The following is a 51,817-nucleotide window of genomic DNA, read 5'->3' on the forward strand; positions in this document are numbered from 1 at the left end:
GCAGGTGTTCCAGTCCGGGGTCTTTCTTGGTGGGGGAAATCGCGCCGTCGTCGCCTCGCGCAGTCTTAGCGGCGGGGGGCGCGACGGTATCGCCAGGTTCACGAGTGCCGGGGGGAGCCTGTTTCTTTTGTCCCCAGCCAGCCTCATCAGCTTGTTCCGAAAGAGTCTTGTGGATGGGCTTAGGTTTAGTGCTCGCGGCAGCAGCGGCAGCAGCAGGGGTGCCGGTAGCGTTGCGGAAGCTCTGGGGCGGTTCACCGACCCCCTCGACTTCCACCAGGACTTCATAATGTTCCTTGGCGAACATCCCGGCCAGACCGCCCTTACGGACTTTTTCCGCTTTGAGCACGGTGACCCGTCGACCCATGCGTTTCACTTGGCCGATGAGGACGTCAAGGCGATCGCCTTCAACCAGATATCGCGTGGCTGCCACTTATCGTTCCCATCGTCTCGATCATTACTTTTGCGCCCGACACCTCGGTGTATGACAGCACCGGCAAGCGCGCTATACCAAGGTTAACAAGTTTTCGCAGCGCTGGGCGTAAGACAGGCGCGCAAACTAAAACAACAGAAAATCCGGTTTGCTCTGCCTGCTCGGTCACTTCACGGGTCTGGTTCAGGAAATTCTCCATCCGGTCCGGATCTAGAGCCAGCTGCGAGCCATCATCGCCGGGACGCACGCTCTCCAACAGAGACTGCTCAAAAATCGGATCCAAAGTAATCACCCGCAGCACCCCGTCCATCACATATTTTGCGACAATCGAGGGACCCAGCTCCGCCCGAGCTGCTTCAATCAGCTGCTCCGGCTCGGTGGTTTGTTTGCCCTTGACAGACAGCGCCTCAAAAATGCGGGGCAGGTCCAGGATGGGGACCTGTTCTTCCAGCAGACCCTGGAGCACCACTTGGACTTCACCCAGAGACAGCATCGCCGGAATTAGTTCCTCTACCGCGCTCGGGTTCGTCTGGCGCACCCCATCGACCAGAATTCGCACGTCTTCACGAGACAGGAGTCGCGCCGCGTTCTCGCTGACCAGCGCCCCCAGGTGAGTAATCAGCACGGAGACTCGATCCACCACGGTGGCTCCTCCCAGCTCCGCGTTGTAGCGCAGCTCCACGGGAATCCATTTACCGGTCAAACCGAACACGGGTTCGTTGGTAACGTCACCAGGGAGGTCATCCAGCATGTCGCCCAGTGCCAGAACTTTTCCGGGTGGGGCGATGCCGCGACCGACTTCCACCCCGGACATGCGAATGACGTAGGTGGATACCGGCAGGTCTACGGAATCACGAGTCCGCACCGGGGGCAGGACAAAGCCCGACTCGAGTGCCACTTTGCGGCGCAGACCGCGCACTCGTGCCAGCAGGTCAGTGTCGGTGTTCGCGCCCACCAGGTCGATGAGGTCGGGAGCGAGGAGGATTTCAAGAGCCGGAACCCGCATCTGTTCAATGAGCTGTTCGGGGGTTTCGCCGGCAGGCTTGGAGTCGTCCTCCTCGACTATGATTTCCTCTTCGGCTTCGACTTGCTTAAGTTTCGCCATCGCACGCCACCCGGCATACAGCAGCAAGGCGCCGATGATAAAGAACGGGGCTTTTGGCATCGCCGGAATAATTCCCATCAGAACGCACGCCACCCCGGCGATGAACAGCGCGGCAAAGGACTGGGTCAGCTGACGGGAAAAGTCTCCGCCGATACCGCCCTCGGGAGAGTCCTTGGAACGAGTGACGATGACGCCAGTCGCCAGGCTCATCAGCAGGGAGGGAATCTGGGAGACCAGACCGTCACCGACCGTCAGCTGAGAATATGTCGAGATTGAATCACCGACCGGCATCCCCTCGACAACCATGCCGATGATGAACCCGGCGATGAGGTTGACGATAGTAATGACAATACCCGCGATAGCGTCGCCTTTGACGAACTTGGAACCACCGTCCATAGCGCCATAGAAGTCAGCTTCGGAGGCGATTTCAGCGCGCCGGGCACGAGCGGTTTCTTCATCAATGAGTCCGGAGTTCAAGTCGGCGTCGATAGCCATCTGTTTACCGGGCATAGCGTCCAAAGTGAAACGCGCCCCCACTTCCGCGACACGCCCCGCGCCGTTGGTAATGACCACAAAGTTGATGATGACCAGGATGACGAACACCACCATGCCGACGACGAAGTTACCGCCGACCACGAAAGTCCCAAACGCTTCAATGACCTTGCCAGCTTTCCCGGAGCCTCCCCCGGATCCGGGCGTCAAAATCAGTCGGGTCGAAGCGATATTCAAACTCAGTCGGAACAGGGTCAGCACCAAAACCAAGGTCGGAAACACCGAAAAATTCAACGGCTTGGACACGAACATGGTGGTGAGCAGGGAAATCATGGACAACATGATGGACATGGTGAGGAAAAGGTCCATCATCCACGGCTGCAGGGGGAAAACGAGCAACATAACGATGCCGACAATCCCCACGGGGACTATCAGCCTCGAAATTGTGGCGGCATCAATCTTGCCCTTCACGTGCCGGTCTCCTCACCGCCAGGGACTCCATTCCTGCTATATCTTACCGTCCGAACATCGGCAAACGGGTCTTTTACATTAGATTTTCCTACTTTTTTAGGGATACGACACACTTTGTCAGGACTCCCTCGCAAACATGTAAGACGGCATCTTGTGAACTCCCCCACGCGTCCCGCGCTTTTTCAAAATCAACACGAACGCCAGGACCTGAGCGACCGCGGTATAAAGTTCCTCCGGAATCGCCGCCCCGACCTCGACCGTAGAGTACAGGGTACGCGCCAACGAAACATCCTCTACCTGGGGAATCTTCGAGTCTTGGGCGACTTCACGAATCCGCGCTGCCACGTGATCCACACCCTTCGCCAAGACTTTCGGGGCGCCCTGTCCCGCTTCGTATTTCAGGGCGACCGCGTAGTGGGTCGGGTTCACTACCACTACGTCTGCATTGGCGGCGTCGGCAATCATCCGGTTGCGGCTCATGGCGATGGCACGAGAGCGGCGCTGGGACTTAATCATCGGGTCGCCTTCGTCCTGTTTGTATTCCTCCTTGATTTCCTGTTTGGACATCTTGGTCTGTTTCTGGTTCTTTTTAAAGATAAACAGTGCGTCCAAGACGGACACTACGATGCCGGCAATGACCGAAGCCCAGATGAGCAGCCACATCTTGCCTTGACCGTAGGCAATCAGATTCCACAAGGAGATATGCCCCGCTGCCCCCATCACCTCGGTGACCCCGGAAATCACCACGTACAGCACGACACCCACCGCAACGGTCTTGAGCAGTGCTTTTAACCCGTTCCACAACGCCTGGACGCCAACCACTTTCTTGATGCCTTTGACCAAGTTCAGGTTCTGCAATTTAGGTTTTAAGTGTTTGGCAGAGGGGAACACCCCTCTGCCCTGGATGATGTTTACCATCACCGCAATCAGCAAAATCGCCAGCATAAACGGCAGCAGCGTCCACACAATCGTTCCCAGGGAACTGCCCAGGTATCCAACCAGTTCGGACTGGGAGGGGATTTTTGTGAAAGTGACCGCGGTAATCGTCTGGCGGCGCGCATTTTGAAACGCCGTGTCTATCAGGGACGGGAGCAGGGCTGCCCCGGCTGCCAGGGAAATCCAGCCGGTCAGATCCTGAGATTTTTGGAGGCCACCTTCTTCACGAACTTTCTTTAGTTTTCGCGGAGTGGCCTTTTCAGTCTTTTCGCCGGAATCGCTCACTGGAACACCCCCTGGAAACTCACCATGACTTTATCCATCAGTTTGTCCACGACCTGTGGAATCACCACCATAATCAGCGGCGCGGTGAACGCGGTCATCATAATCTTCAGCGGGAAGCCCAGCGTAAAGGCGTTCATCGCCGGCGCCACCTTGGTCAACAAACCCAGGCCCATGTCGGTGAGGAACAGTACCAGCAGCAGCGGTCCGGCGATTTCGATGGATGCCACCATCAGTTCTCCGAAACGAAATACCAGGCGGTCAGCGTAGTTACCCATGTCAAAGGCAGCACCTATCGGCATGGCATTAAATGACCGTGCCAGCCCCAATATCAGCAGCTGGTAGCCGTTGGTGGCAAAGAGCATCGCCATTGCCGACAGCTCATAGACCCGCCCAAAAGTCGCCTGGTTCGTCATGGTGAGCGGGTCGAAAGCTTGTGCCATAGCGAAACCGCCTTCAAAGTCAATCAGCGAACCTGCCATCTGGAGCGTCGCGACGATAATGCGCACCATTACTGCCATCGCGAAACCAATCAGGGCTTGAATCAGCAGCTCAAACAGGAACACGTCCGATCGGTCTACGGGTCCGATGCGTCCCATGCAGGCAAACCCAAGTGCTGCGCCCAGCATCGCTTTGATACGTCCGGAAATGGCGCGGTTATTGAAGGGGGGACAGAAAGCCAAAAAGACCGTAGCGCGCACGCTAGCCAGAGCGAACGCGGTGAATAAAGCGAGATTGACGGTCACGGCGCACCTCGCCCTAAGAATTAAGCAGGGTTGGAATCCGCGCCATCATGTCTTCGGTGGTAGTGACCAGGGTTTGCAGCATCCAGTAACCCGTAATGTACAGGGCAATCCCCACAGCGACGGTCTTGGGGACGAAAGTCAGTGTGACTTCTTGGATTTGGGTGATGGACTGGAACAGTGAAATCAGAAAACCCACGACCAAGGAAGTAATCAAAATGGGTGCTGACAGCTTAGCGCCCATCAACATGGCGGTCAGCGCGAGGTCTAAAACTGCGGAAGAATTCATCGGTACGTTCCTATCAAAGTCTTGGTCAGCAAGCCCCATCCGTCAACCATGACAAACAGCAATACTTTGAACGGCATGGAAACCATCACCGGAGGAAGCATCATCATACCCATACTCATGAGGGCGGCGCCGACGACCAGGTCGATAACCAGGAAAGGAATAAACACCACAAACCCGATGATGAAAGCGGAACGAACTTCAGAAATCATAAACGCTGGCACCAGGGTGGTAAAGGGGGTTTCTTCCAGACTGGGCGGGTTGGGGCGGTCCGCGGCGCGGGTCATCAGGGCGATATCCTCCTCGCGGGTCAGCGGTCCCATAAACTCACGCACCGGCTTTTCCGCGAGTTTGAACATGTCCTGCACTTGAATCTTGCCGTCCATATAGGGTTGCACCGCATCTTGCCAGATTGACGTGATGGTGGGACTCATAATGAACAGGGACAGGAATATCGCCAATCCAGAAATAACCTGATTTGGCGGGAGTTGGTTTAGCCCCATGGCGTTACGAGCCATTGCCAAAACGATGAAAATCTTGGTAAAGGACGTCATCATCAGCAGCAGTGACGGCGCGATTGAAAGCACGGTAATCAGCAGGAACACCAGCACCGCAGTGGATGGCGCTTTGTCCCAGCCGTTGACATTAAGTTGGATGCCCGGTTTTTCCGGATTAACCGGCGCGTTGGGGTCAGCGGGACCGATGATGTCCCCCGGATTCGGATTCGGGTTGGTTTGTCCCGGCTGGATTGTTCCTACGATTCCCACAAGCGCGGGTTGTCCTGGTTGACTCATTGCGGTGCTGCCGGGGGTTGTCGCTTGGCTGGCAGCGGACGCGACAGGAGTAATCCCAGCGGCAGGGTCAGCGGAGGCATGGGGCATCGAAAAATTAATGGCAAACACCGCGATAACCGCCAGGAACCAGACCAATTGCAGACGCAGACGAGCCACGCGCTGTGCGGGGTTGAGTTCCCGACGCTTCAGCCCGAAGCCATAGCGCGAACGACGGGCGCGTTCACGGTCTTCCTGAGCCAAGCGAGCGGTATCAACAGTGCCGTATTCGGGCGCGAGGGTATCCACCGTAAAATCGGGAGGTACAGTCAGCGTGACCCCCAGGCGTTCCCAACGCGCCGCGCTGGTGCGGTACTGTTCGCGCACCGCCTGGCGAAACGCTGCCTGACGTCGTGCTTGACGCGCCTGACGCGCCTGGGCGTAGGCTTGAAAGTCCGCTACCGAAGCGGCGTGTTGCGCCAGCAGCAGCTCGCTCATGCGGATTCACCGCCCGTAGTGGCACTCTTTGACGTGGTAGAGGGAGTTTCCGCCGCGGGCTTTTTAGTGGTCTTTGCGGGTTTGGTCACAGCTGTTTTCGCGGGGATTGCCGGGTCGTTCGCGACAAGTTTCCGCGGTCCTTTCGCTCCGAATTCGGCGGCAATCTGCGCTGCGAGAGCATCCATCTGCGCCTCGGTGACCTGTGACTTCGGCTTTACCTGGGCAGGAGCCGGGGCAGGGCGGGAGGACTTAGCGGGTTTAGTCTGCACGGCGGGACGATTCTGTGCTACGGGTCGAGTCTCGGTAACGTCCCGACGTGCCGGGTCTGGAGCGGGGCGCGCCACTCCGCGTTCGACTCGCTTGGTTGCCCGCGCCAGCAACTCCCCAAAAGGTCTGGAGACTGGCTGATTTGCGCGCTCTTGAAAAGCCTCGGCAGCAGCGCTGAGTTCCGCAGACATTTCCTCGGTGTCATAAATCTCAGCGATTGGAGTAACGGCAGAATCCCCCGCCCCCACCAGGAACATCCGTCCCCCAATCTCGATGAGCGCGACTTGTGACACCCGCGAGAGCTGCAATCGAGACACCAAACGCAACCCCGGACCCTCGTAATCACCCAGGTTCGTACGTTTCACCCAGCGCCACAACAACCACATCAACAGGAACACCACCACGATTCCCACAATGAACCGCAGGAATACCATCATGGGGTTCTCGGCAGGGGCACCGGCAAAAGGCGCGGTCGGGGTGACCACGTCAGTGGCAGGGGAACTCGGTGGGGCGCTCCCTGCAGGAGTGGTCGCGGGAGCTGTCGGAGTCGGTCCGACCAACTTCGTGTTACCGGTCAAGCTGGGACTGTTCGGATCTGCAGTGGTGTCGCTACCCAGGGTAGCGACAAAGCCATTGAGGCGAACATAACCGAGCGTCGTCCACGCCGCACCGGTCTGTAAAACGCCCAGCAAGCTCACTGCGCACACCTTTCCGACTGATTCAACCCGCTAGGACTGGCTCTGATTCTGTTGATCCGCCAGAGAGACAATTTCCGTAATGCGGATGCCGTATTCTTCGTCAACCACGACAATCTCTCCGCGAGCAATCAAGCGACCATTCACCATCACGTCAGCAGCTGAACCTGCCGAACGATCCAGCTCAATCACCGAGCCGGGGGACAAATCCAGAACATCATGCACTGCCAGCTTGGTCCGCCCGATTTCTGCCGTCAAGGTCATCTCGACGTCATAGAGCAGCTTCATGGACTCCGCACGCTGTTCCGGAGTGGCAGTAGATTGGGTGATTGGACCCTCCGGGGCAGCTTTAGCTTCCTCCGCGGGGGCAGATTTCGGAGTTGCCGGTGCGGGGCGTACTGCCAGCCAGCCTTCCACTGTGCCGTCTGCCACCAAAGTGACTTTGACCCAGTCCTCGCTGTTCAGCAGGTCATCAACCGTGCCCTCGGTGGTATCTTCCATAACCCCGGTACCCAGGGAAGAAGCAGCCGCTTGCAACGCCGGCAGCAAAGCCTGGGTCTGGGTCATTCCCTCCGCGCCCTCTAATGCCTCGGCAATGATGGAGGACGCCACCAAACACACCTGCAGGGATTCCTCGGAGGATAAAGTCGTGACAACGGCGGGAGAATCAGCACCCGGCATCGGGTCGCCAGGCTCCCACGAGGATGCGGTGAGCTCCGTGGTTGAGGGCAGCAGGGGGATGGCTGCCTGGGCAGCTTCCAGTACCTGGTTCGGGGTCACGCTCATTTCTTTTCTCCTTTGTTAACGGAAACCACCATCGCCGCTAGACGCGACCCGGAAGTTCCAGCAGCGGTTTCTGCCAAAATCAAATCCCCAACCACCAAGTCTAGAGGTCGGGAAGTCGGGTGTATTAAAGGTAAGGTATCACCGATAGCCAGACCATCGAGTTCGCGCGGATTAACATTGCGCGGAGTGAAACGCACCGCTACCCCAATCGGCACGTCTTCTAACGTATCTACCAGGTGTTGACGCACCGCCGCGGCTTCCGCCTTTTGCTGTTCGGTACGAGTATCGTGCACGTCCCCCTGATGGATTGCATCCGTAATCATCGACACCGGCATCATGATGGAGCAGTCGTCCAGATGTTCCCCCGCAGTCAAAGTAATCGGAGCAAACAACACCGGGGTGGAGCCGTCTACGACCTGCACAAACTGCGGAGCATATTCGATGGTGCGGAACTGACTGTCCAGCGGCAGCATGGATTGGAAAGCTATATCGAGGTCAGCCAGCACCCGCTTGAGGAAGTCAATGAGTACAGAAACTTCCACCTCAGTCAGTTCCCGGTCCGGAGTGGATTCCACGTCTCCGGTGCCACCCAGCAGGTGATCGACCCAGGCGAGAGCAGTCTGACGAGGGAACTGTAGGACCCCCTTGTTGCGCCCCCCTTGGAAATCGATAATCACCATCAGGGTCTGATTAGGCAGGGTCTTAATGTAGTCATCGTAGGAACGCATGGACAGATCCCCGACTTCGCCGGTGATTACCACATGCAGGCGTCCCACCAGCTGATTAACCCAGTGTCGGGTGAAGGCTTCCAGGGCCATCTCCATAATGCGCGCGTACTCGCGCGGAAGCTTCATCGGTTTACTAAAGTCGTAAACTCTCGCATCCACATCGGTCTGAACGATATTTGTCTTTGCCATCGCTGTCCATTTTATCCAGGTCAACCGGTAGATTTGGGGGTTTCCTGGCGTTATGAGAAAGAATCGTCTCCCGTATCAGGGCGTCCCCGGTATCACCAGTGAGATTTACTGATACGCGAAAGTGGTGAACTGAACGGTTACCACGTGTCCGTTATAAGGCGGAATCGGACTCTTGTTCAGCTCCGCAGTATATTTCTTTTTCATCTCCTCTATCGCACCGGACTTATCAAAGTCTTCTTTTTTCATGCCTTTGAATATCCGCAAAGCCGCATCACGAGCCGGGGACGGATCAATTTCTGAGCTGCCCTCGCCTTCTGCCTTGACATCTTCATCAAAGTAAATCGTGGCAGCAAACGACATATAGCCGTCATCGAGGTTGATGCTGAGTGGCTCCCCGGTCGACACCGAGAGTTCACCCATCACCAAAGCCTTGGTGGTTTTCGCAGGTTTCGGAGTGTCCTCGTCGCCTCCCCCGCCGAAAACACCCAGCAGTTTCAGCGCCAGGAACACACCTACCGCTAAGACTGCCAAAATCACCACAATCAGGACGATGACGAGAATCTTTTTCAAGCCACCGCCACCGCCGGGATTCGCTCCTGCCGGGGGCGCGGTCGGGGGCGCAGCCGGCTTAGCGGCCGCTGGGGCCGGTCTTGCTGCGGTGCCTCCCGCTGGTTTCGCTCCAACTCCGACTGGCATATTTCCTCCCTAAAGTCCTGACCATTGCGACCGGTTTTGGTCTGTGTTTAGAATCGCACCGCGTCAGAGACTCTCAAAATCACCGACACCGGGGCGACTCGCATTATCCTTCTCTACGTTACCTATAAAGTCCTGCTCTCGGGGCTGCTTGACGTCAGAATTATAGCTTTCCTCACGTCACAGCTCGATGAACTCACCGCACCTCAGCCCGCATCTCCTTCCGAGCTTTGAGCGCCCTCCGGGGACGCTGGCTGCGGAGACGGTCCGATTTGGGGCGCTGCCGGGGCAATGTTACCATCTCCGGAAAGCTGTTTAGCCGCATCGGGCAGGAGGGCACGGACAGAATCCTTCGCGGTTGACATGATTACAATATCCACCCGCCTATTGAAAGCCCAAGCATCCTGACCGGGAGTAGCCTCAGTCTGGTGGTCTGCCCCATAAGAAATCGAACGCAGCTTCGTTCCGGGCACGCCGTCATCTTTGAGGGCAATTAGCACCTCGATAGCCCGCGCTGAAGCCAAGTGATAGTTCGAGGGGAATTTTGCACTGGAAATTGGCTGCGGGTCAGCGTAACCTTCGATGGCGATGCCCTCTTCGATAGACATCAGGGTCGGCGAAATTGCTTTCAAGACTTCCCGCGCAGTGGGCTGAATCGTCGCATCGCCAGTCTTGAAATAGGTATCGTTGGCGACCATACCCAGCACCAGACCCTTGTCGGTAATCCGCATTGCCAGGGAGCCTTCCTTGCCGGCGTCCTTTAATTGTTCCTCGACCTGCTTCTTAATTGAGTTCAGGTGACTGGCTTCCCGCATGGCTTGGATACGTTCGGGCTGCGATTCAGGATTTTGGTTCAGGTTCCCCATTAGGGTCCCCAGCTGCACCGCCGAGGTGGACCCTGCCAAAATCCCCAGTCCGCCATCGGTTTGGAGGGGATTGGCAATCTGGATGGTGGAATTGAAACCTGCCGCCAGGGAGGTGCGCAGTTTCGACAGCTTGCCCTGGTCGACTTGTGAAATCGCGTACAGCACCAGGAACAGGCACATCATGACGGTAATCATGTCCAGGTAGGATACTGCCCAACGCTCGGTGTTATCAGGTTCCGGGCATTCATGCTTACGCTTGGCCACGGTAGGTGCCTCCTCTCGGTGAGTTACGGGAAATTGGTGTTCGGGTCACAAGTTCGGGTTAGGCGGCTTTTTCGCCTTTTTCACCCTTTAACTGGTTCGGCGGAATCAATGAGCGCAGACGTTCACCGACCTGACGCGGGTTCGCCCCGGATTGCAGACTGATGAGCCCTTCCGTGACGATTTCCATCCGCGCCAACTCCAGCGTAGAAATCCTCTCCATCCGGGAGGAAAGCGGCAACCAAATCATGTTCGCACTCATCAGACCCCACAGGGTAGCCACGAAAGCCGAAGCAATCAGCGGACCCAAGGTTTCTGGCTCGGACAACTGCGTCAACACGTGGACCAGGGAAATCACGGTGCCGATGATGCCGATAGTCGGGGCATAACCGCCGGCTTGCTTAAAGAATCCGTAGGCGGATTTATCCGATTGCTTACGAGCCTCAATCTTGTCAGACAGCATAGACCGCAAATCTTCGGGATCCATACCGTCAATGGCTGCCATGAGACCCTCGCGCATGAACTGATCTTCAATGCCCTTCGCAGCATCTTCCAACGCCAACAAACCTTCGCGACGAGCCTTTTCCGACAGCGACACAATGGTGTCAATCGCGTCGGTGGCATCCGGAACCTTGGCGGTAAAGGCCTTTGGAATCCTGCCAAACGCATAGAGAAAGTCCCTCATAGTGAAAGACGCCATCGTTGCCAGGACGGTTCCACCGAACACTAGAATCATCGGAGGGGGCAGCAAGATGTTTGAAATCTCAGCACCCTCCATGTACAGCATGGCTACTACGGCTGCCAGTGCGCCAACTACGCCAACAATTGCTGCGGGATCCATACTTAGTCCTCCGAATCTTTCTGTATGTTCACCACGGTCAGCTTCGCCGCGGAAGCCAAAGTCCGGGAATCATCTTGGATGAGTTCCTCCACGCGAGCCAGCAGGCGGGCGCGATCCTCACGAATCAGTGCGATGACTTCGGTCACGGTCTGGGAAACCACGTAGCGGGTAGCATCCACCATGACGATAATCGTGTCAGGCGTTGACTCGACGCGCTCAATCAGGTCGGGATTCAGGACAAAGTCCGACCCGCCCAAGCGTGTCAACGCAATCATGGCTGCTCCTCTCCGCGATTTTTCTTAACTTCGGTGCTTTTTCTGAGATCTAAAGGTTTTTCGGGATTTTTCCGGGAATTATGCTGGAATTTTCACCCCTGACTCACTCCCGGTCTGTCCCTGACCTAGCGCTTCATATTCACCAGTTCCTGCAGGATTTCATCCGAGGTGGTGATGACCCGGCTGTTCGCCTGGAAACCGCGCTGGGACAGAATCAGGTTCGTGAACTCGGCAGCCAGGTCGACGTTCGACATTTCGATGGCGCCACCCGTCATGGCGCCACGCTGACCGGTGCCAGCTTCGCCAATCTGGGGCTGACCAGAGTTACCCGTTTCCACGAAGTAAGAACTGCCCGCCTTTTCCAAGCCCAGCGGGTTGGCAAAGCTCGCCACAGCGATACGCGCCAACGCACGGTTATCCCCGTTCGAGAACGTGCCGCGAATTGTGCCGTCAGCCTCGACCGAGTACCCCGTCATGTAGCCTGCCATATTGCCATCGACCTGCTTTTGACCGAAGTTATTAACCCCACCGAAGCCGGTCAGAGCCGATAGATCCAGGTTAATCGGCTGCTTGGTGACATTCGGCTGTAAAATGCTTGACGACTTCGGGGTCGTTGTTTCATTCACATTCACCTGATCCAGTTTGAATTTGACGGTCTTCATGGCTTTCAGGGAATCCTCGTCCAAGGTACCGTCGGTCTTAAACTTGAAATTCAATACGCCATCGCCATCAGCAGGTTTGACCTTTGAACCGCCGATGCTGACCGAACCTCCGTCTTCAACCTCTAATGCGATGCGTGCCCCACCGTCATTCGTGAGCTTTTCACGTTGAGTTTCGTCCAGTTCTTTGAACACGTTTGCGTCATAAGCACGCAGCTCCCACATTGGTTCCGAACCCGGATTGGCAAAATCGTTACGCGCGAAGGTCAGCAGGACATCGTGCGGGTTGCCCTTGTCATCGTAAGCGTGCACGATTTGGGAACGCTGGAACGCGTTGTCCGGGGAAGTCTTGGAGCCGGTCGGATCCATGTAAATCTGGTCAGCGGGAATGTTGCCACCGTAAATGACCTTGGTAGTCGGTCTGCCTTCTACCGTCTTGGTTAACGGCAAGGTGATATTGCCGGGGGTACCCGAAGCGTTAATAGTACCGTCCTTGTCTCCCATCCAGCCCTGTACGAACGAGCCGTCCGCCGCCACGACCTGACCTTGGGCGTCCAAACCAAAGGAGCCGTTACGGGTGTAGACGCTGGAACCGTTCGTTTTGCGCAGGACATAGAACCCGTCGCCATTAATCATGGTGTCCAGGTTACGACCCGTCATCTGGGCAGCGCCGCCGGTGAAGTTTTGGGTGATGGACTGGAGCTTCACACCCAAACCGACCTGCGCGGGGTTCATCCCGCCACGTTCGTTCAGTCGGGGGGCTGCCCCGGAACGCACCAGCTGGCTGAACGTGTCCTCGAAACGAGTCGACGCGCTCTTAAACCCAGTGGTATTGACGTTAGCAATGTTGTTGGAAGTCACATCGAGCATGGTCTGGTGGACACTCAAGCCCGAAATCCCGGTAAACAGTGAACGTAACATTTTCTCTTTTCCTTTACTAGATTAAGCCGCGGGGGCTGGAGTGTTGGTTGCTTGATTATTAGTCTGTGTCGCCGGGGTGGGAGTCGCTCCCGTTTGCCCCGGCGTGGTTTCCGCAGCAGCGGCAGCTCCCGCAGCTGCTGGTGTCTTCTGAGGTTCGGCAGCCGCACCGGGCTTTTTACCTTCTTTCACCGCATCACTAATGGCTTTATCCAACGGTGAATTTTCCGTCGGGTCCGCAATACCCAGGATGTCAGACATCTCCACCTTTTCTTTGCCGATATGAGCCAAGACCTTACCGTCAGCCAGGAACTCGACAGCATCAATCTTTCCGGCGGTGGTCACGGCGTTGCCCTGGGCATCAACCGCGTCATACACGGCGGTCTTGCCGACCATGGTCGTACCCTGAGCGCGCTGTTGCGCCTCAAAAGACTTCTTGGAAGCCTCGGTCATCTGAATCATCTGTTCCATGTTCGTCATGGTCGAGGTCTGTTCCAGCAGTTTCGCGGTATCCATGGGCTCGGTCGGATCCTGGTACTTCAACGTTGCCAACAGCAGCTTCATGAAGTCGTCTTTGCCCAGTTTGCCGGGGTTTTCCTTCGTTTGAGCAGCCTTGTCAGTTTTCTGTCCCTGGTTCATTTTCTTAAGGAACAGGGCTTCTTTTTCCGCCTGGCTCATTTCCTTGGTGGTGGCGAGGGTCTTCGCGTCCTCTTTTGCCTTGGCGTTCGCCCCGATTGTGTAGTTATCCACAATCGGATTAGCCCCAGCGCCTACTGCATCAACTGGCATTATCTTCTCCTCACAATCACGCGAACATATCCACCGAACCGTCAGTGCCGTCCTTTAGGACATCACCGACTTTCGGCTGGGTCACGACGTTTTCTGTTTCAGTTTCGGATCCATCCGTTCCGGCTGCGCCCGCCTGGCGAGCCTGTCCGGTTTCCCGCTCGGAAGAACCGGCTCCCGCGCCCGTGAACTGGGCAAACTCTTGGGCGTCTGTCGCCACATCCAAATCCGCCTGCAACCCGGTAGACGCCAGGTCGCGACGCAAGTCACTCAGGGCTTGGCGCAGCTGCTCGCGCGCCGCCTCCGAAGCTCCCAGCAGCTGCAAATGCACCGTGCCGTCAGCGTGGAAGTTCGCTGCCACCCGCACCGGACCGAACGTCTCGGGGTTGATGGCTAACTTCAACTGATGCTGGCCCTGACCCAACATTTTCAACCGCGACAGCTGGTGTTGCATCTGATCAAAAAGCTGTTGGTTCAGGTTCGGGGCGTAAGTCGGCGCAGCCTGGCTCACCGGGTTCGGGGTGGATACGGCAGGAGCGGCAGCCGGTGCGGCGGAAGCCATGGGGGTGGTCTGAGCAGAAGTACCGGACACGGCGCTCACCGCGGAGGTCCCCGCGTTAGCCCCTCCCGCAGCTGTCGTATTTGCGCTGTTACCAGCGGTTTGCGCCGCTGCCGCCACCGCTTCTGCCATAATCTGTGCAGGCTCGATTCCCTCCGGCATCACGGGAGCCACAGTCTCCGGCTGTGCCGGGAGGAGCGACGGGACTTTGCCAGATTTCAACTGGGCGGCAATGTCTGCCCCGTCGATTGGTTCTGACTCCGGCGCTGTCGTGTTGTGCGCAGCGGGAAGCTCCGGAGTGCCCGGAGCGGTTTCGGGCTGCGCGGGAGTCACCTCCACCGTTTCCGGAGTCGACTCTGCAGGATTCACCAGTGGGGTCGTAGCAGGTGCCGCGGTTTCCTCTGAGGTGAGCGAAACGTTCGGTTCCTCCGGGGAAACTTCCGGGGGTGCGACTGGGGTTTCCGTCAGCGTTTCCACAATCTCGGCAGCGACATTCACCCCGGTTGACGCTGCCATCGTGTCAGTCGCGGTAGTCTCCGCGACGGAAGTGGAATCCGAGGTTTGCGCCGCATCAGTCGATTTGCTCGCATCATCACCCGGCTTATCTGTGGATTTCGCGTCTTCGGCGCGCTTACCATCGCTGGTCTGATCCTGCGCCGCAACTCTTTCGGGTCGCTCGGGGCGACCCGGGCGCTCGTTGCGTTCGAGTCGTTCCGGGCGCGCCGGCTTGTCGGTTCGCGCTTCCTCCGGTCGATTGGTGGCATCACGACGGGTACTGGACGGGCGTACCGTCGCCACCGGTTCGGGGGCCCGCGCGTGGGAAGGCTTTGCCGCAGCAGGGCGGGAATCACGAGCCGGGTCGGGGTGGTTTTCCCCGTGGCGCGCCACGCCTGCCGCGGGAGTGCGCGCTTCGGTCGCCAACGCACTCATGAGCGACTCAAAAGCAGTGGTGTCGGCGGCTTTCGCGCCAGATGAAGCGGCTTGGGCAGCAATCGCTGCCGCATTCGTGTCCTTAATATCAATCATGTCACACCCCCAGAGAAGAACGTAGGGCGCCCAACGCGCTCAAGGACGAAGCGGTATTGCTCAAGCTTGCGTTGGCTCCCATCGTGCCTTGGTTACCTATCAAAGCTCCCAAGCCACCAGCAGCGTTAGCCCCGTACAGGGAGGACCCTCCCAGGAACTGACTGAGCAGTGTCGAGCTGTAAGAATTATTCGAATTGGCGGTACCCAACAGGGACGCCAGCGGATTAGCCCCCGCCGTGCCTGCCCCCGCTCCTGACAAAGCTCCTACCAGCGCAGCTGCCAAGTCAGCGGACGAGTTGCCCGGATTAGCCGCACCGGGGTTCGCTACGCCAGGCACAGCGTTATTTTGTGGCAGAGACGTATTGCCCAAAGCTCCCAGCAAACTCGCCAAACCTGACCCCGCCGCACCCGGCGTCGTCGCACTGCCGTGGCTCGGAGCTGCGGGATTTTCCCGCACCGCAGGAACAGGCGAAGGCGTGCCAGCCGAAGGCCTCCGAGGTGCGACTGCGGGATGCGGGGCGGGGCGCGGATTTGCGACCGGAGCAGCTCCGGGCGCGTCACCAGCGGAACGCATGACACGGCGGATGGTCACAATCGGGCCCAAGTCAGAAACGTTAATTTCCGTCACGGTCTTGCCCGGACGTGGCGCATGAATGGCTTTACCGTTGCCGACATAAACCGCCACGTGCCCAGAATTTCGCGTAATCAGCAGGTCGCCTGGTTTCGCATTCTTAATCCCGTCCACTTCCACGCCGGAATGCTGCTGATCATAAGTGACGCGCGGCAGCGTCACCCCAACCTGCCTGGCAGCAGTCTGCACCAATCCGGAACAATCCAGTCCCTTGGCGGGATCCGTACCACCCCACACGTAAGGCACCCCGATGTAGGAGCGCACCTTTTCCACAAATGCTTCAGCTGTCCCCGGAACTCCCTGAATTTCCCCTTTTCCGGAGGCCCGGGTGGGCGTGGACTTGTTAGCCGCGGAAATCTGGCTGGCTAGCTTGGCGCTGAAATCTCCGGAAGTCCCGGAAGTTTTCGACGCAGAACCAGCCGCCCCGCTCTCGGTCACAGAGACCGGGGGACGACCGTGATTATTCAACGCGTTAATCATGTCTTGAATCGCACTGATTCGTGACTGGACACTAGCCAGGCTCACAATTTACCTCCCTCGGCAAAAGCCGGGTATCGCTGACCGACCGAGCCTGCCACAGGCTCCTCCGGGAGCGTCTCCCTCCTTGTGCGGACACGCAGTTCCGCACCGGTTTTGCCTTCCGTGGCACTGCCAGAGTTGCCCATATGAGACGCTAACTCATCAAGGACAACTTGTTCCTTGTGTAAGTCATCGGCAATAACTTCTTCCGCATGACGATTTTCAAGCTTTTCTAAGGTTGCAGTCAGGCGTCGCGCTCCCTGCCATTCATCCTGACGCTGATCGACCACCGCTTGCGCGTACTCTTTTCGCGCAATTCCCTCTTTAATCTGCATCATTGCCGCGTTACGCATCGCCGCAGCGACGGCGAGGTTGGTGGCTCCGGAAGTCTGCATGGAACCGAGACGTTCCCGCGCCGAGGACAGTTGCTGGTCAGCGTGGTTTAAGTCAGCGTGAGCCGAGGCGAGACGACCTGCCGCCTGATCCTCTTGCAGCTGACGCAAATTCAGTAAACCCTGGAGACGAAATGCGCGATCCACCATTTACACCACCCCTATGCCGCTTCCTCAGACTTGAAAGCCTGATAGAGGTCGAACAGTTGCGACCAAGCTGCGTCGAATTCGACCTTCTCGTCAGTCTTTTGCGTCAGGAATGCTTCAATCTCGGCATCATATTTCACTGCCGTATCCACCTCGGGATTGGTGCCCGCTTGGTAAGCCCCCACATCCAGCAAGTCCTGCACAGAACGTTTTGCCCCCATAATCTGACGCAAAGCGGTTGCAGCTTCCCGTTGCTCCCGCGTCGTGACTTTGGATGCCACCCTGGAGATAGAACCCAGCGCGTCGATAGCCGGATAGTGTCCCGCCACCGCCAGTTTCCGATCCAGCACGACGTGCCCATCCAGGATAGAACGTGCCTGGTCGGCAATGGGTTCATTATGGTCATCCCCATCCACAAGCACGGTGTAAATGCCGGTCACAGACCCGATAGCACCGGAACCTGCTCGTTCCAGCAATTGCGCCATCATCGAGAAAGTCGAAGGTGGATAGCCGCGAGTAGCGGGCGGTTCACCTACAGAGAGACCAATTTCGCGCTGTGCCATACAGGTACGGGTCAGGGAATCCATCATCAGCAGGACGTGGCGACCGGCATCCCGGTAGTACTCGGCGACGCGGGTGGCAGTGAAGGCGGCGCGTTTACGCAGCATCGGGGACTCATCCGAAGTCGCCACCACCACGACCGAACGGGACAAACCCTCCTCGCCCAAATCATCTTCCAAGAACTCACGGACTTCCCGTCCACGCTCACCCACCAGGGCAATCACACACACTTCAGCATTCGTGCCACGTGCAATCATCGACATCAATGTCGATTTACCGACCCCGGAACCAGCAAACAAGCCGATGCGCTGACCGCGCCCTAACGTCACCAGCGTGTCCAGGACACGCACCCCCATCGCGACCGGCATATCAATCCGGGCACGTTCCAAAGCATTGGGAGCCGCTCCATGAATCGGTACCCGGTCAGCCGCATAAATCGGACCTTTGCCATCCAGCGGGCGTCCGGCAGCGTCGATAACCCGTCCCAGCAGAGCCGGACCGACCGGAACTGTGGCAGGTAAGCCGGTACCGCGCACCGGGGAACCGACCCGCAGACCGTCCAGGTTATCCAGAGGCATACACGAGGCGATACCCGCATCCAGCGCCACCACTTCGGCGGGGACACCGGGGTCGTCCCCCACCAGCACGACTTCACCTACAGAGCACTGCAAACCGCGAACCCGGACAGACAAGCCCACGACGGATTCCACCTCGCCGACCCGCTGCGGACGTGAGGCATTCAGCAGACTCACGAAAGATGGTAAAGTAGCCAGCTCCAAGGCGCTCACTCCTCGGCTGCTTGGGCGGACGCCAGAGCCTCTCGCGCACGCCGCACAGCCGAAGTCAGCCGGGCATCCAGCAACCCCTCCGGCATGTAAGCCACCGCGTCACCCGGATCCAGTTCCGAATCGGGAACCAGCTCCACCGGGCAATCCACGCCCAAGCTGGTCAGCGTAGCCACATCCTGTGGGTTCATATTGACCTTCACAATGTCTTTCGGGTCATTCATCGACAAAGCTCGCTGTAACGCTGCCTTGGCGCGAGTCGGTTCGTCGGACAGTTCCGCCCCTAATAGGGCTTCCGCTAAATCCAGCGCCGCTTCCATCAGCGCGGCTTTCATTTCTTCGATGACCAGGGCATCACGGGAGGAAACCGCATCGGCGATAGCCTGGATTTCGTCCATCGCGTCGACATACGCCTCGGTGCGAGATTCTTCAGCCAAACGCGCCTCCTCATTGAGGATGTGGCGTTCCTGTTCGGCTTCACGAGTCGCCCGCTTTTGACCGGCTGCCCACCCGGAGGAAAAACCTTTGGCGTATCCGAAAGCCTGCGATGACTTCCCGTCGCCCTTGATTTGGTTTGTTGCTCCTGCCAAGCGGAAGGCTCCGGCAGAGTTCGCCCCCGCAGCGGTAGACAAAGCCACCGGATTGGGCACACCGCCGCGGCGCTGGTTTTCTTTGACCTCCAAAAGGTCTTGATCAAGCCACATATTCGTCTTCCTCCTCGCGGCGGATGACAATTTGTCCAGATTCCTCCATCTTGCGAATCAGCTGCACGATTTCGGAACGGGCCTCTTGCACCTGGCTCATGCGCACACTGCCCAGCATGTCGATTTCTTCCATAACATTCTGGCGAGCACGCTCGGAGAGGTTCTTCATCAGGCGAGAACGCAAGTCTTCGTGAGTACCCTTGAGAGCCATCGCCAGGCGCGCCCCGTCGACTTGCCGCAGCACCAGCTGAATACCACGATCTTCCAGCATAACGATGTCTTCAAAGACGAACATCCGGGAGCGAACTTCGTCAGCCAGGTCTTCGTCGCGTTCCTCCAGTCCGGTCAGAATCATCTTTTCCGTGCCCGGATCCGCCCGGTTGATGATGTCGACCAGCGGTTCAACACCACCGATAGCTTGCATTTCTTCGGAGTTAATGACTTGCTCAGCCTTCTTTTGCAGGGACTCAGCGACCAACGCCACCATTTCGGGGTTCGCCCGTTCCATCTGAGCGATGCGCACTGCCACTTCGCCCTGGAGTTTCGGTCCTAAACCTGCCATGACTCGCGCGGCATGATCCGGACGCAGATGCGCCAGCACCAGGGCAATCGTCTGCGGGTGCTCGGCGGAAACCAAGGTCACGATTTCCCGCGGGTCGGCGGATTTCAGGAAGTCGAAAGGCTGCCCTTGCATTCCCTGCATCAGGCGTTCCATGATTTCCGCAGCTTTTTCCCGACCGAAAGTCTGTTCCAAAACTTTTTGAGCGTAGTCCAGACCACCGCGCCCCAGCTGCAAACTGGCGGAGGCTATGGAGTTTTCATAGAACTCGTCAATAACATCTGCGGTGATTTCGCGGGGGACATTGGTCATCCGCAAAATTTCAGCCGACAGTGCCTCGACTTCATCATCATTCATTTCGCTCATGACGCGAGCAGCACGGTCTTTGCCGATTTGAATCAGCAACAAGGCAGCTTTCTGCAGCCCGCTCAGAGTCAGGGCTTGCGACATTACCATGATTAGCGACCTCCCATCCAGGCGCGCAGCTGCTCAGCAACCAGTTGCGGTTTATCGAGAGCCAGTTCGGCAATTTCCTCGCGCTTGGCTTCAATCTTAAGCAGAATCGGATCCGGTTCGGGCTCGGGCTCCGGCTCAGGTTCGGGCTCCGGTTCGGGTTCCGGAATCGTGGCAGCTTCAATCTCGAGAGCTTCTTCTTCCGGAGCGCTCAAGGTGTACGGATCGGGTAGCTGATCCAGCTCGCCGAGGTCCAGAGCCTCACGTTCACGAGCCTTGGCGCGTTTCTTTGCCACCGCCGCGATAATAATCAGCAGCAGGATAATCAGCCCGGCGATGACCGCCTGCCGAATCAGAGAAGCTGTCTTGGCAGCGGCTTCGGCGGCAGCTTCATCAGCCGCAGCCTTTTCCGCAGCCTTCTTGGCGGTGTCATCGAACGGAGAACGGGAGATATTCACGACGTCTCCAGTCGCCGCATCAATACCGGTAGCTGCCGCCACCATGTCACGTACCTGAGCCATGTCCAACCGCCGGGCGGTCTCTTGATTCAACACGACCGACACGGACTTACGCAGCGCCGCACCAGGGGCACGAGTCGACTGGGTTACTTCTTCATTGACAGCGTTGTTTTGCACATTTTGGGTATTGGTGTAATTCCCGCCGTTATTGCCATTCAGCTCGTAGGGGTTCCCAATGTTATCTGGCCCCAGTACGCCACCGACGACTGCTCCACCGCCGCTGTACTGTTCGGCAGCGTTTGAAGCGGACAGCGGTTTAACCCCGCCCTCCGGGTCGGTATAGACCCGAGTGGTCTTCACCTGATTGTCTTGGGACAGGTCGACTTGCGCCGAAACACGGGCATTACCGGCTCCGACCAGGGGTTCCACCACTGCCAAAGCCTTGTCGACCAAGCTCTTTTCCATTTCTGAAGCCGCGGCCGCGCCCCCTTCGACCTTGTCGGACAGGCTGTTGCCCAACGTATCGACCACGGTCACTCCCGTTTTATCCAGATTAGGCACCGATGCCGCGACCATATTAATGATGGCCTGTACCGTGTCATTAGACACGTCCTTGCGATTCTTCGGGGTGATGGTCACAGAAGCGGTGGTGGCAACGGGTTTCTTCGGGTCGGCGAACACGGTCTCTTGCGGGATGGCTAGCGCCACGGACGATTTATCAATGTCATCCATCGTGTCAATCGTCTTTGCCAACTCACCTTCCAGAGCGCGTTTCTTTGCCATTTGCTGTTGGAAGTCGGAAGCTGCTACGCCTAAGTTATCCAAGACGGCGTAACCGGAGGTGGGCTGGGCGGGCAAGTCGGCAGCCGCCAAGCTCATGCGCGCGCTTTGCACATCTTTCGCCGGTACCTTGACCACGCCATTGTCGGCGACCTGATATTTGATGCCCTGGGAATCAAGCTGTTCAGTCACGGCAGCTTGATCTTTATCGGTCAAACCGGAGTACAGCGTGGTGTAATCCGGGCTTGCCACCCAAGAGTACAGCACCACACCGCCCAAAATGAGCACAGCGACCCCGATAATCGACAGGGTCTTTTGTCCTAAGGAAAATTGTCCGACGGTATTTTTTACTTTATCTACTGCGTTTACAATGACCGGTGGCATTATGCTTGCATCCTCATAATCTCATTGAACATGTCAACTGCCTTGTTCCGAATGGTAGAGGTCAGTTCCATAGTCAGCTGGGATTCTGCGGCTGCAATAGTGTATTGGTGGACATCATTGAGTTGCCCCGTGAGGGCCTGCACACCCAGCTTCTTGGCGGTACTCTCACGTTGCTGCATGTTATACACCGCATCGGCAAAGATATTGCCGAAAGAGGTTTCCGCGACATCGCGGACATCTCCACCCTGCGGAGTCAGACCGGTGCCGGTCGGGGCGACGGACGAGGCATTGGTGCCCAGGCGTGCCGGACCGGCTTGGGTGGCTGCGGAACGTGAGAACCCAAGGGATTGTACTAAGTCATTGGTCAGCTGCTGGGTTCCGGTCAAAGAACTGGTCAGCCTGCTACCAATACCGTCTACAGAGTAAGGCACGGCTTACTTACCTCCCGATTTGCAATGCTGCTTCATAAGTGGACTTTGCGCGATCCACCACCGCAGCGTTCGCCTGGTAAGCCCTTTGCGCCATAATCAACTGGGTCATCTGTGATCCCAAGTCAATATCTGGGTGGCGGACATACCCTTCTTCGTTCGCGTTCGGATCGCGGGGGTCGTACACGATCCGACCATCGGTGCCACCGAGCGCAATGCCCGATACCATCGTGCCGGCTGGACGCCCGTAATCAACAGCCTGAGCCACGACGTAGCGCGCCCGGAAGGCTTCCTCGTTCATGGGCTTGGTGGTGTTGATGTTGGCGATGTTATCCGAAATGCAGTCCAACCATTTACGGTTAACCGTCATCCCGGTACCAGCTATGCCGATTGCTCCAAAAGTGGTCATGACGTCGTCCTCATGGCCGAGCGAATGTTGGTATATTCCCCACTGATTGCTTGGGTAGCCAGCTGAAAGCGCAGTACCGTATCCACACTCGAAATGGTCTCAGTGTCCAGGTTGACATTGTTACCGTCGATGCGAGTGGGTTCCAAAGAGCGTGCAGTGGCGATATGCGTGGTGGCAGGGTGTCCAAACTGAACGGCACGAGCCAGTTCGTTTTCAAACGATACCTTGCCGGCTAAGAATCCCGGCGTCTGAATGTTGGCAATGTTATCGGCGATGACTCGCTGACGCATTGACAACCCATCCAGCGCGGTACGCATTGCTACGTAACCAACAGAATCAAACATGACGACCTCACATGTTATCTCGCTGGATCATTCCTCGATCCTCATTACCCGCATAACTTCCTGCTAGCGGTCCAGTGCTTTGTTGCGCTGACATATTCAAGTATCGGCAGTTCCTAAGCAATTGTCGAGGAGTTTTGTTAATTTGTTTTGGGCTTCACGGGACGTTTTTTCAAAAACCCGCATTTTTACATCAAGTAGGTTTTTGTTAGGACAAATGACCGAACTATACGCGCTGGTAGAGAAGCTTTCTGGAAGGTTACACAGGTGTAATTTACCGGATTATCAGCATCGTATTTTTACCACCCTGTAATTTTTCGATTCGGCGGGTTTTGTTCACCGTTAGTTCCTTTCTCCATAAAGCAGGAAACCGTTTAGTTCAGTTTCCTTTCAGTTTGCAATACCGCGATGCCTCACACCGACCCATCCTCATCGATTGTCAAATTGTCAGCAATTTTAGGTATATTTACGCGATTTTCCGCGCGACCTGCTCAGACACAAATGCTTTAGACATGGTAACTTTCTGAGGCTTAACTGAACATTAGAGGAAACTCACGCAGATTTACAGATTTTGGCTCGCTTGTAGACGGGCGCGAAAAATAAATTCACTTGCGTTCATAGGTTGAACTTATATAGGACCTACGTCCCTTATGTGATTTTTGTCACATTATCTGATTTGTATGCAATTACCCAGCGCTTTTCCCGCTGCTTTGCCTAAATACTCAGGAAACTTTCAGGAAAAGACGCTTTCCTGAAAGTTCCCCGTGAATGCAAAGAGTCCGTCTCGTTTTAACCGTGGAGTCAGCCTACCCCTCGAAATCTACGTACCGCGGAGTGGGGTCAGATTTATTTTCCGGAGGAATCTTGCGCAACTTATCGCGTTCTTCCCCGGCGCGACGCAGCTCCTCCTGATTCTTTTTCATGGCAGAACGGACTTTTTTCCCCAAATCGGACAAGTCTTTCTGGACCCGACGCGCCCGCGGCGCCAAGTCCGGAGGCAACGGTCCGAGCTGCGGAGGCTGCCAACCCGAATCTTCGGGAGGAATCTGACCAGATCTTAACAGCTTCCGATCCTCCACAATCTGCGCTTCGAGCCGATCCAGCTCGCCCTCCCACCCCGGAGAGTTAACGCGACTAGCCGACACCCAAATCACCTCGTGAATTGCGCTTGACCTCACCGTTCTTAGCTATCCCCGTAGACTTTGCTTCCTCCGCCTCCAGCTGTGCTGCTGCCTGTTTCCACGCATCCGCCAGAGGTTCAAATAGCTCCCGAATCTCTTGGGCTTTATCAGCATCGCTCTGCACGTTGGCGTTAACCAGCTCTTTCATGGCATACACGTACAGGGCCATTAGACCTTCCGCGCCGTCCCACACATCCATCCGCAAGGACGACATCAACTCGGCGATAATGTCTTGCGCATGAGTCAGATTTTTATGCGCTTCAACCCGGTTCTGACCGCGCAGGGCTTTTTCAGCCCGCCCGATATCAAGCAGCAGCCGGTCATAGAGCATCGTCAGCAACCTGGCTGGTGAAGCGGTGACAATAGAGTCCTGCTGGAACCTATTAATGGCGGTCTGCATACTATCCTCCACTAGAACAAAAACTTACCCTTAACCATACTTCGGCTGGGTTAACAATGTCAGAAACCCAGCCGAAGAATGTCAGATTATGCAGTTTTACTGGCCTCCCAGCTGAGACAACTGCCCAGCCAGCCAAGTCTGCTGCTGCTGCATCCGCGCCAGCATCGTTTCCAAAGAGGAATACTGTTTGTACAGCTGCGCCTCTTTACGATCCAGACGATCACCGTATTCACTGATGCGATCACGATAGTACGAAACGGTCTTTTGCCGCGACTCGATGGACCTGGTCAACGACCCTTCGGTGAAATCCGAAACCTTGGATGCGACGTCCCCGACTTTCTTGGCGAACTCCACCATGACCTGCTGGACTTTCTCGGGATTGCTTTCCATGGCCTTTTTAAACTTCTCCGCGTCGAACTTCAAGTTCACTTGCGAGCCGTGTACCTGACCGTCGGCGCCTTTCTCGACACCACCCGAGAAGCCAACCCCAAACGTGGACAGAGAATAAGTTTGTGACTTGCCCTCAGCATCCGTGACGGTAATCCCGCTGGAGACGAGCCCCATAATCTTGTTCTTGAGTTCGCGTCCCTCCGAATTACCCAAAGGACCGGCAGCGGTATAGGTGAAACGCTTATTAGTGGTCGGATCAATGCCTTCTTTGGTGACGCTTTGCATCCCCCGGTTCAAAGTATTCAGGGCATCCGTCAAAGCACCCATCATCTTTTCCATCTTGCCCGCAGCCACATCGAAGTCCCGCGTAGCATTAACCTTGACGCCTTTTAACAGGGCATCGGTATAGAGCGGAGTACCGTCGGGGTTGGTCTTTTGCACCACATTGGACAAGTCAATTTTGACGTGGTCCATAATCTGAATCTCGTTCGAGCCGTAAGTGCGTTCTTGACCGAGCAGACGAATCTTGGCATCCGAAGATTGATGGATGATGTTCAAAGCCTGTTCCTGAACGCCGGTATTCCTCACGGCGGCAGCCAAAGCGGCGGCATCCTCGTAAACATAATGAGCCGAGTTAGTGGCAGCGTCCGTCTTGGACGTCTTGGCATTCAGTCCCAGACCCTGCGTAATGTCACCGGCGAAAATCTTAAAGTCGCCCTTGTCGGCACCGGTCTCTTTCCCGGTAATCTGAAGCACGTATTTGCCCGTCCCGTCGGGATTATCACCGACACGCACTGACGTGGCGCTGATTCCCGAATCGGAAGCCGCATTAATCGCCCGCGCAAACGCCGGAGCGGTGGCTGAAGACGGAGAAATCGTGGTGATTTTGTCTCCAATCATGATGGAAATCTTGGGCGGCTCACCTTTCGCCTTAGCGGCGTCATAGAGATTCTTGACACCGTCCAAATCCAAAGTCGCCTGCTTCGACTTCGCGACCTGCAAGACATCGAATTCGACCGAGCCAACCTGGGCTCCAGGAGTAGTGGTCACTCCTACCATCGGATCGGATGATGTCGCCTTAGCAGCTTCCCAAATCTCGGCAGTATCAAAACGGACGCTTTCTTTGCTAGCACGCCCGTAGACGTCCCAAGCAGCCCGCTTGATATTAGAAAACTTAGTATTCATAGTCTGCAGGGATTGAACTTGAGACTTGTACTCATTTTGTTTTGACTCAAGTTTCCGCAGCGGAACCTGTTCCAGCATCATCAATTGCTTGACGATGCCCTGAGTATTGAACCCACCCAGTCCGGGGATTGAAATTCCCATGATGTGCTCCTTCCATGGAATAAGGGTGTCATCCCATCCTGAGATAACGCCGAGGCTCAGGACGCCGACCGGCATCCCACTGACACTACCTCACGCTTAATCATCGGTGATTAGGAGCGAAATTTAAGGAGAAATTATTTTTTTCTGCGGTTCTGACGCGCCGCAGCCCGCATATTTTGTTGCCGAATGGATAATCCTCCCAGGTAGGAGGTGGTCGGTGGGGTTGGGGGTTTTTCTTCCTCTGCCGGTGGTTCGACAGCAGTTTTGACGCCAGGAGAGCGGGCTTTGTCTTTACTTTTAGGTTTCTGCGATTCTGCGGCGGCGCGTTTAGCCTCTTGCTCCGCTTCGATGCGGGCTTTTGCTTGCGCCGTGCCACGGGCGTGACCAGCCAGGAAGCTCTCGGTGGAAGTGCCCTGCAGGTCCGCGGTAACGGGCTTTCCCTCCCCGTCCTCACGGCGAGACGAACCCGCCGATTGCCCGGACGAAACTTGTGACAGAGAATCACGCAGAGACGACGAACGGGGGCGGGGAACCCCGGAAGCATCCCGCGGGCGACCCCGTGCTGACGAGGAACTGGGAGGTGGAATCAGCGTGTCCTCTATCTCCAGGTCCGGGTCTGCGTCTCGTCGCAACATCTCATCGGCGTGATCTTCAATCTTTTGGAAGTAGCTCTCGCGACGTTTCTTAACGATGCCGGTGACTTCCTCATTTTCTTCCGCAGCTGTTTCCGGATCGAGGTGGCGGTTCATCCCCTCACGCATCAGGGTGAGAGCTTCCGAACGAAGCTGCGACACGCGAGATTGGGTCACGCCTAACTCATCTGCCACGTCCTGAATGGGACGCTCCTCAAAAAAGACCTGTTCCACCACGTAACGCAGGCGCTGCGGGAGCGCTCGAACCGACGCGTGTAAATACACCAAGCGTTCGTCATCCAGCAGGGTGTCCTCCGGGGAGGGGCTTTCGTCAGGCAACTCCAGGGAGCGCTCGTCTTCACTACCAACAGGCGCATCCATAGAGACAACACGACGAGCCGCGTCTTGCTGGGCGGACTCGACCGACTCCACATCCACCCCCAGAGCCGAAGCGAGTTCCTCTTTCGTGGGGGCACGTCCCGCCGCAGCAGTGAGGGTAGAGGTCATTTCTTCCAGTTGCTTGGTGCGCTGGCGCGCCCCGCGCGTCGCCCAGTCCATAGAACGCAGTTCATCCAGCATGGCTCCGCGGATACGGTAGATTGCGTAGCGATGAAAGGGTACCCCGGTCGCGGAATCGTAAGAATTAGCGGCTTGCACCAGAGCCAAAGAACCCGCCGAAGCGAGGTCCTCACGCTGCACAAAAGACGGCACACGGCGTAATAACTCCGCGACTTGGTAACCAACCAAGGGGAGGTTATTTTCAATTAGTTCATTGCGGTTCACTTCACCGAGTGAATCCTCCACCGTGTCTCTCCTCAGAAAAAATCGCAGGTGCAGTCCAAATTAGTTTACCTTTTTAAACCATTTAATTAGCGATAGATTAATGAGTAATCGGCAGGTTTGAGCGATTGGCAATTTTGCCGGTAAGTTTAGCTAAAGAGCTGTCCAACACTGACGATGGGCGGGACCGAGGAGGAGAGTGCCATGTCATTAGACGCATTATCACGTCAACTGTGGAAACAACGTGAAACTCTGGAGGTCATGCTGTTCAAGCTGGAGGAAGAACGTTTAATCACTGCCACCGCCTCGTCCCGATGGTTGCCTCGCGCCACCCGTGAGCTGGAAGCCGTCATTGCGCAAGCCCAGACGATAGAACTGGAACGTTCCATGGAATCCGAAGCCGTGGCAGTCGACTTGGGACTGCCCCCCGACGCCTCCCTGAAAGAAATCGCCGCGGCAGCCGAAGAACCGTGGCAGACCCTGCTGAACCAACACCGCGAAGCCCTCATCTCCCTGACTTCTGAAATTGCCGATATGTCCCAGGCAAATCAGGAAGTCTTGTCCTCCCTGCAGCGCGCCACCCAAGAAACCCTGATGAGTATGCAGGACACCGAAGAAGTCTACGGTGAAGACGGCGGAATCCACGTTTCGGGAACTGGCGAATCCACCATCCTCGACACCTCAATGTAAGAACAAGCGCGCGGGGGTTTTGGAAAAATTCTCATATCCGAGCCTTTCACGCCGATGGGCTTAAACGCGGACGCGAGAAGCGTCACCAAGATTTAGTAAGCACTCGGCTCGAGAAAGGACATTCCGATGGGTTCAACGTTTTCTTCGCTGAACGCCGGATTGACCGGTCTTTACGCAGCCCAACGTCTCATTGAGGTTTCCGGGCAAAACATCAACAATATGAACACTCCCGGATACACGCGCCAGCGCGTCGAGCAACGCGCTCTGGGTATCGGTTCGGAACCGTCAGTCTTTGCTGGTTCCGTACCGCAAGGCGGTGGCGTAGAGATTACTCGTATCCGCCGACTGGACGATTTTTTCTTGGACGCAAAACTGCGTTTAGAAACCGGTCGCGCTGCCGGCACCAAAGAAACCAGCGAGGCATGGAAAGGCATCGAGTCCGCAATGGACGAACTGGGACGCATGTCGGTATCCGATTCCATGCGCACCTTCTTTAAGTCCTGGGGAGACGTCAATAACAACTCCGATAACCGCGGAGCGCGCGCCAGCACTCTGGGTGCCGCGGAAGCCCTGGTCACCAATATTAAAACCGGCTACACGCACATTAACGACTTGTGGAAAAACGGGCGCGAACAGCTCGACGCATTAGTGGCAGACTTGAACACCACGATGGATTCTGTCCAAAAGCTAAACGATCGCATCCGCAAGACTACGGTATCTGGCGGTAACGCTAGCGGTGCGGTCAACCACTTGAAAGACGAGCGCGATCAGCTGATTATGCACATTTCGAAGCTGACCGGCGCGACCGTGCGGCAGGGTTACTCGGTGTACACAAAAGAAAACGCTCCTCACCCCAGTATGATTGGTCAAGCCTACGAGGACGGCACCGTGGAAGTCATGCTCGGCGGGAACTCCCTGGTCGGCAAGGACTACGTGAACCACTTTGAGGTGGAAGGCGCCCGCGATATGGCGGGTATTGACGCGGCTCCGCGGGACAAGTACAAGGCTGCGGTTGACGCCCTGAAAGCCGGTGGTAAGGATATCACTGCAACGTTTGAATACCACGGTCAAAAAATTCAGAAGTATCAAGCGCACGTGCAGCGTTACGAAGTCGGCGACGAGATTTTGAAGCCCGACGGCAGTAAGAAGAAGTTAGACTCCGGCGATTCCGAAGTCGGTACCAAGTACGTGGCGTTTTACGACATGGAAGATGTCCAGAAGGGCACGAAGAAGCTGAAAGAAGCCAAAGTAGAAAAGACCGAGCAGGGCTTTACCGAATTCACTTTCATGAAGGACGAGGGTCCAGCACGGTTACGCTGGGAACTGGGGGGTCACGTGGTCGCCATCGAAGATGGCACCATCGGCGGGTTAATGCAAAACCTGAAACCGGCTCAGTTCCCCGGAGTCTCGGGCACGATTGGCAGCGGCGGAGCTTGGGCAGAAACCGGCAAGCTCTACAATGACTTGGCGACCAACCTGGCTGATGAAATTAACGGAATTCATGCCAACAACGTGGGTCAAAAGCTCCCCGACGGTTCCACAGGAAACAACAACACCAAGACCCTGGTAACCAAGGAAACCAAGTTCTACAAAGTAGACTTGACCAAACCCGTAAATGACCGAGACCGCATGCAAGAGCTAACTGGAGAGACTCTAAAGCGTATCGACTTTAAAACTGAGGAAGCCTACGATACGGCGGTTAAACAGAAAGTCGCCAAATTGGAAAAAGACCATCAAGGCTCCGGCATTGTGTACGAAAACGTGAAAGAAGACGGCGGAGACTTCTTTAAGTTCGCCGCTACCGATAATAAACTGCCCGCCGCCATGCGTCTGTCCGTCGCCGTCAAAGACCCCCAGATGATTGCCGCCGGTCAGTACGTCAACGGGGTCTATGACGGCTCAGTTTCCCTGGCTTTGGGCAACCGTCAAGACGCGCCGACCTCGGCAATGAACGAATGGTCCAAGTCAGTGGTGGACATCGGGGTGCACGCCAAGGGTGCCGATGACAAGCACACTCTGGCAGAGCAAACGCGCCAGATTGCTGAACAGCAGCAAAAGTCGCAGAGCTCCGTTGATATGAATGAAGAAGTAATTAACCTGATACAGGGTCAGCACGCCTACGCGGGCGCAGCACGCATCATGAGTACCGTAAACTCGATGCTTGAGGCCCTCATCAACATAGGTAGGTGACAGACATGATTACCCGCATGACAACCTCTATGATGGCTGGCACTACGCTGTCCACGATTCAACGCAACTTTAACCGGCTGGCTGATGCCAACAAGAAACTGTCCTCCGGTAAACGCATGTCTTTTGCCTCCGACGATCCGGCGTCTTCCGTCTCTTCCATGCGCCTGCGCAAGGAGCTGGCAGCGACCGAACAGTACAAGCGCAACATCAGTGACGCGAACTCCTGGCTGGCGACTTCGGATGCTGCTATGCAATCCGTCGCGGAACGGTACACGGAAGCCCGCACTTTGCTGATTAACTCCATTGACGGAGCTTTGGGAAGTCAATCCCAAGGTGCGCTAGCAGCTCAGTTGCGCAAGGTAGCCGAATCCATCATGTCGCAAGCTAACGCGACCTACCTGGGTCGCACCGTTTTTGCCGGGAACTCTGACAAAGGTCTGGTGTTCAAAACTGGCTCTGACGGGCACGACACAATTTTCCTCGCCGCCGAAAAAGACGAAATCACCGCCAAGACTGTCGATCGCCGCATCGACGCGGACACGACCGTGCAAGCCAACCTAGACGGTAACAAGCTCTTTGGCACCGGCACTATTAAGTGGGACGATAACGACAAAACCAAGCTGGATACGGATAACAACCCGTCAGTCATGAACCTCTTGGTTGAGGCTGCCAAAATCTTGGAATCTCCGACCGGTCCGTCGGGTGACAATCGCTCAAAGATTGAGTCTATCCAAAAGGAACTGACCGAACGGTTCGCAAAACTACAGGAGGCTCAATCCGCAGTCGGCGCCCGGCACAAGCAGGTTTTGGAGGCCCAAGAAAATGTGATTTTTGACCTGGAACAGGTCAAAGGTCAGATTTCATCCGTAGAAGACATTGACATTCTCAGCGCCACGATTGACATGTCCTTGGCTTCCATGGCTTATCAATCATCCCTGGGTTCAACTCAGCGTGTCGTGCAACCAACTTTGTTAGACTACTTACGATGAGCACCAACGACGAAGTTACCGAAAACACTGAAAACGCCGGCGATGGCGAGGATTTTCCGACCCTCAAAATCCGCATGGTACGTCCCATGCCAGGTCTGGAGACGCACCTGGATTTCAGTCTCTCTGCGGTTGATGAAACTGGAGTCTTGTGGACTTTGAAGTCCATAATTGACCCTAATGTGCGCCTGTTCGCGGTTCCCCCGGTGGCGTTCTTTGACGGTTACACTCCCCTGATTCCCTCCTCCGCGCGGGAACGCATCGAGATGAAAGAGGGCGAGGAACCCTTTATTCTGGTCATCGTCCACCCGGCATCCGGTTCGTATCCCCACACGGCAAACCTGCTGGCACCCCTGGTGATTAATCCAGAAAACATGAGTGCGATACAGGTTGTCCTCGAGGATCAAGACTGGCCCCTCCAGGCTCCCATCGGGGATCCCAAGGAAGCCTAAGATTTCCGTACCACGATAAACCGATAGCGCCCCGACGCAAGCCGTGGCGCTATCACGATTTTTAGAACTGGGCGATGTCGGTACGGAAGTGTGAGCCCTCCAGGGTTATGCTATCCATTGCCTGATAGGCACGCTGTCGGGCTTCACTCAAATCGCTCCCCCGCGCGACTACTGACAGCACTCGACCCCCGTTAGCAATCAGCTGACCAGAATCACTGACTTTCGTGCCCGCGTGAATGATGTGCACTCCCGGCACCTGGCTCGCGGTCTCTAGACCGGTGATGACACCGCCTTTCACGGGTGCCTGCGGATACCCGGAGGCAGCTAGCACCACATTCACCACAGCTTCGTCATTAACCTGGAGCTGTTCAGCCGCCGCCAAGTTACCGTATGCCGCCGCTGCCAACAGTGCCAGCAAATCGGTATCCAGACGTTCCAGCACTGACTGAGTTTCCGGATCCCCAAAGCGAACATTGAACTCAACCACTCGCGGACCGCGCGAGGTCAAAGCCAACCCGACATAGAGCAACCCAATAAACTCACAGCCCTGGTCTGCCATCACGCGACACACCGGGAGGGCAATCTCTTGGGCAACCCGTTGCGCCAAATCCTGCGGAGCCCACGGCAGCGGTGAATAAGCCCCCATGCCACCCGTATTGGGACCCTCATTATGGTCATAAGCGCGTTTGTAGTCTTGAGCAATGGGCAAAGCAACTGCGTCGCGACCATCACAAATACAGAACACCGAAGCCTCGGGTCCCTCCAGAAATTCTTCGATAACAACCGCCGGCTCGTGAGGGTTCGCCACCGCTTCAATACAGGCGGCAGCATGTGTCAGCGCGACATAAAAGTCAGACGTCACCACCACGCCTTTACCGGCAGCCAAACCATCTTGCTTGACTACATAAGGAGAGCCGAAACGTTGCAGGGCACCCCGCGCTTCTTCCAGCGTCCGACAGGCTACCGAAGCAGCCGTAGCGACCCGAGCCTGCTGCATGATTGTTTTCGCAAAGGCTTTCGAGCCCTCCAGTCGTGCTGCCAAACGTCCGGGACCAAATACTTTGAAGCCCTCCTGGCGCAGGACATCAGCGACGCCTTTAACCAGCGGGGCTTCCGGACCAATGACCACCAGGTCGGGACGTAGCGACTGCGCCAGTTCCAGCACCTGTGCGGGGTCATCAGCCACACAGGGCACGTTTTCACCGACAGTGGCAGTGCCGGGATTACCGGGCGCAATCCACAGTTTCTCCAACAGCTCTGATTTCGCAATAGCCCTGGCCAGGGCATGTTCACGCCCGCCACTTCCCAAAAGTAAAACCTTCACAATTTCAGTTTAATAGCTTTTTAGATTTGTCCCTAATAAGGAGCCAATTTTTGCCTTCGGGTCGGCTGCTAGGATGTGGGTATGTCGTTTACAGAAGCGCTCGGAATGGGCGAATTTCGCCCCCAAACCAACGTTGATTTTGGTCGCGTGGCAGAGATTCGCCCTGCCCAGGGTCTGTTTGTGGCGTTTGAGGGCTGCGACGGAGTGGGCAAGACCACCCAAATTACGCGAGCTGCGTCGTGGGTGCGGGAACAGGGTTGGGACGTCGTCGAGACACGTGAGCCCGGTGGCACCGACCTGGGGGTGGCGTTGCGTCAACTGCTGCTGGACGCGGGAGACGTGTCCCCTCGTGCCGAAGCGCTGCTGTTTGCTGCCGACCGGGCGCAGCACGTGCACAAGCTCATCATCCCCGCTATCAATGATGGCAAAGTCGTGATTACCGATCGCTATCTGGCTTCATCGATTGCCTATCAGGGGCACGGACGGGAGCTCGGCGCCAGGGAAATTCGCGATTTATCCCTGTGGGCGACGGGAGGATTGGTGCCAAACCTGACGGTACTGCTGGACCTAGACCCCGAGGTGGCAGCGGAGCGCCAAGCTGCCGATGCATCCCTGGGCGGTCCGGATCGGATGGAACGCGCCGGAATCGAATTCCAAAAGCGCGTCCGCGAAGATTTCTTGCGCATGAGCGAGGGTCAGGACACTTGGCTGGTCGTCGATGCCAGCCTGCCCGTTGCAGAAATCGCTACCCAGGTGCGGCTGCGCTTAGCGCAGCTGCTACCGGTCATAAAGTCCTGGTGAGCCGGAAAGTTGCGGTAAGTATGAGTATCAATCCCAGCGGTGGAGTGTGGGCAGAGGTAGCCGGTCAGACCCGAGCTATCTCACAGCTATCCCAAGCGGCTGCAGCCGCCAGGGACCTCATTGCTGCCCAAAACCACCCTGCTGACCCCGACATCTCACCAGATGGCGCAACCCCAGCCGGAGGGACGGACATGGATTCTGGCACCCACCGCGCCGCCATGACCCATTCCTGGCTGGTAGTCGGCCCGCCCGGCTCCGGACGTTCCACCGCTGCCAAAGCCTTCGCCGCCGCTTTAGAATGCGAGGACCCAGACAATCCCGGTTGTGGAATCTGCCCAGCGTGTCGCGATGTACGCCAAGGCACCCACGCTGATGTCAGCGTCTTAACCACAGAAATGGTCGAAATCAAATTTGATGACGTAAAAGCCCTGGTCCAACAAGCTTACCGGCGACCCGTCCGCGGAGAGTGGAACATCATTATCATCGAGGACTACGACCGCATGAGCGAATACAGCTCCAACCTGCTGCTGAAATCCATCGAGGAACCACCCGAACGTACCGTGTGGGTGTTGTGCGCTCCCAGCGCCGCCGATGTGCTCTCGACCATTCGCTCCCGCACCCGCCTGGTGCAGCTCAGTCTGCCCAGCCCCGCCGCGGTGGCAGAGCTGCTGGTGCGGCAAGACGCCTCCATCAGCCCCGAATTAGCTGCCGAAGTTGCTGCCGCCGCCGAGTCTCATGTGGGACGTGCCAGGGCACTGGCTTATGACCCGCAACTGCGCGAAGAACGGCTGGGGATGCTGCGGATGATTTCGCAAATGCACACCACCGTCGAAGCGATGTGGACAGCCGCCGCCCTGGTGAAACTGGTAGACAAGCAAGCCGAGACCCTGCGCGGTGCGAACGACCGGGAAGAACGCGCGAAAGTTCTAGAGGCTTTCGGTTTGGCTGCAGATACCCCCGACTCGCGGCTGCCCCGAGATGTAAAGTCAGCCCTGCGGGGAGCCAAGCTCAGCGAGACTGATGCGCATCGGCGTGCCCGGCGCGCCAGCTTCGACACTTGGGACCGGGTTTTGGGCGACATTTCAGGATTTTATCGCGACGTTATGCTGGCACAAGTGGGGTCCGCCCAGCCACGTATCAATCTGTCGCGACCTGCCGGTGAGCTAATCGATGCTTACGTAGCGAGGGTCGGCATCGGACCGCAGTCCCTGGCACAGACCACATCCCGGTTAGAGGCAATACGTAAAGCACGCCGCCGCCTGATGGGAAACGGAAACATCGCCCTGGACCTTGAAGCGCTTTGTGTGGAACTGGTGGACCGGAATAGGGCAAAATGAGCTAAGGCAAAACGGAAGGGAAATGATGAACAAGCTAACCAAAGGTTTGGGGATTGTGGCTGCCGTGGGACTGGCGCTAGCAGGATTGGCAGGCTGCGCCCCTGAAAAACCCCTCGCGCAACCCTCCAAACTGCCCAAGCCCACCCAAACTATAGACCAGCCGAAACTTTCCGAGTATTACTCCCAAGACCTGCAGTGGAAGAACTGCGGCGGCGACTTCCAGTGCGCCATGTTGGAAGTGCCCCTCGACTATGCAAACCCCCAGGGCGAACACGCCAAAATCGCGATGAAACGCCTGAATACCGCCAACAAAGAAACACGTATCGGGACTCTCATCATGAACCCCGGCGGCCCCGGAGGCTCGGGACTGGAAAATATGAAACCCGAAAATGTGGCGTATTTCTTTAGCGACACGGTGCGCAAGTATTACGACGTGCTGGGATTTGACCCCCGCGGCGTCGGGTCTTCACAGCCCGCCATTAAATGTCGCACTGACCAGGAACTTGATGAGGACAGCTCGACGTACTATGACCTCTCTACCGAAGCCGGACGCGCTGCCGACGCCGCCGAAATTAAAGCCTTGGGGCAAAAGTGCCTACAAAACTCCCCGCAAATGACCCGATTTGCCAGCACGGAATATACCGCCCGTGATTTGGATATTATGCGCGCCGCTGTTGGCGACGACAGGCTCTACTACCTGGGATTTTCCTACGGTACTTACCTGGGCGCCATTTATGCAGACCTCTTTCCATCTCGAGTGGGACGCATGGTGCTGGACGGGGTGCTCGACCCATCTTTGAACATGAACCAGGTTTCTGACCTGCAAGCCAGCGGATTTGAAGCCTCCCTGCGCGAATTCGTGACCGAGTGCCAGAAACAGCACGCCAAGCAATGCCCACTGCACGGTGACGTAGACGCGGGAATGGCACAAATTAAAGCCCTGCTGGACTCTCTGAAAACCAACCCCATGCCCGCCAAGAGAGGCCGCGAACTGACCGTCACGCAAGCCTTTACCGGACTGATTGGCAATATGTACAACACTGCATCATGGTGGCAGCAACTCCTGCCCGCCCTGTCCCAAGCCCTAAACGAGTCAGACGGCACCGCCCTTCTGAACAGTGCCGATTTTTACAACGAACGTAATGCAGACGGAACCTACAAAAACAATTCCTCGGATGCTTTCGTGGTTATCAACTCCCTGGACTACGAGCCAATCGGCAATATGGCGCAATGGAAAGCCGATGCGGCAAAAATTCAGGTAGCCTCTCCTACCATCGGAGAATTCTTCACATACGGTTCGCTGGGCGCGGAAAGCTGGCCAGTCAAAGCAAAAACCACCGCCAAACGCGAAGTCAATCCCCAGCTAGAGGAAGACATCCTACTGATTGGAACCACCGGAGATCCTGCCACCCCACTAAAGATGGCACAACACACCCGACAGATGATGGACCACTCCAAACTGTTGACCGTGCAAGGCTGGAACCATACGGCATATAACTCGTACGCACCGGGATGCGTGAAAACCATCACCGACACTTACTTGGTTTCCGGCAAAATCGAGGCTGCGAACAGCGACACCTGCCAGCTGGATTAGGTGCGTCCACGGCGCGAGGGGACAGGCAGCGGGGTCTGTCACCGGGCTGCCTCCTGCCTATCACAGTTTGGAACAGCCCGTTTTTCAGGCTAAAATGAAACTCGCGCATTTTGCGCACCGCCGCCTTAGCTCAGTCGGCAGAGCGATTCACTCGTAATGAATAGGTCGTGGGTTCGATTCCCACAGGCGGCTCCACTTGGACGTCGAAAATGATAAGTAGGCGTTTGCGTTAGCGCGTACGCCCCAAGGGGGTCAAGAAAATCGCTTGCGTTAGCGAGTGTGTAGCGCGTTTGCCCTGACCTGCGGAAATGCTTCCTGAGCACTATCGCTTCCCCTGTTGCCATGATTTCTGGGCATGAGAAAAGCCCGTCCGCGCTCATGCACGAACGGGCCAGAATCTTCATCTCAAATCTAAAGCTGAACCCTCACTACCTCACCAACTCGGAATACGAACCGGATCGTATCTTCGCCTACGATGGCGTGGTCGATGAGTGCGCTCCATTGTGCGGGGTGAAACTCGCTCACCGGTTCCCCTGTCAGATCATTCAGGGTTGTGGTGATGGCGGCGTGCTTGGCGGTGTTCGCTGCGATATCTGCCTCTAGGCTCGCTTTGCGTGCGAGCGTCTTACGGTAGGCAGTATCGAGCTCTGTGTAGTGGGCTTGGTAGGCGTCTTGGTCGAGCGCGCGTTGCTGGTTTTCCGCAATCAGTGCTTCGATCTGCTCGGTCAGCTCCACGATTTTCGCCTGGCAGGCGGCGGCTTGTTCTTCCAAACGGCTCGTATCGAACATGTCGCCAAGCACCTGCGGTAGGTGGCTTTCGTACCGGTGGCGGGCGATCAGTTGGTTGAGCGCTTGCACGAAAGAATCCTTGATCTGCTCGTCTTTCACTGTCGCGCTGCTGCAAGGGTGCTGCCCTGCGTATTTGTGGTTGCATTGCCAGACTGTGTACTTGTATTTCGTGTTCGATGCCCACGTTTTACGCCCATACCACGCACCACACTGAAAGCATTTGAGCCGGGTGGAGAACAACCCGACTTTCGCTGATGATATGTTGCCATGTCTGGTGGAGAGTTCGTATTGCACCTGATCCCAGATATGCGGAGCAATAATCGGCTCGTGATTGCCTGTTACGTAGTATTGGGGTACTTCGCCTTCGTTGACCTTCATCTTTTTAGTAAGGAAATCGGTGGTGAACGTCTTTTGGAGAAGAGCGTCGCCTTTGTATTTTTCGTTGGATAGAATGGAGCGCACTGTCGATGTTGACCATACTTCTTTCCCGCGCGGGGTGAGAATCTTGCGGGCAGCGAGTTCGGTTTTAATCTCACTGATCGCCATCCCGTCAAGGAACAGCTGGTAGATCAGCCTGACGGTCGGTGCCTGGGTTTCGTCGATGACGAGACTGCCGTCCGCTCCTTTCTTATATCCGAGTAGTGATGCGTAGGGAACCATAATCTTCCCATCGGCAAAACGTTTCCTGTGTCCCCAGGTGACGTTTTCGGAGATCGAGCGGGATTCTTCTTGCGCCAGACTCGACATGATCGTGATGAGTAATTCGCCTTTGGTGTCAAAGGTGTAAATATTTTCCTTCTGAAAATAGACCTCGACGCCTGCGTCTTTGAGCTTGCGCACGGTGGTCAAGGAGTCGACGGTGTTGCGTGCGAACCGGGAGACGCTTTTGGTGAGGATGAGATCGATTTTGCCTGCCAGGGCGTCATCGATCATGGTTTGGAATCCCTCACGGTGCTTCATAGAGGTGCCAGAGATACCTTCGTCGCAGTACATGCCCGCGAACTGCCAATCATTACGGGAATGAATGTAGGTGGTGTAGTAGTCGATCTGAGCCTCATACGAGGAGGTTTGTTCTTCCATCTCGGTAGAGACGCGAGCGTAGGCAGCGACCCGTCTGCGTGCCGGTGCGCCAGATGAGGCTGTGGCAGATCGAAGCTTCTTTGTTGCGGGTATCGCTGTGACGGTGCGGCTCATGCCAGCCTCCCCTCACTGGTTAACCCCACTGGTGCAATGGTTCCATCCGCGAGGTGGAAGGTGAGCTGATGCTCGAAGGCCTCAATCATCACGACCTGCTCAGCAACCGCAGCGGGGTCGAAACTTTGGGTGCCGAGCATGTCTGCGCAGGCTTGTTCGAGGAGTGTTTCGCGCAGGTTGTGCCCCCTACAGGGGTTGCCATTCCCGGTGCAGGCACTCCAGCACCGCCAAAACTTATACGAGGTTCCAGACTTGTAGGTGCGGGTTTTGCGTTGATAGTTCTTCCCGCACGCCGCGCAGCAGATCCGCCCGGTGAATACGCCCGTGTTCTTCGACGGGGTCGCAGCCGGGCCCACCTCACGCCTGTACGCGATTTCTGCTTGCACCGCGTCAAACATCGCCTCGTCAATGATTGGCGGGAGGGCTTGCTCGACCCAGTAGCGTGGCAGCTCCCCGTTGTTGAGGGAGCATGTGGGTGCTTGGATTGTGGGGCGGTACATTTTCTGTAGCATTTGGCAGCCCTTGTAGCGCTCGTTTTCGAGCATGCGACGAAACACTGACCCGTAGAACCGTCCCCCTCCCCGAGAGCGTTTACCTTCAGCATTGAGCATCGTCGCGGTTTTCTCCGGGCTAATCCCATCGAGATAATTGGCAAACAGTAAGCGCACAATCTTGGCTTCTTCGTCAATGATGGTGAACTCGCCGTCTGTCCAGTGGTAGCCATAGACAACGAAGGAGTTCGTGCCCCCGTTCTTGTATCGGTTGCGGATCGCCCATTTCACGTTGTGGGATAGCGAGCGGGATTCTTCCTGGGCGAACGACGCCAACAAAGTCAGCAACAGTTCCCCGTCAGCGCTAAGGGTGTCGATGCGTTCGCGTTCGAACCGTACGGCCACGCCAAGGTCTTTGAGCTCACGGACCGTAGCCAGTAGATCGACAGTGTTGCGGGCCAGGCGTGAGATTGATTTACACAACACAATATCGACACCCCCGCGCCTGGCTGCGTCCATCAGGTCTGCCAGGCCTTGTCGGGATTTTGTTGACGTGCCGGTGATACCCTCGTCGGTAAACACCCCGACATAGGCCCATCCGGGTGTGGACTGGATCAGGCGCGAGTAATACGACACTTGCGCCGATAGGGATGCTAACTGCTCTGTGCCGTTCGTTGAGACCCTCGCGTATGCCGCCACGTTGACCAGTTTTGGGGTCGGCGGCCGAACTGGTGTCACCACACTGATGTGTGCCACGTTTTCTCCTTTCGCGTTAGGTCTATACACGCTCTAAAGGCGGTGTTTATCCAGTCGTTTTGCCCACAATCTGTGGTTGATAGATCGGGCTCCACGCCTGGAACAACAACCGGTGAGCACGCTGATGCTCTGCGGGTGTGAGCACGCCCCGACCTGCCAGCATGCTCAAGATGTGAGCGTCCGTGATGAAGGCGAGTTCTCGGGCGAACACGTCAGGTTGGGCCAGTTGATCAACAGGAGCGGCGAGCGTGTTCATGGTCGTCCGCCCCTGGTGCCGAAGCGAGCACGTACATAGCAGGCGTGACAGCAAAACTTTTGACCTGGCTTGTCCACGATCGCGAAGCAGCGTCCGCAGTGCGTACAGGTCTGCTCGCGCATAGGCTCAGTTTTCTGTCGATGCCGCCAAGCTTTATGCCTGCAGGCGGGCGAGCAAAACCGAGCCCGAGCTGCTCCCTGTATAGGGTTGGCACACCACTGGCACACGTGCTCGACCATCACCGGAGCAGCGTCAAGGTTTCGGGTTGTGCAGTACGAGCGGATCTGGTCACGAGTCAGGGCGCAAAACTCGGCAATCGCTTTATACCCCCAGCCCGCCGTGCGCAGGTTACGGATACGTTGTTCATCAAGATCATTCACAGTGGGGTCACTCCCTTCACCCCACTGCCGACGAACCCCCGTTTGTTAAATCCATCCATGAAACGACGAAAAGCCCCGCCACCACCGGCTCCCCGAGGATTGGGAAGTCACAGTGGTGACGGGGCTCGTATGAGCAGATAGATAACTGCCCGAAAAAAGGACATAAAAAAATCCCTCCAAATTTAAAAACAAATTCAGAGGGTAATTTAGGGTATAACAAAATAACCCACCCGAATATCGTTTTTTTTATTTGGTGAGTTTGTTCTTTCAAATACGAAACAAAAAGAGCCGATGATTCGTGAATTGTTCCACAATTTCATCGGCTCTGCGTCTTAAGCGTCTGGCTCTTTGATGACAGTTATCTTCAAGTTGTCAACTTTAATCAATCTTTCTTGTCTGCATTTTGGACAATAAAGGGGATAATTCTCCAAAACAGTGTCCTTCCTAATTTTATTACGGGTTTTGCTCCCACAAACAGGACACAATATCCATTCGCATTTCATCATAATTAGTCTCTAATCCTTTCAAATCTCATTTTATATGACTTTTGCAAGCTGTTAAGCTAACTTGTGGAACATATGCCGAACCTTATCTATACGGCTATTCGGGCGGCGGGGTTGGCAAATAAATTTACCAATAGCTGGATGGTATCCTTTTAACTCTGTCAAGCAGACTCCCTGCCCATTTGTGAAATAAGTTAAATCGTTCCTGTATTCTTGAATACATCTAGCAGGGATTTCTCCTTTCAGAATGACCTCGTCATTCTTTATCTGAGTACTTACAATATCTGCACAATACCTTGGAGCATCATGATACGCCCGTGAGAGATATTCCTGCGGTGCATAAATTTCAAAGTGGAGATATGGCTCTAATAGTTCTGTCCCTGCTTTTTTTAAAGCCTGCTCCAATACGATAGGGGAAAGCAGCCGAAAGTCTGCGGGGGTACTTACAGGACTATAATACAATCCATATTCAAAACAGATTTTACAGTCTGTCACTTTCCATCCATACAGCCCCTGCTCGCAGCCATAAAGAACCCCCTCCATAACCGCATTTTGGAACGATTGATTTAAATATCCAAGTGAAACTCTGCTTTCATACTGCACTCCGCTTCCAATAGGGAGCGGCTCTATGGACAACCCGACAGAAGCCCAGAAAGGATTTGGCGGGACTTCTATGTGGATGGTATATTCTGCTTTTCTAAGCGGTCTTTCCATATATATAACAGTAGGCTCTTTTATTTCTGCCTCCACATGATATTTTTCCTCAAGGATGGCACAAATGACTTCCATCTGCACATTCCCCAAAAAAGAAAGTATAATCTCATGCGTTGTAGTATCCACATAATATTTTAAAAGAGGGTCGCCATCTGAAATTTCTGTAAGTGCCCCAAGCAATATTTCCCGCTGTTCAGATTTCTTTACTGCAATCGTTGTTTGGAGCATAGGGAGAGGATTTTCAATAAATTTTCTCTGCGGCAACAGTATTTCGTTCCCCAAAATACTGTTTAGCTGCAAAACATCATTTGGTAAAATTACAATATCACCAGAGCAGGCTGTATCGGATGAATATAATTCACCGTTTGTCGGAACACACATCTCTGTGATTTTTATTTTCTCTTTTTCAGATATTCTAATAACATCCCTCAAATGCAATGTTCCGCTATATATACGCACATAAACAAAACGCCGCCTTTTCTCTGAATATTCAATCTTAAAAACCTGCCCGCATAGTTCAGATTGACCTTCAGGCGTTGATGAATAAAATTTACTGGCAATTACTTCTATAAGCTGCCGAATCCCCAGATTGTTTTTAGCGCTTCCGTGATAAACGGGAAATAACGTTCCGTTTTGGAATCTCCTGTTTTCTTCCTGTTCCAGTTCTGACATTTTAAACGGTTTCCCTGACATATATTTCTCTAATAGTTCATCGTTTCCCATAATTACCGCATCCCACTGTTCCATATCGTCATTGTCCGTTACATTTATATGGGGATGCTGCCCAACCTTTTGCTTCACTATAATTTCCGAAGAAAGCTTTGCTTTCATTTCCCGATATACCATTGGCAAATCAATCCCCTCTTGGTCAATTTTATTGATGAAAAAAATTGTCGGAATCTTCATTATCTGTAGTGCATGAAACAGTATACGGGTCTGTGCCTGTATGCCATCCTTTGCAGAAACTAATAATACTGCTCCGTCTAATACGGATAAAGAACGGTATACTTCCGCCAAAAAATCCATATGGCCTGGCGTATCTATAATGTTGACTTTTACATCCTCCCACTGAAAAGATGTCACTGCTGTCTGGATAGTGATTCCCCTTTGACGCTCCAAATTCATTGTATCTGTCCTTGTTGTGCCTTCATCTACGCTCCCTAGTTCTGCAATTGCACCACTGGTATACAATAAACTTTCCGTTAATGTTGTCTTTCCTGCGTCAACGTGAGCCAGAATGCCTAAGTTAATTATTTTCATGTGATTTTCCTCCTATCAACACCCAAAAAAGGGCATAAAAATACCCAGTGATAAATACTCCTATCACTGGGTAAATAACTCCAATAGCCCCAAAACACTTATATGTTTTCGGGCATATAAAATTACATGATAAAAGTATTCTTAAACTGGGTACAAAAAACTAAGCCCCATATTAAAAGTGAAACGGGACTGCTACTTTTTGTTCCCACTATCAAATTGACAGTTTATTTAAGAATACCTTGCCGCATATTTATTAACTCCTTGTATAATACTGAATCTAATTATATTCCTTAACCCTTTATTTGTCAAGCTGACAAACTAAAGCAGAAAAAGCGGCAGGATTTCCCCCTGCCACTAATCATCTGTTTATGCAAAAATAATTTCCTTTTCCACAATCTCCCTCGCACAAGCCCTTATGTTATTGAGGCATCCTGTCCATTCTAAGGCGTTTTCTGCCTTTAGCTGTTCCGTTATGCCCTGTGCCTGTTTCATACCCTCTATGAGCCTTTCAAAGCGTTCCTGTGCCTGTCTGTTGATGTCGGCAAGGTAGGCGTTTAGCCTGCCGCTTGTAAGAAGATTGGTGTATGTAACTTTACGGTACTGTTTTAGATAATCTAAATGCCGTTGCCCCCAGATGCCTATTGCCTGTTCTTCTTCGGCGGGTACAGTTAAGCACGGTATCAAATAATCCCCTTGCCTTTCGTATTTGCCGCCCAGTTCCTCAAATAATGATTTTGCCATTGTCTGTTACCTCCACATTCTTTTTTATTTTGAATGTCCGCAAAATCCGTCCTACATCAGTCGCTCCGACGTGGCGCGGATGTTTAGTAGCCGAGCTTGGCATTCACGCGCGCCTGAACAGCGGCGTAGAGGTTGCCCAAGCGGCGCTTACGCTCCTCACCATTGCCATAGTCGCCACGGATCACGGCGTCGGCAAGCGCGTCGATGTTGGGCCCTGCTGGCTTCGTCGGCGTGTTGCCAGAGAGCTTCTCGTTCACTCGCTGCTGGACAGCCGCGTAGTTGGCTCCGAGGCGGAGCTTACGCTCCTCCCCGTTCCCGTAATCACCGCGAATGACAGCGTCAGCCAATGCGTCGATGTTCGGTGCTGCAGGAGCGGGTGCTGGTGCGCTACCGCTCATCTGGTCATACCAAGACTGTGCGCGGGACATGTAGGCGGCATGCTGGGAACCAGCAAGAGAAGCCGGGCAAGCCGTGGCAGAGAAGTCTTTGTGCCCGAACACGTTCTTGCCCCACTGGGGTCGGCCAAGGCCGTAGAACTTGCAGATCGCGGCGACGAGGTGTGCTCCGTTATCGAGGCACGCCTCCGACACAGCCCACGGGCTGGAGCTCACGTCGGCGTGTTCGATGCCGATACTGGTGGTGTTGGCTGCAAAGTTGCCTGCATGCCAGGCGGTATCGCGATCCCATACGAGCTGGCCAATTGTGCCGTCGGTTTGGACTTGGTAGTGGGCCGATGCAGGACGGGTTTGCCACACGTCGTAACAGCCCCTAATGGTGAGGTTTCCGGCGTTGTGGTGAATGATGACCTTATCGATCCGCCTGCCGTTGCGGCCGGGTGTGTAGTGTGTGTTCATGATGAGGTCGATGTCGGCCTCAAGCGTGTTCCAATTCTTCATGACTGGTTCTCCTTTGTGTTTTCAGTGGTCGTTTCGGTCAGTGAGGGCCTGGTTTCGGCGCGGTTGGCGATCGCATCGAGCGCCCCACGCATCTGGGATGGGACAGGCAGTCCCAAGCGGGTGGCGTTCTCCACCAGCGAGATGCCTTCGTTGGACAGGTAGAAGAAAATGACCGCCGCGCGTAGCACGCCGGGTGCTCCGAGAATATGGACGTCGATGAGGTGGGCCAGGCCGACGAGAGTGAAGATGAGGATCTTTCGGCTGATACCCCTAAAACCGACGGATGAGCTGAGGCGGCGCTCGTTGATGGCGGCCAGCACCCCGGTGATGTAGTCGGCGATAGCGAAGACGATCAGCGCATAGACGAGGCCGTCGAGGCCTCCAAGATAAGCGGCGAGCCAGGCACCAATACCAGCGATCCCGGTTTGGATGGCGTGCCAGATGGCGTGAAGAGACATGGGAATGATTCCTTTCGTGGGCATAAAAAATTGCCCACACCCATCTGGGGTGAAGGCATCTAAAAATTGGTGTAGTACTGGGCTACATGGTCGGGTCGGTGAGGACCTCGAGAATTGGCAGGCTCAAGTCGAAGGACGCCGCCTTGGGCGCTGGGAGTTCTTGGGCTTCGATGGTCTCTGCTGGTGGTGAGGGCGTGGCATCGGATTCGACCGGGACGATGGGTAGCTGCACTTCTTCGCTAGGCGTTGACTCATTGCCGTTGGGCTCAATCAGCTCCGTGTTCGTTTCTTCCTCGGTGGTCATTGGCCACCCTTGGTGATCGCGTCGTAAAGGACGTCATAGGCCTCGGCCGCTTCGCCAGAAAGCTCACCCTCATAGCCATCAAGAAATGCTTTCACGTCCTTGTCGTGGCCGTCGTAGGTTGGCCCCGATACTTCAGCGATCGACGCGAGCAGGGCTTGACGGGCTTCGAGGAATTCACTGGCCTTGTCAGGGTCGGCGAGGACGAACGTGCCATCGTCGGCGAACACTGGGCGACCCTGATCGTCAAGTGTTGCGAATTGGGCGACGAGGTCGTATTCATCTTCCCCGAATCGCGCAATCGCTTCCTTCACTAGCGTGAGGAGTTTCGAGCGGGCACGGGACTGCGCCGCCTTGAGCGGCATATTGGTGAGTAGGTCTGCGATGGGTTGCAAATACTGGTTTGCGAGCATGATCTTCATCAGTGTTTCCTTTTACTTATGCGAGGTTGGTGGACATGGCCGACAGGCCAGTGTTGGAGAAGTACCGCCAGGTGATGTTCGACCCGGTTCCGGAGATGGATGTGATCCAGCCTTGATTGAGTAAGCTCAGGATTGCGTTCATTCGCGACATCAAATCCTTGGTGCGGTCGAATAGGCGGGTCATGTTGTAATACGACCCATTGGTGACCACCATCAGGTCGTAGGTGTGAAACACGATCTTCGACAGCCCGCTTTGCCCCACCCAGCCCGAATAGGTTCCCTTGCCCGTCAGCGTGCAGTCCTGCAAGGTCACATATCGTGAGCCCGTCGTGTAGAACTTGTAGCCACCTGTTCGCAGATCGGAGCCGAGGTGGATACCTGCCTGCCCGTAAAACAGGCCTTTCGGGTCAAGGGTGAGACAGGTGTAGTAGGTGCCGCCGTCTGCCTTCTGGTAGGTCCAGGCGACGTAGTCGCCTTTGTAAGCAAGTTGGTTGACGATGCCTTGCACATTCGGCTTGTCCTTATGAGCCCGCCGAGCAAACTCACCGATATAGCGGGTTCCGTACCAAAACTGCATCCCAGCGCTCGTGATCTTGCCTTCCAGGGTGGTCCCGTCATACCAGGCGATCTGCGTGGGCGTAATGCGGATCGATTGCGTCCAGTCTGCCAGGCCTACTTGGATGGCGTTGGTCGCGAGCTTGTCGGCCGTAATCGACCGCGCCCCAATCCGAGCGGCGTTCAGATACCCGGTGGTGATCTTCCCAGCATCCAGCGAAGCAATCTTGGCCGATGTGACCGCAGCGTCCTTGATCATCGTGGACTGGATAAAACCGTTAGCGATCGTCAACTTGTCCGAGGTAATCGAACCGGCAGCGATCCGTGCCGCCGACAAGGTACCGGTCGTAATCTTCGACGCCGATAGACTGCCAACCTTTGCGTCCGTGATCGCGGCGTTGGCAATCATTGCGGTGGTGATGAACCCACTCGCGATGGTCAGCTTGTCGGAGGTAATACTTCCCGTGGCGATACGGTCAGCCGCCAAGAACCCAGCCGTGATTTTGGCTGCCGACAGTGAACTGATTTTCGCGTCGGTGATAGCGGCATCAGCGATGTGTGCGGTGCCGATGGCGGCATCTGCGATGTGTGCTTGGCTGATCGCTTTCGGCCCGATCATCGCGGCACCGACCGGTGTTTGTTCCCATTGGTTGTTGGTGAGGAGATATTGGCGGGCGATCACTCCGTCTACGCGCACTTGCCACAGCGCACCCTCCGGTCGGCCAGCCGCATCCGCTACGCTAGGATCAACAACGGCAACCGTGAGCCGCCCATCCGAGGTTACCGCGATGTCGTGGGCATCCTGCGCCAACTGGGTAGCACCAGCGGCTGCGGTCTTGGCCTGGTCAATCTCCACCTGCGCCGACGCCATCTGAGTGGCGACAGCATCGGCGGCGGTTTGTGCATCCTGGGCCGCAAGCAGGGCGTGGCCGACTTGTGTGCGGACGGCATCGAGTTCCGCACCGAGCTGGGCATGATTCAGATCAGTAGCGAGTGCCACCCAGCCGGGCTGCCCGGTATCAGTGAGCTGGTAGATCCAGATCTCGACCTGTTCGCCATTTTGCCGGAACCACGTGTCACCCAGCTTGGCCTTGGCGGGCTGGATGCTGCCGTAGTGGTTGGTGTTCTTCCCATCCGCTGAAGCGAGTGCGAATCCTGCCGCATCCGACGCAGCCACCGCCGTATTGACGGCGGTTTTGACCTGCCGGGTGACAGACGTGAACTTCCGAGCAGTAGAACCCAGCTCAACGGAGATGTACTGGAGCGTGAGCGGGTTGTATTCGTAAGCGACCACCCGTGCCGTGAGCGCAATCCCAAGATCAGCGTGACGGACGGTCACGGTGTCGCCAATTTCGACGGTTTCCAGGCGTGCAAGATCAGCGTATTCACGGGTGGTGGCGAGATCGACGAACCGCACCTTATACGAGCCCGACGGCTCATCGACATGTCTTGCGCTGAATTCTGCTGCAGCTAGTCGGCGCAGCTCAGAGTGGGCTTGGTCGAGTGGGAGTTCACCCTCACGCGGGTTGTCTTTGTCGGTGATGGCTTTGACTTGTCCGTAGCGGATGACGCGGATACGCGGCACCACATAATCACCCAACTTCGGACTATCGACATACAGTTCAGGCAGGAGTAGGCCGTCGTATCCGACTGGCAGAATCCGCGTCACCACCGTCGAAAAATCAATGGATGATTCGAAGCCAGTGAGGTTCTTCCGATCACGAATGACCACCCCATGGTTGGCTCCGCGCATGGGCACGTGATGGATATGGAAATTATCGCGGGCCAGTTCGCCGCCCCAACGCGAGATGAGCGTGTTGTCCTCGCCCGCGTCCATGAGCGCAGCGGTGATGGGCATGCGCACCAACCGCGCAGAAGACCTGGTCACCGTATCCGACGAGGTAGCAGTAAACCCGTGCTTAGTGTTCGCCGCGCCAAGGATTTGAGTGAGTGCACCTTTCGCGGTTTTGTTGACCACGTAGGTGTCGGCGATGAGGTTCGCCGCCAGATCATAGAACACGTGAAACGCCGTCACTTCGAGCATGCCGTCAAGCGTGGTGACAACCTCGCTAATCCGGAAACCCTGCCGTTGCTCCAGCCCTGGCACGGGCGCTGCCACAATGTTCTCAAGCGTCAGGTGCGTGGCTGCTGGACCGTCTGCCGGGTAGGTGAAGGTTAGTGAGAATTCGCCACCTAGTTCCTCGACCACGATCGGATTGATGATCTCCCGATCCAAGACTCCTAGCCCGGTGGTGGTGAATGTCGTGGCGGTGCGGTCGTGAACCGTAATCATGAGGAGCCTTCCAAAGACAACAGTGGCCACCCCACGAAGGGATGGCCGTCAGAGAATGTAGTGAGTTGGGTGTTAGGGGTTGCGCCAGTTCGGCGTGATCACGATCTTCGAAATACCCGCGCCGAGCGTGAGGCGATTGATCCCAGGCTTGAAGGTCGGGAAGGCGTCGGTGAGCGCATCGGTCTGGACTTTCCCGTGGGCGTGAGCGACGAGACGTTCGCTGTCGAGCGTGACGGAACCTGCTGGCGAATTCACGTGATAAATGCTCGTATTGATCGTCAGCGAGAGCGCCCCGGTGCCGGTGACTGTGATGATCGGATCAGCTTCCAGTAGGCCGGGGTTCGTGATCGTCCCAGATGCAGTGAGCGTTACCGGATTCAATCCCTCGGTCAGGTACGTGAAGGGCTGGCAGGTCAGGCGCGCGGTGAAGAACCCCCACCCCGACAGCTCCCGGCGCAGTTCGCTCACTTCGCAGTGCTTAACCTTGCGGTAAACACCAGGCTCGGCAGTCAACGCAATCGTCGAAGAGCCCGTCAGCTCGTGAGCAGCCTGCCGATACTGGTCGAGCCCGTCACGAACAGGCACCGCGAGGTCGAGATCGATCTCGGTGTCCTCCCAGCCCGTGAAGCGCGTGAGGGTTCCGGCGCGTCCTTTGACCTCAATATCATCAGCCCTGCGCACCGACGCTGGGATCGCAACGGGTGCCGTGAGTCGCAGACCCAGCGAAGCAGAAGACACCTGGTTATTGAGGGTGAAGCCGAACATGGTTAGTATCCTCCTGCCATCACGGTCTGCCGCCGATCAAGGCGGGCAAGTTGTTTATCGAGGGCGGGTGCGAGTTTGCCCACCAGCGTCCCATCCGACAACGTCACCGAAATATCCAAAGACCCGAGGATACGCTTTGCAGTCGCATCCACGATCCCAGCGACATCCACACGCTCTGCCGCTTCATCAGTACTTCGCTGAGATACAGTCACGGGTTGTGGGGTGAGGTCAACGCTCGGCACTTGCAGGTCTGCCACCGCCTCGATCGGCACGGCCAGCCCGTCCTCAAGGTCGGCGAAGGCGTCTATCGTGTTGCGCGCGAGCCCTGAAGCTGCGGTGACAGCCTTGTTGCCGTCCGTGCGGATGGAGCCTGCGAGGCCTTCGACAAGCATCCGTCCTGCCCAGGCCATCTTGCGTGACGGTGAGTGGATGCCGAAGAAGCCAGTGATGGAGTCCCAAATACCTGATGCCCAGTTCGAGACCGAATTCCACAGCCACCCCGCTAAGGATTGGATACCGTTCCACAGGCCGTAGACGAGGTTTTTGCCCGCCTGGGCCATCGCTGAGACGCCCTGACCAACAGCAGACACAATCCCAGAAATAATCGATGGGATTGCTGCGACGATTGTGGAAATAATCTGCGGCAGGTTTCGTACCAACGCGGTCAAGAGTTGGATGCCTGCTTGGACGAGTTGCGGGATCGCCCCACCAATCGCCGACACAATAGCTCCGATAATCTGCGGGAGCGCGGCCACGATAGTTGTAATGATTTGCGGCAACGCCCCAATCAAAGCCGTCAACAACTGAATGCCTGCTTGGATCAGTTGTGGGATAGCACCAACCACGCCGTCCACGATTGCAGTAATAATCTGCGGGAGTGCTGCGACAATCGCTGTGATGATCTGAGGCAGCGCCCCGATCAAGGCGGTGAGTAGTTGGATTCCTGCTTCGATGATCTGCGGGATCGCCCCCACAAGGAACGTGACAATCCCGGTGATGATCTGTGGGAGGGCTTCGATGATCACGGGAATGGCAGCGATCAAGCCTTCGGTAAGTCCGGTGATGAGCTGCAACGCCGCATCAAGAAGCAACGGGAGGTTGTCGACCAGACCCTGTACCAAAGCCATGAGCATCTCCACCGCCGCAGGAACCAGTTCCGGTAGTGCTTCGCCGATACCAGAGACCAGTGTGGCGATGATCTGTATCGCCGCCTCCAACAGGGACGGCAACGCTTCGATGATTGTCTCGACCAGAGCGATAATCAACGTCACGGCTGTTTCTGCTACTTGTGGCAACACCTTGATAATGCCTTCAAGGAGCGCGGTCAAAATGCTCATGCCGGTCTCGACCACCATCGGTAGCTGCTCGGCAATAAATGCGAGAGCTTCCTGTAAGACGGTGCCGAGGGTGTCGATGAGGGCGGGTGTTCCGCCTTCTTCGAACGCTGCCGTGAGTTCGTCGATCCACCCGTTCAGCATCGGCAACACCGAACCCGCCAACGCCTCCGACAGACCACCAGCCAACAACCCCTTGAGATTTTCAACCCCATCCTGCATCGTCGCCAACTGGCCCGAAAAGGTTTGGGATTGGGCGTCCATGGCCCCGTAGAAACGCCCGCCTTCAGCAGTAGCACTGGCGAATGCGTCAGCGACCATGTCAGCCGAAATAGCACCCTTGGCCATATCCTCCTTGAGCTCACCAATGCTTTTGCCGGTCTTGCGGCTGATCTCTTCGAGCGGGTTGAATCCGGCGTTGATCATCTGCAGCAAGTCCTGACCCGTGAGCTTGCCGGTCGAAGACATTTGGGCGAAGGCGAGCGTGAGCGATTCCATCTTCACCGCATCACC

The 51,817-nt window shown here is 55.9% G+C and carries 51 protein-coding genes and 1 tRNA gene (1 of these 52 only partly in view); 8 read left to right on the forward strand and 44 right to left on the reverse strand.

The annotated features are described in order from the left end of the window. The 29 genes from HMPREF0574_RS04690 to HMPREF0574_RS04830 all read right to left on the reverse strand — a co-directional run. Positions 1 to 430 carry the 5' end (the start) of a hypothetical protein gene (locus tag HMPREF0574_RS04690; RefSeq protein WP_004007556.1) on the reverse strand. It extends 980 nt beyond the left edge of the window, so the window shows 430 of its 1,410 coding nt (coding positions 1–430); the start codon lies at positions 428 to 430; its stop codon lies beyond the left edge, outside the window. Further along, positions 405 to 2,498: a flagellar biosynthesis protein FlhA gene (flhA, locus tag HMPREF0574_RS04695; protein ID WP_004007557.1), complete on the reverse strand. Its 2,094-nt coding sequence runs from the start codon at positions 2,496 to 2,498 to the stop codon at positions 405 to 407. The genes HMPREF0574_RS04690 and flhA overlap by 26 nt, the downstream gene beginning before the upstream one ends. A gap of 117 nt (positions 2,499 to 2,615) precedes the next feature. After that, positions 2,616 to 3,719 carry an EscU/YscU/HrcU family type III secretion system export apparatus switch protein gene (locus HMPREF0574_RS04700; protein WP_004007558.1) on the reverse strand — a complete coding sequence of 368 codons (1,104 nt, stop codon included), beginning with the start codon at positions 3,717 to 3,719 and terminating at the stop codon, positions 2,616 to 2,618. Next, positions 3,716 to 4,462, reverse strand: coding sequence for a flagellar biosynthetic protein FliR (locus tag HMPREF0574_RS04705; protein WP_004007559.1), 747 nt, complete (start codon positions 4,460 to 4,462; stop codon positions 3,716 to 3,718). Before HMPREF0574_RS04705 ends, HMPREF0574_RS04700 begins: the two co-directional genes overlap by 4 nt. 13 nt (positions 4,463 to 4,475) lie before the next feature. Further along, the gene (locus HMPREF0574_RS04710) at positions 4,476 to 4,748 is read right to left on the reverse strand and encodes a flagellar biosynthetic protein FliQ (RefSeq protein ID WP_004007560.1); all 273 of its coding nucleotides are present in this window, start codon (positions 4,746 to 4,748) and stop codon (positions 4,476 to 4,478) included. Further along, positions 4,745 to 6,013, reverse strand: a complete 1,269-nt coding sequence (fliP, locus tag HMPREF0574_RS04715) for a flagellar type III secretion system pore protein FliP (protein WP_004007561.1) — start codon at positions 6,011 to 6,013, stop codon at positions 4,745 to 4,747. The genes HMPREF0574_RS04710 and fliP overlap by 4 nt, the downstream gene beginning before the upstream one ends. Beyond that, a complete protein-coding gene (locus HMPREF0574_RS04720; protein WP_004007562.1) occupies positions 6,010 to 6,978 on the reverse strand; it encodes a flagellar biosynthetic protein FliO in 969 nt (322 codons plus the stop codon). The genes fliP and HMPREF0574_RS04720 overlap by 4 nt, the downstream gene beginning before the upstream one ends. Positions 6,979 to 7,008: 30 nt before the next feature. Continuing rightward, entirely contained in the window at positions 7,009 to 7,761 is a 753-nt protein-coding gene (gene fliN / locus HMPREF0574_RS04725) for a flagellar motor switch protein FliN (protein ID WP_004007563.1), read from the reverse strand. Then, positions 7,758 to 8,678, reverse strand: a complete 921-nt coding sequence (locus tag HMPREF0574_RS04730) for a flagellar motor switch protein FliM (RefSeq protein WP_004007564.1) — start codon at positions 8,676 to 8,678, stop codon at positions 7,758 to 7,760. The genes fliN and HMPREF0574_RS04730 overlap by 4 nt, the downstream gene beginning before the upstream one ends. A 105-nt stretch (positions 8,679 to 8,783) precedes the next feature. Then, on the reverse strand, positions 8,784 to 9,374 hold the full coding sequence (locus tag HMPREF0574_RS04735) for a flagellar basal body-associated FliL family protein (RefSeq protein ID WP_004007565.1): 591 nt from the start codon (positions 9,372 to 9,374) through the stop codon (positions 8,784 to 8,786). A gap of 203 nt (positions 9,375 to 9,577) precedes the next feature. Next, positions 9,578 to 10,501 carry a flagellar motor protein MotB gene (locus tag HMPREF0574_RS04740; RefSeq protein ID WP_004007566.1) on the reverse strand — a complete coding sequence of 308 codons (924 nt, stop codon included), beginning with the start codon at positions 10,499 to 10,501 and terminating at the stop codon, positions 9,578 to 9,580. A 58-nt stretch (positions 10,502 to 10,559) separates the two neighbouring features. Beyond that, complete coding sequence (locus tag HMPREF0574_RS04745) at positions 10,560 to 11,339, reverse strand: motility protein A (RefSeq protein ID WP_004007567.1); 780 nt, start codon at positions 11,337 to 11,339, stop codon at positions 10,560 to 10,562. A 2-nt stretch (positions 11,340 to 11,341) separates the two neighbouring features. After that, positions 11,342 to 11,614 (reverse strand): flagellar FlbD family protein, encoded by a 273-nt coding sequence (locus HMPREF0574_RS04750; RefSeq protein WP_004007568.1) that lies wholly within the window; start codon positions 11,612 to 11,614, stop codon positions 11,342 to 11,344. 125 nt (positions 11,615 to 11,739) lie between these two features. Beyond that, positions 11,740 to 13,194, reverse strand: coding sequence for a flagellar hook protein FlgE (locus tag HMPREF0574_RS04755; protein WP_004007569.1), 1,455 nt, complete (start codon positions 13,192 to 13,194; stop codon positions 11,740 to 11,742). A gap of 21 nt (positions 13,195 to 13,215) precedes the next feature. After that, positions 13,216 to 13,980: a flagellar hook assembly protein FlgD gene (locus tag HMPREF0574_RS04760; RefSeq protein WP_004007570.1), complete on the reverse strand. Its 765-nt coding sequence runs from the start codon at positions 13,978 to 13,980 to the stop codon at positions 13,216 to 13,218. 16 nt (positions 13,981 to 13,996) lie between these two features. Beyond that, complete coding sequence (locus HMPREF0574_RS04765; RefSeq protein WP_004007571.1) at positions 13,997 to 15,562, reverse strand: flagellar hook-length control protein FliK; 1,566 nt, start codon at positions 15,560 to 15,562, stop codon at positions 13,997 to 13,999. Between the two features lies 1 nt (position 15,563). Further along, positions 15,564 to 16,718, reverse strand: a complete 1,155-nt coding sequence (locus HMPREF0574_RS04770) for a C40 family peptidase (RefSeq protein ID WP_004007572.1) — start codon at positions 16,716 to 16,718, stop codon at positions 15,564 to 15,566. Continuing rightward, the gene (locus HMPREF0574_RS04775) at positions 16,715 to 17,254 is read right to left on the reverse strand and encodes a flagellar export protein FliJ (protein WP_004007573.1); all 540 of its coding nucleotides are present in this window, start codon (positions 17,252 to 17,254) and stop codon (positions 16,715 to 16,717) included. Before HMPREF0574_RS04775 ends, HMPREF0574_RS04770 begins: the two co-directional genes overlap by 4 nt. An 11-nt stretch (positions 17,255 to 17,265) precedes the next feature. After that, on the reverse strand, positions 17,266 to 18,600 hold the full coding sequence (locus HMPREF0574_RS04780) for a FliI/YscN family ATPase (RefSeq protein WP_004007574.1): 1,335 nt from the start codon (positions 18,598 to 18,600) through the stop codon (positions 17,266 to 17,268). Beyond that, positions 18,597 to 19,301, reverse strand: coding sequence for a FliH/SctL family protein (locus HMPREF0574_RS04785; protein ID WP_004007575.1), 705 nt, complete (start codon positions 19,299 to 19,301; stop codon positions 18,597 to 18,599). The genes HMPREF0574_RS04780 and HMPREF0574_RS04785 overlap by 4 nt, the downstream gene beginning before the upstream one ends. Continuing rightward, positions 19,291 to 20,316: a flagellar motor switch protein FliG gene (gene fliG, locus HMPREF0574_RS04790; RefSeq protein WP_004007576.1), complete on the reverse strand. Its 1,026-nt coding sequence runs from the start codon at positions 20,314 to 20,316 to the stop codon at positions 19,291 to 19,293. Before fliG ends, HMPREF0574_RS04785 begins: the two co-directional genes overlap by 11 nt. Before the next feature lie 2 nt (positions 20,317 to 20,318). Continuing rightward, positions 20,319 to 21,935 (reverse strand): flagellar basal-body MS-ring/collar protein FliF, encoded by a 1,617-nt coding sequence (gene fliF, locus HMPREF0574_RS04795; protein ID WP_004007577.1) that lies wholly within the window; start codon positions 21,933 to 21,935, stop codon positions 20,319 to 20,321. After that, positions 21,935 to 22,366 (reverse strand): flagellar hook-basal body complex protein FliE, encoded by a 432-nt coding sequence (gene fliE, locus HMPREF0574_RS04800; protein WP_004007578.1) that lies wholly within the window; start codon positions 22,364 to 22,366, stop codon positions 21,935 to 21,937. Before fliE ends, fliF begins: the two co-directional genes overlap by 1 nt. A gap of 7 nt (positions 22,367 to 22,373) precedes the next feature. Beyond that, complete coding sequence (gene flgC / locus HMPREF0574_RS04805; RefSeq protein WP_004007579.1) at positions 22,374 to 22,772, reverse strand: flagellar basal body rod protein FlgC; 399 nt, start codon at positions 22,770 to 22,772, stop codon at positions 22,374 to 22,376. Next, positions 22,769 to 23,116: a flagellar basal body rod protein FlgB gene (flgB, locus tag HMPREF0574_RS04810; protein WP_004007580.1), complete on the reverse strand. Its 348-nt coding sequence runs from the start codon at positions 23,114 to 23,116 to the stop codon at positions 22,769 to 22,771. Before flgB ends, flgC begins: the two co-directional genes overlap by 4 nt. Before the next feature lie 803 nt (positions 23,117 to 23,919). Next, complete coding sequence (locus HMPREF0574_RS04815) at positions 23,920 to 24,258, reverse strand: hypothetical protein (RefSeq protein WP_004007581.1); 339 nt, start codon at positions 24,256 to 24,258, stop codon at positions 23,920 to 23,922. After that, complete coding sequence (fliS, locus tag HMPREF0574_RS04820; RefSeq protein WP_004007582.1) at positions 24,248 to 24,694, reverse strand: flagellar export chaperone FliS; 447 nt, start codon at positions 24,692 to 24,694, stop codon at positions 24,248 to 24,250. Before fliS ends, HMPREF0574_RS04815 begins: the two co-directional genes overlap by 11 nt. 96 nt (positions 24,695 to 24,790) lie before the next feature. After that, positions 24,791 to 26,410, reverse strand: a complete 1,620-nt coding sequence (fliD, locus tag HMPREF0574_RS04825; RefSeq protein ID WP_236585808.1) for a flagellar filament capping protein FliD — start codon at positions 26,408 to 26,410, stop codon at positions 24,791 to 24,793. Positions 26,411 to 26,544: 134 nt separating this feature from the next. Next, on the reverse strand, positions 26,545 to 27,846 hold the full coding sequence (locus HMPREF0574_RS04830; RefSeq protein WP_004007584.1) for a sigma-70 family RNA polymerase sigma factor: 1,302 nt from the start codon (positions 27,844 to 27,846) through the stop codon (positions 26,545 to 26,547). 180 nt (positions 27,847 to 28,026) lie between these two features. On the opposite strand from HMPREF0574_RS04830, the gene HMPREF0574_RS04835 reads away from it, so the two are divergent. The 4 genes from HMPREF0574_RS04835 (at position 28,027) to fliW (ending at position 32,140) form a co-directional block, all read left to right on the forward strand. After that, positions 28,027 to 28,512 (forward strand): flagellar protein FlgN, encoded by a 486-nt coding sequence (locus tag HMPREF0574_RS04835; protein WP_036324906.1) that lies wholly within the window; start codon positions 28,027 to 28,029, stop codon positions 28,510 to 28,512. 126 nt (positions 28,513 to 28,638) lie between these two features. Then, on the forward strand, positions 28,639 to 30,702 hold the full coding sequence (locus tag HMPREF0574_RS04840) for a flagellar hook-associated protein FlgK (protein ID WP_004007586.1): 2,064 nt from the start codon (positions 28,639 to 28,641) through the stop codon (positions 30,700 to 30,702). A 5-nt stretch (positions 30,703 to 30,707) separates the two neighbouring features. Continuing rightward, the gene (locus HMPREF0574_RS04845; RefSeq protein WP_004007587.1) at positions 30,708 to 31,691 is read left to right on the forward strand and encodes a flagellin N-terminal helical domain-containing protein; all 984 of its coding nucleotides are present in this window, start codon (positions 30,708 to 30,710) and stop codon (positions 31,689 to 31,691) included. After that, positions 31,688 to 32,140, forward strand: a complete 453-nt coding sequence (fliW, locus tag HMPREF0574_RS04850; protein ID WP_004007588.1) for a flagellar assembly protein FliW — start codon at positions 31,688 to 31,690, stop codon at positions 32,138 to 32,140. Before HMPREF0574_RS04845 ends, fliW begins: the two co-directional genes overlap by 4 nt. A 61-nt stretch (positions 32,141 to 32,201) precedes the next feature. Here the strand turns inward: fliW and purD are convergent, their stop codons facing one another. Further along, complete coding sequence (gene purD, locus HMPREF0574_RS04855; RefSeq protein WP_004007589.1) at positions 32,202 to 33,464, reverse strand: phosphoribosylamine--glycine ligase; 1,263 nt, start codon at positions 33,462 to 33,464, stop codon at positions 32,202 to 32,204. An 81-nt stretch (positions 33,465 to 33,545) separates the two neighbouring features. Here purD and tmk point away from each other — a divergent pair, with 81 nt between their 5' ends. The 4 genes from tmk (at position 33,546) to HMPREF0574_RS04875 (ending at position 37,391) form a co-directional block, all read left to right on the forward strand. Further along, entirely contained in the window at positions 33,546 to 34,265 is a 720-nt protein-coding gene (tmk, locus tag HMPREF0574_RS04860; protein ID WP_004007590.1) for a dTMP kinase, read from the forward strand. A 20-nt stretch (positions 34,266 to 34,285) separates the two neighbouring features. Beyond that, positions 34,286 to 35,602, forward strand: coding sequence for a DNA polymerase III subunit delta' (locus tag HMPREF0574_RS04865; RefSeq protein ID WP_004007591.1), 1,317 nt, complete (start codon positions 34,286 to 34,288; stop codon positions 35,600 to 35,602). Between the two features lie 22 nt (positions 35,603 to 35,624). Beyond that, entirely contained in the window at positions 35,625 to 37,196 is a 1,572-nt protein-coding gene (locus HMPREF0574_RS04870) for an alpha/beta hydrolase (protein ID WP_004007592.1), read from the forward strand. A 119-nt stretch (positions 37,197 to 37,315) separates the two neighbouring features. Continuing rightward, positions 37,316 to 37,391: transfer RNA gene (locus HMPREF0574_RS04875), tRNA-Thr, on the forward strand. A 216-nt stretch (positions 37,392 to 37,607) separates the two neighbouring features. Here HMPREF0574_RS04875 and HMPREF0574_RS04880 read toward each other — a convergent pair. From HMPREF0574_RS04880 to HMPREF0574_RS04935, 14 genes are all read right to left on the reverse strand, one after another. After that, positions 37,608 to 39,179, reverse strand: a complete 1,572-nt coding sequence (locus HMPREF0574_RS04880; protein ID WP_004007593.1) for a recombinase family protein — start codon at positions 39,177 to 39,179, stop codon at positions 37,608 to 37,610. Beyond that, positions 39,176 to 40,426, reverse strand: coding sequence for a recombinase family protein (locus HMPREF0574_RS04885; protein WP_004007594.1), 1,251 nt, complete (start codon positions 40,424 to 40,426; stop codon positions 39,176 to 39,178). Before HMPREF0574_RS04885 ends, HMPREF0574_RS04880 begins: the two co-directional genes overlap by 4 nt. Before the next feature lie 46 nt (positions 40,427 to 40,472). Beyond that, positions 40,473 to 40,682 carry a hypothetical protein gene (locus HMPREF0574_RS04890; RefSeq protein ID WP_004007595.1) on the reverse strand — a complete coding sequence of 70 codons (210 nt, stop codon included), beginning with the start codon at positions 40,680 to 40,682 and terminating at the stop codon, positions 40,473 to 40,475. Then, entirely contained in the window at positions 40,679 to 41,062 is a 384-nt protein-coding gene (locus tag HMPREF0574_RS09605; RefSeq protein WP_139041186.1) for a hypothetical protein, read from the reverse strand. The genes HMPREF0574_RS04890 and HMPREF0574_RS09605 overlap by 4 nt, the downstream gene beginning before the upstream one ends. Positions 41,063 to 41,394: 332 nt before the next feature. Continuing rightward, positions 41,395 to 41,568: a cysteine-rich KTR domain-containing protein gene (locus HMPREF0574_RS09445; RefSeq protein WP_002779755.1), complete on the reverse strand. Its 174-nt coding sequence runs from the start codon at positions 41,566 to 41,568 to the stop codon at positions 41,395 to 41,397. Between the two features lie 51 nt (positions 41,569 to 41,619). Then, positions 41,620 to 43,539, reverse strand: coding sequence for a tetracycline resistance ribosomal protection protein Tet(O) (gene tet(O), locus HMPREF0574_RS04895; RefSeq protein WP_004007597.1), 1,920 nt, complete (start codon positions 43,537 to 43,539; stop codon positions 41,620 to 41,622). Positions 43,540 to 43,905: 366 nt separating this feature from the next. Then, positions 43,906 to 44,280: a TnpV protein gene (locus HMPREF0574_RS04900; RefSeq protein WP_001129922.1), complete on the reverse strand. Its 375-nt coding sequence runs from the start codon at positions 44,278 to 44,280 to the stop codon at positions 43,906 to 43,908. A gap of 83 nt (positions 44,281 to 44,363) precedes the next feature. After that, positions 44,364 to 45,176: an N-acetylmuramoyl-L-alanine amidase gene (locus HMPREF0574_RS04905; protein ID WP_004007598.1), complete on the reverse strand. Its 813-nt coding sequence runs from the start codon at positions 45,174 to 45,176 to the stop codon at positions 44,364 to 44,366. Further along, a complete protein-coding gene (locus HMPREF0574_RS04910; protein ID WP_036324911.1) occupies positions 45,173 to 45,634 on the reverse strand; it encodes a phage holin family protein in 462 nt (153 codons plus the stop codon). The genes HMPREF0574_RS04905 and HMPREF0574_RS04910 overlap by 4 nt, the downstream gene beginning before the upstream one ends. 82 nt (positions 45,635 to 45,716) lie before the next feature. Further along, entirely contained in the window at positions 45,717 to 45,938 is a 222-nt protein-coding gene (locus tag HMPREF0574_RS04915) for a hypothetical protein (RefSeq protein WP_004007600.1), read from the reverse strand. Further along, the gene (locus HMPREF0574_RS04920) at positions 45,935 to 46,357 is read right to left on the reverse strand and encodes a DUF1617 family protein (protein WP_004007601.1); all 423 of its coding nucleotides are present in this window, start codon (positions 46,355 to 46,357) and stop codon (positions 45,935 to 45,937) included. The genes HMPREF0574_RS04915 and HMPREF0574_RS04920 overlap by 4 nt, the downstream gene beginning before the upstream one ends. A gap of 16 nt (positions 46,358 to 46,373) precedes the next feature. After that, the gene (locus HMPREF0574_RS04925; protein ID WP_004007602.1) at positions 46,374 to 49,205 is read right to left on the reverse strand and encodes a phage tail spike protein; all 2,832 of its coding nucleotides are present in this window, start codon (positions 49,203 to 49,205) and stop codon (positions 46,374 to 46,376) included. A gap of 72 nt (positions 49,206 to 49,277) precedes the next feature. Beyond that, a complete protein-coding gene (locus tag HMPREF0574_RS04930) occupies positions 49,278 to 49,970 on the reverse strand; it encodes a hypothetical protein (protein ID WP_004007603.1) in 693 nt (230 codons plus the stop codon). A gap of 2 nt (positions 49,971 to 49,972) precedes the next feature. Further along, the coding region (locus tag HMPREF0574_RS04935; protein WP_004007604.1) for a phage tail protein at positions 49,973 to 51,817 on the reverse strand (1,845 nt) is incomplete at its 5' end.

It is taken from the genome of Mobiluncus curtisii subsp. curtisii ATCC 35241, from assembly GCF_000146285.1.
Taxonomy (GTDB): Bacteria; Actinomycetota; Actinomycetes; order Actinomycetales; family Actinomycetaceae; genus Mobiluncus; species Mobiluncus curtisii.

What these genes read in the sequence shown, in the direction of transcription:
- HMPREF0574_RS04710 (WP_004007560.1), bottom strand. Translation starts at nt 4,748, where the DNA reads ATGAATTCTTCCGCAGTTTTAGACCTCGCGCTGACCGCCATGTTGATG.
- fliP (WP_004007561.1), bottom strand. Translation starts at nt 6,013, where the DNA reads ATGAGCGAGCTGCTGCTGGCGCAACACGCCGCTTCGGTAGCGGACTTT.
- fliN (WP_004007563.1), bottom strand. Translation starts at nt 7,761, where the DNA reads ATGAGCGTGACCCCGAACCAGGTACTGGAAGCTGCCCAGGCAGCCATC.
- HMPREF0574_RS04730 (WP_004007564.1), bottom strand. Translation starts at nt 8,678, where the DNA reads ATGGCAAAGACAAATATCGTTCAGACCGATGTGGATGCGAGAGTTTAC.
- HMPREF0574_RS04735 (WP_004007565.1), bottom strand. Translation starts at nt 9,374, where the DNA reads ATGCCAGTCGGAGTTGGAGCGAAACCAGCGGGAGGCACCGCAGCAAGA.
- HMPREF0574_RS04745 (WP_004007567.1), bottom strand. Translation starts at nt 11,339, where the DNA reads ATGGATCCCGCAGCAATTGTTGGCGTAGTTGGCGCACTGGCAGCCGTA.
- HMPREF0574_RS04750 (WP_004007568.1), bottom strand. Translation starts at nt 11,614, where the DNA reads ATGATTGCGTTGACACGCTTGGGCGGGTCGGACTTTGTCCTGAATCCC.
- HMPREF0574_RS04755 (WP_004007569.1), bottom strand. Translation starts at nt 13,194, where the DNA reads ATGTTACGTTCACTGTTTACCGGGATTTCGGGCTTGAGTGTCCACCAG.
- HMPREF0574_RS04760 (WP_004007570.1), bottom strand. Translation starts at nt 13,980, where the DNA reads ATGCCAGTTGATGCAGTAGGCGCTGGGGCTAATCCGATTGTGGATAAC.
- HMPREF0574_RS04765 (WP_004007571.1), bottom strand. Translation starts at nt 15,562, where the DNA reads ATGATTGATATTAAGGACACGAATGCGGCAGCGATTGCTGCCCAAGCC.
- HMPREF0574_RS04775 (WP_004007573.1), bottom strand. Translation starts at nt 17,254, where the DNA reads ATGGTGGATCGCGCATTTCGTCTCCAGGGTTTACTGAATTTGCGTCAG.
- HMPREF0574_RS04785 (WP_004007575.1), bottom strand. Translation starts at nt 19,301, where the DNA reads ATGTGGCTTGATCAAGACCTTTTGGAGGTCAAAGAAAACCAGCGCCGC.
- fliG (WP_004007576.1), bottom strand. Translation starts at nt 20,316, where the DNA reads ATGGTAATGTCGCAAGCCCTGACTCTGAGCGGGCTGCAGAAAGCTGCC.
- fliF (WP_004007577.1), bottom strand. Translation starts at nt 21,935, where the DNA reads ATGCCACCGGTCATTGTAAACGCAGTAGATAAAGTAAAAAATACCGTC.
- flgC (WP_004007579.1), bottom strand. Translation starts at nt 22,772, where the DNA reads ATGACCACTTTTGGAGCAATCGGCATAGCTGGTACCGGGATGACGGTT.
- flgB (WP_004007580.1), bottom strand. Translation starts at nt 23,116, where the DNA reads ATGTTTGATTCTGTTGGTTACGTAGCAATGCGTACCGCGCTGGATGGG.
- fliS (WP_004007582.1), bottom strand. Translation starts at nt 24,694, where the DNA reads ATGCAGACCGCCATTAATAGGTTCCAGCAGGACTCTATTGTCACCGCT.
- fliD (WP_236585808.1), bottom strand. Translation starts at nt 26,410, where the DNA reads ATGGGAATTTCAATCCCCGGACTGGGTGGGTTCAATACTCAGGGCATC.
- HMPREF0574_RS04835 (WP_036324906.1), top strand. Translation starts at nt 28,027, where the DNA reads ATGTCATTAGACGCATTATCACGTCAACTGTGGAAACAACGTGAAACT.
- HMPREF0574_RS04840 (WP_004007586.1), top strand. Translation starts at nt 28,639, where the DNA reads ATGGGTTCAACGTTTTCTTCGCTGAACGCCGGATTGACCGGTCTTTAC.
- HMPREF0574_RS04845 (WP_004007587.1), top strand. Translation starts at nt 30,708, where the DNA reads ATGATTACCCGCATGACAACCTCTATGATGGCTGGCACTACGCTGTCC.
- fliW (WP_004007588.1), top strand. Translation starts at nt 31,688, where the DNA reads ATGAGCACCAACGACGAAGTTACCGAAAACACTGAAAACGCCGGCGAT.
- tmk (WP_004007590.1), top strand. Translation starts at nt 33,546, where the DNA reads ATGTCGTTTACAGAAGCGCTCGGAATGGGCGAATTTCGCCCCCAAACC.
- HMPREF0574_RS04865 (WP_004007591.1), top strand. Translation starts at nt 34,286, where the DNA reads ATGAGTATCAATCCCAGCGGTGGAGTGTGGGCAGAGGTAGCCGGTCAG.
- HMPREF0574_RS04870 (WP_004007592.1), top strand. Translation starts at nt 35,625, where the DNA reads ATGATGAACAAGCTAACCAAAGGTTTGGGGATTGTGGCTGCCGTGGGA.
- HMPREF0574_RS04880 (WP_004007593.1), bottom strand. Translation starts at nt 39,179, where the DNA reads ATGAGCCGCACCGTCACAGCGATACCCGCAACAAAGAAGCTTCGATCT.
- HMPREF0574_RS04890 (WP_004007595.1), bottom strand. Translation starts at nt 40,682, where the DNA reads ATGAACACGCTCGCCGCTCCTGTTGATCAACTGGCCCAACCTGACGTG.
- HMPREF0574_RS09445 (WP_002779755.1), bottom strand. Translation starts at nt 41,568, where the DNA reads ATGATGAAATGCGAATGGATATTGTGTCCTGTTTGTGGGAGCAAAACC.
- HMPREF0574_RS04900 (WP_001129922.1), bottom strand. Translation starts at nt 44,280, where the DNA reads ATGGCAAAATCATTATTTGAGGAACTGGGCGGCAAATACGAAAGGCAA.
- HMPREF0574_RS04905 (WP_004007598.1), bottom strand. Translation starts at nt 45,176, where the DNA reads ATGAAGAATTGGAACACGCTTGAGGCCGACATCGACCTCATCATGAAC.
- HMPREF0574_RS04910 (WP_036324911.1), bottom strand. Translation starts at nt 45,634, where the DNA reads ATGTCTCTTCACGCCATCTGGCACGCCATCCAAACCGGGATCGCTGGT.
- HMPREF0574_RS04915 (WP_004007600.1), bottom strand. Translation starts at nt 45,938, where the DNA reads ATGACCACCGAGGAAGAAACGAACACGGAGCTGATTGAGCCCAACGGC.
- HMPREF0574_RS04920 (WP_004007601.1), bottom strand. Translation starts at nt 46,357, where the DNA reads ATGAAGATCATGCTCGCAAACCAGTATTTGCAACCCATCGCAGACCTA.
- HMPREF0574_RS04925 (WP_004007602.1), bottom strand. Translation starts at nt 49,205, where the DNA reads ATGATTACGGTTCACGACCGCACCGCCACGACATTCACCACCACCGGG.
- HMPREF0574_RS04930 (WP_004007603.1), bottom strand. Translation starts at nt 49,970, where the DNA reads ATGTTCGGCTTCACCCTCAATAACCAGGTGTCTTCTGCTTCGCTGGGT.